Source organism: Pseudomonas gessardii (genome assembly GCF_001983165.1).
GTDB classification, from domain to species: domain Bacteria; phylum Pseudomonadota; class Gammaproteobacteria; order Pseudomonadales; family Pseudomonadaceae; genus Aquipseudomonas; species Aquipseudomonas gessardii.
In genome coordinates this window covers 1-53,937 of sequence record NZ_MNPU01000034.1, presented here as the reverse complement: position 1 = coordinate 53,937, position 53,937 = coordinate 1, and the positions used below count along the sequence as shown (strand labels likewise).

Below are 53,937 nucleotides of genomic sequence, written 5' to 3'. Positions count from 1 at the left end.
GCCGTTCATCTTCGGCAAGCTGGAAATGCGCGGTCTCGCGACCACCATCAAAGCGGCCAAGAAAATGGTCGAGCGCGAACTGCCAGAGGTTTGGGACGTTCTCGCTGAAGTGATTCGCGAACACCCGGTCTTGCTCAACCGTGCACCGACCCTTCACCGTCTGGGTATCCAGGCGTTTGAACCGGTACTGATCGAAGGTAAGGCTATCCAGCTGCACCCGCTGGTCTGTGCTGCGTACAACGCCGACTTCGACGGCGACCAAATGGCCGTGCACGTACCGCTGACACTGGAAGCCCAGTTGGAAGCGCGTGCGTTGATGATGTCGACCAACAACATCCTGTCGCCAGCCAACGGTGAGCCAATCATCGTTCCGTCGCAGGACGTTGTATTGGGTCTGTACTACATGACCCGTGAAGCGATCAACGCCAAGGGCGAAGGTCGTGTGTTCGCTGACCTGCAAGAAGTTGACCGTGTGTTCCGTGCCGGCGAAGCCGCACTGCATGCCAAGGTCAAGGTTCGGATCCACGAAACCGTCAACGACCGTGACGGCGGCAGCGTGAGCAACACCCGTATCGTCGACACCACTGTCGGCCGTGCGCTGTTGTACCAGGTTGTGCCAAAAGGTCTGTCGTACGACGTCGTCAACCTGCCGATGAAGAAAAAGGCGATCTCCAAGCTGATCAACCAATGCTACCGCGTGGTTGGTCTGAAAGAGACCGTGATCTTCGCTGACCAGTTGATGTACACCGGTTTTGCCTATTCGACCATTTCCGGCGTTTCCATCGGTGTTAACGACTTCGTTATCCCGGATGAAAAAGCCCGCATCATCAGTGCTGCCACTGATGAAGTGAAAGAGATCGAGAGCCAGTACGCCTCCGGCCTGGTAACCCAGGGCGAGAAGTACAACAAAGTGATCGACCTTTGGTCCAAGGCCAACGACGAAGTGTCCAAGGCGATGATGGCCAACCTCTCGAAAGAGAAGGTTATCGACCGTCATGGCGTGGAAGTCGATCAAGAGTCTTTCAACTCGATGTACATGATGGCCGACTCGGGCGCACGGGGTTCTGCTGCGCAGATCCGTCAGCTCGCCGGTATGCGTGGCCTGATGGCCAAGCCGGACGGTTCCATCATCGAAACGCCGATTACTGCGAACTTCCGTGAAGGTTTGAGCGTACTTCAGTACTTCATCTCTACTCACGGTGCTCGTAAAGGTCTGGCGGATACCGCGTTGAAAACCGCTAACTCCGGTTACCTGACTCGTCGTCTGGTAGACGTTGCACAAGATCTGGTTGTAACCGAGATCGATTGCGGCACCGAGCACGGCCTGCTGATGACTCCGCACATTGAAGGCGGTGACGTTGTAGAGCCGCTGGGTGAGCGCGTATTGGGTCGTGTTATTGCCCGTGACGTGTTCAAGCCAGGTACCGAGGAAGTTATCGTTCCTGCCGGCACCCTGGTGGATGAGAAGTGGGTCGAGTTCATCGAACTCAACAGCATCGACGAAGTGATTGTTCGCTCGCCGATCAGCTGCGAAACCCGCTACGGCATCTGCGCCAAGTGCTACGGCCGTGACTTGGCCCGTGGTCACCAGGTGAACATCGGTGAAGCGGTTGGCGTTATCGCTGCCCAGTCCATCGGTGAGCCGGGTACCCAGCTGACCATGCGTACGTTCCACATCGGTGGTGCGGCCAGCCGGACCTCCGCAGCCGACAGCGTTCAGGTGAAGAATGGCGGTACTGTCCGTCTGCACAACCTCAAGCACGTTGAGCGAGTGGATGGCTGCCTGGTAGCCGTGTCCCGTTCCGGTGAGCTGGCGATCGCTGATGACTTCGGTCGTGAGCGTGAGCGTTACAAGCTGCCGTACGGTGCTGTGATTTCGGTTAAGGAAGGTGACAAGGTCGACGCTGGCGCAATCGTGGCCAAGTGGGATCCACACACTCACCCAATCGTTACCGAAATGAAAGGTACCGTGACCTACGTGGGCATGGAAGAAGGCATCACGATCAAGCGTCAGACTGACGAATTGACCGGTATGACCAACATTGAAGTGCTCGACGCCAAAGACCGTCCAGCTGCCGGTAAAGACATCCGTCCTGCCGTGAAGATGGTCGATGACAACGGCAAGGATCTGTTGCTGCCAGGCACTGACGTTATCGCTCAGTACTTCCTGCCAGCCAACGCCCTGGTCGGTGTAGCGGATGGTGCGAAGATCGCGATCGGTGATGTTATCGCGCGTATCCCGCAAGAAACTTCGAAGACCCGTGACATCACCGGTGGTCTGCCGCGTGTTGCCGACTTGTTTGAGGCTCGTCGTCCGAAAGAAGCGTCGATCCTGGCTGAAGTCAGCGGCACCATCGCGTTCGGTAAAGAGACCAAGGGCAAGCGCCGCCTGGTCATTACTCCGAACGACGGTAGCGATCCGTATGAAGAGCTGATTCCGAAGTGGCGTCACCTGAACGTCTTTGAAGGCGAACAGGTAAACCGCGGCGAAGTTATCTCCGACGGCCCGAGCGATCCACACGACATCCTGCGTCTGCTGGGTGTGAGTGCGCTGGCCAAGTACATCGTCAACGAGATCCAGGACGTTTACCGTCTGCAAGGCGTGAAGATCAACGATAAGCACATCGAGACCATCCTGCGTCAGATGCTGCGTAAAGTTGAAATCGCTGAATCCGGCGATTCGAGTTTCATCAAGGGCGACCAGATGGAACTGACTCACGTACTGGTAGAAAACGAGCGTCTGGCAACCGAAGAGAAGTTTGTTTCCAAATTCACTCGTGTGTTGCTGGGTATCACCAAGGCGTCGTTGTCCACTGAGTCGTTCATCTCGGCGGCCTCCTTCCAGGAGACCACTCGCGTACTGACCGAAGCAGCGGTAACCGGCAAGCGCGATTACCTGCGCGGCCTGAAAGAAAACGTGGTTGTGGGTCGTCTGATCCCGGCCGGTACCGGCTTGGCCTACCACAGCGAGCGTAAGCGTCGCCGTGAACTCGACAAGCCGTTGCGCGTAAGCGCCAGTGAAGTGGAAGCTGCACTGACCGAAGCGCTGAACTCTAGCGGTAACTGAGTTCTGCGATAAATAAGGCCGGGCCCTGGCAGCCCCGTTCGTCGGAACAAGACAGTTTTGTCGGGTTTCGATGGAAGGGGAGGTCGGGGCCTTGCCTTGACTGGGGGCAAGATCCTCTTTAGACTCTTGTACCCCTAAATTTGGCGGGAATTCGTTCCTGCCATTTTGCTTTTCTTGCAAGACAATAGCGTCGCAAGACAACAGTGGAGCTAGTAGATGGCAACTATCAACCAGCTGGTACGTCAGCCGCGTAAGCGTATCGTCGAGAAATCCGACGTGCCTGCGCTGCAGAACTGCCCGCAACGTCGTGGCGTATGCACTCGCGTGTATACCACTACGCCGAAAAAACCTAACTCGGCACTGCGTAAAGTATGCCGTGTACGCCTGACCAACGGTTTCGAGGTTTCCTCGTACATCGGTGGTGAAGGCCACAACCTGCAAGAGCACAGCGTGGTACTGATCCGCGGCGGTCGTGTAAAAGACTTGCCAGGTGTTCGTTACCACACCGTACGCGGCTCCTTGGATACTTCCGGCGTTAAAGGTCGTAACCAGGGTCGTTCGAAGTACGGTACCAAGAAGCCTAAGTAGTAGCGGCTTTTTGTAAACTGAATCATCTTATTTTCTGAGTCGATAAGAGTAAGGTCGGAGGCGTCCCGCAAGGGCACCGATTCCGAACGAACCTGAAGACCGTTTGAGGGCTTATCCATGCCAAGAAGACGCGTAGCAGCCAAGCGCGAAGTGCTTGACGATCCAAAATACGGAAGCCAAATCCTGGCCAAGTTCATGAACCACGTGATGGAAAGCGGCAAGAAAGCCGTTGCCGAGCGTATCGTTTATGGCGCGCTGGAAAAGGTTAAAGAACGCAAGAACAGCGATCCCCTGGAAATCTTCGAGAAAGCTCTCGACGCCATCGCTCCGCTGGTCGAAGTGAAGTCGCGCCGTGTAGGCGGTGCTACTTACCAGGTTCCGGTCGAAGTTCGCCCGTCCCGTCGTAACGCCCTGGCAATGCGCTGGTTGGTAGACTTCGCCCGTAAGCGCGGCGAGAAGTCTATGGCTCTGCGTTTGGCCGGCGAGCTGTTGGACGCTGCTGAAGGTAAAGGTGCTGCTGTTAAGAAGCGTGAAGACGTGCACCGTATGGCTGAAGCTAACAAAGCTTTCTCGCACTACCGCTTCTAATCTTAGCTTCACTAATTTTGCGAGGGCTTTATGGCTCGTACTACTCCGATTAGCCGCTACCGTAACATCGGTATCGTTGCTCACGTGGATGCTGGTAAAACCACCACCACCGAGCGCGTACTGTTTTACACCGGCAAAAGTCACAAAATGGGCGAGGTGCATGATGGCGCCGCGACCACAGACTGGATGGTTCAGGAGCAGGAGCGTGGTATTACCATTACTTCTGCTGCTATTACCGCCTTCTGGAAAGGTTCTGCCAAGCAGTACAAGGACGAGCACCGCTTTAACGTAATCGATACCCCGGGCCACGTGGACTTCACTATTGAAGTTGAGCGTTCCCTGCGTGTACTCGACGGCGCGGTCGTTGTGTTCTGCGGTACTTCGGGTGTTGAGCCTCAGTCGGAAACCGTATGGCGTCAAGCCAACAAGTACGGTGTTCCACGTCTTGTTTACGTAAACAAGATGGACCGTGCCGGTGCGAACTTCCTGCGCGTGATCGGTCAGATCAAGCAGCGCCTGGGTCACACTCCGGTGCCAATCCAGTTGGCAATCGGTTCCGAAGACAACTTCCAGGGCCAGATCGATCTGATCACCATGGAAGCGGTCTACTGGAACGATGCCGACAAAGGCATGACTCCTCGTCGCGAGCCTATTCCTGCTGAACTGCAGGAACTGGCTGACGAATGGCGCAACAACCTGGTAGAAGCTGCGGCCGAAGCCAACGAAGAATTGATGAACAAGTACCTCGAAGGTGAAGAGCTCACCAACGTGGAAATCAAGGCTGCTCTGCGTCAGCGTACTATTGCTGGTGAAATCGTCTTGGCTGTTTGTGGTTCTTCCTTCAAGAACAAGGGTGTTCCCCTGGTTCTCGACGCCGTGATCGACTACCTGCCTGCTCCAACCGACATTCCTGCTATCAAGGGTACCAACCCGGATAACGAGGAAGAAGAGATGGAGCGACATGCAGACGACAGCGAGCCGTTCTCGGCCTTGGCGTTCAAGATCGCTACCGACCCATTCGTGGGTACCCTGACTTTCGTCCGCGTTTACTCGGGCGTGTTGGCCTCCGGCGACGGCGTGATCAACTCGGTCAAGGGCAAGAAAGAGCGTGTGGGTCGTATGGTGCAAATGCACGCAAACGCCCGTGAAGAGATCAAGGAAGTGCGCGCTGGTGACATCGCGGCCCTGATCGGCATGAAGGACGTCACCACTGGTGAAACCTTGTGCAACGCTGATAAGCCAATCATCCTGGTTCGCATGGACTTCCCGGAGCCGGTTATTTCGGTTGCCGTAGAGCCTAAGACCAAGGATGACCAGGAAAAAATGGGTATCGCACTGGGCAAGCTTGCTCAGGAAGATCCATCTTTCCGCGTCAAGACTGATGAAGAGACTGGTCAAACGATCATCTCCGGCATGGGCGAGCTGCACCTGGACATCCTGGTTGACCGGATGCGCCGTGAGTTCAACGTCGAAGCCAACATCGGTAAGCCTCAGGTTTCCTATCGTGAGCGCATCACGAAGAACTGTGAAATCGAAGGCAAGTTCGTTCGTCAGTCCGGCGGTCGTGGTCAGTTCGGTCACTGCTGGATCCGTTTTGCTCCTGCTGACGAAGGTCAGGAAGGTCTGCAATTCGTGAACGAAGTAGTAGGTGGTGTTGTTCCTAAGGAATACATCCCTGCTATCCAGAAGGGCATCGAGGAGCAGATGAAGAACGGTGTTGTTGCCGGCTATCCGCTGATCGGCCTGAAAGCAACCGTTTTTGACGGTTCTTACCACGACGTCGACTCCAACGAGATGGCGTTTAAGGTGGCTGCCTCCATGGCAACCAAGCAACTGGCCCAGAAGGGCGGTGGTGAGTTGCTTGAGCCAATCATGGCGGTAGAAGTTGTTACACCTGAAGACTATATGGGTGATGTCATGGGCGACCTTAACCGTCGTCGCGGCATGATCTTGGGTATGGAAGACACGGTTTCCGGCAAAGTGATTCGCGCCGAGGTTCCGTTGGGTGAGATGTTCGGTTATGCGACCGACGTTCGCTCCATGTCCCAGGGTCGCGCAAGCTACTCTATGGAATTCAAAAAATACAACACAGCTCCGGCGCATATCGCTGAAACTGTATCCAAAAAACAAGGCTGATTCAGTCCTTTAGGCAAGGAGTTAATTGTCGTGGCTAAAGAAAAATTTGATCGTTCCCTACCGCACGTCAACGTTGGCACCATCGGTCACGTTGACCACGGTAAAACCACTCTGACTGCTGCTCTGACTCGCGTTTGCTCCGAAGTATTCGGTTCCGCAATCGTTGATTTCGATAAAATCGACAGCGCGCCAGAAGAAAAAGCTCGTGGTATCACCATCAACACCGCGCACGTTGAATACAACTCGCTGATCCGTCACTACGCTCACGTTGACTGCCCAGGTCACGCCGACTATGTGAAGAACATGATCACCGGTGCTGCCCAGATGGACGGCGCAATCCTGGTTTGCTCGGCCGCTGATGGTCCGATGCCACAAACCCGTGAGCACATCCTGCTGTCCCGTCAGGTTGGCGTTCCGTACATCGTGGTTTTCCTGAACAAGGCTGACCTGGTAGACGACGCTGAGCTGCTGGAGCTGGTTGAGATGGAAGTGCGCGATCTGCTGAGCACTTACGACTTCCCAGGCGACGACACTCCGATCATCATCGGTTCTGCTCGTATGGCTCTGGAAGGTAACGACGAAAACGAAATGGGCACCACTGCTGTTCGTAAACTGGTTGAGACTCTGGATAGCTACATTCCAGATCCAGTTCGTGTTATCGACAAGCCGTTCCTGATGCCAATCGAAGACGTATTCTCGATCTCCGGTCGCGGTACTGTTGTAACTGGCCGTATCGAGCGCGGTATCGTCAAGGTTCAGGATCCGCTGGAAATCGTTGGTCTGCGTGACACTACCGTCACCACCTGCACCGGTGTTGAAATGTTCCGTAAGCTGCTCGACGAAGGTCGTGCTGGCGAGAACTGCGGCGTTCTGCTGCGTGGTACCAAGCGTGACGACGTTGAGCGTGGCCAGGTTCTGGTCAAGCCAGGTTCGGTCAAGCCGCACACCAAGTTTGAAGCTGAAGTGTACGTGCTGAGCAAAGAAGAAGGCGGTCGTCACACTCCGTTCTTCAAAGGCTACCGTCCACAGTTCTACTTCCGTACTACTGACGTGACTGGTAACTGCGAACTGCCGGAAGGCGTTGAGATGGTAATGCCGGGCGACAACATCAAAATGGTTGTTACCCTGATCAAAACCATCGCAATGGAAGACGGTCTGCGCTTCGCTATCCGTGAAGGCGGCCGTACCGTTGGTGCTGGTGTTGTAGCTAAAATCATCGAGTAAGCATCTCTTCTGAGATAGCTTCGATGTTTTGAAAAGCCCCCGCTCAGCGGGGGCTTTTTTATTGGGTTGACACCTATCTGGGGCGTCTATAGAATTGCGCCTCCTTTTAACGGGCGTATTGCGCTCGCTGGGAATAGCAGCCGGAGTCTGAAATCCAATGCAAAATCAGCAAATCCGTATCAGGTTGAAGGCTTTTGACCATCGCCTGATCGACCAATCCACCCAGGAAATCGTGGAAACCGCGAAACGTACTGGGGCACAAGTGCGTGGTCCTATTCCACTGCCTACCCGCAAAGAGCGGTTCACCGTTCTGGTCTCCCCGCACGTCAACAAAGACGCGCGTGACCAGTACGAGATCCGTACTCATAAGCGCGTTCTGGACATCGTCCAGCCAACGGATAAAACCGTTGACGCTCTTATGAAGCTTGATCTGGCGGCCGGTGTGGAAGTACAGATCAGCCTCGGCTAAGACTCGGGTCTTAGTCGTGTAACGCTCTGAAATGGGCGGCCATAGCGGGTGAAAGCCCCGTACACTCATGAGGTTTACAACATGACTATTGGTGTAGTCGGTCGTAAATGCGGTATGACCCGTATTTTCACCGAAGAAGGTGTCTCCATTCCGGTCACGGTCATTGAGATCGAGCCGAATCGCGTCACCCAGTTCAAAACTGAAGAAACCGATGGCTATCGTGCAGTGCAAGTCACTGTCGGCGAGCGTCGTGCTTCGCGCGTGACTGCTGCTCAAGCAGGTCACTTCGCTAAAGCAAACGTTGCAGCTGGTCGTACTGTCATGGAGTTCCGTCTTGAAGATGGCGACTACCAGGCTGGCGATCTGATCAACGCTGAAATCTTCGCCGCTGGTCAACTGGTTGATGTAACCGGTCAGTCCAAGGGTAAAGGCTTCCAGGGTACGATCAAGCGTTGGAATTTCCGTGGCCAAGACAACACTCACGGTAACTCCGTTTCCCACCGCGTCCCGGGCTCTATTGGCCAGTGCCAGACTCCTGGTCGTGTATTCAAGGGCAAAAAAATGTCCGGTCATATGGGCGCTGAGCGCGTGACCGTGCAGTCCCTCGAAGTAGTGCGCGTCGACGCTGAACGCAATCTGTTGTTGGTCAAGGGTGCTGTTCCTGGCGCTACTGGCGGCAACCTGGTTGTACGTCCAGCGGCCAAGGCTCGCGGTTAAGGGGAAGCTGACATGCAATTAAATGTAAATGACGCTCAAGCGATCGAAGTTTCCGAACTGACATTTGGCGGCGAATTCAACGAGACGCTCGTTCACCAAGCAGTCGTGGCCTACATGGCCGGCGGCCGTCAAGGTAGCAAGCAGCAAAAGACCCGTTCCGACGTTCGTGGTGGCGGTAAGCGCCCTTGGCGTCAGAAAGGTACTGGCCGTGCTCGTGCCGGTACTATCCGTAGCCCAATCTGGCGTGGCGGCGGTACCACTTTCGCAGCTCGTCCACAGGATCACTCTCAGAAGCTCAACAAGAAGATGTATCGCGCAGCACTGCGCTCCATCCTTGCTGAACTCGTGCGTACTGATCGTCTGGTCGTGGTTCAGGACTTCGCTGTTGAAGGTCCAAAAACCAAAGATCTGCTGGGCAAGCTGAACAACATGAATCTGACCGACGTTTTGATCGTGTCCGAAGCTGTTGATCAGAACCTGTACCTGGCTGCTCGCAACCTGCCACACGTTGATGTCCGTGACGTGCAAGGTTCCGATCCAGTTAGTCTGATCGCATACGACAAGGTGTTGATCACCGTGTCGGCCGTGAAGAAATTCGAGGAGCTGCTGGGATGAACCAGGAACGCGTATTTAAAGTTCTGCTTGGCCCGCACGTTTCCGAAAAGGCTACGGTTCTGGCTGACAAGAAAGGCCAGTTCGTTTTCAAGGTTGCAACTGACGCAACCAAGCTGGAAATCAAGAAGGCCGTCGAAAGCCTGTTCAGCGTGAAAGTAGAGCGTGTTACTACCCTGAATGTTCTGGGTAAGAGCAAGCGCACTGCTCGCGGTCTGGGCAAGCGTAATGACTGGAAGAAGGCAGTTATCTCCCTTCAGCCAGGCCAAGATCTCGATTTCAGCAGCAGTGCTGAGTAAGGAAGGGGTGCATCATGGCAATCGTTAAATGCAAACCGACTTCCCCTGGCCGCCGTTTTGTGGTCAAGGTGGTCAACCAGGAGCTGCATAAAGGCGCTCCTCACGCACCGCTGCTCGAGAAGAAATCGAAGACTGGTGGTCGTAACAACAATGGTCGTATTACCACTCGTCACATCGGTGGTGGCCATAAGCAGCATTATCGTCTGGTCGATTTCCGTCGCAACGACAAAGATGGCATCTCTGCCACTGTCGAGCGTATCGAATACGATCCAAACCGTACTGCTCACATCGCTCTGCTGCTGTACGCAGATGGCGAGCGTCGCTACATCATCGCGCCTAAAGGCGTGAGTGCTGGCGACCAGCTGATCGCAGGTGCCCTGGCACCGATCAAGCCGGGCAACGCTCTGCAGCTGCGTAACATTCCAGTTGGTAGCACCGTACACGGCATCGAATTGAAGCCAGGTAAAGGCGCACAGATCGCTCGTTCCGCTGGTGCTTCGGCTCAGCTGATCGCTCGTGAAGGTGTCTACGTGACCCTGCGTCTGCGTTCTGGTGAGATGCGTAAAGTACTGGCTGAGTGCCGTGCGACCCTGGGCGAAGTCTCGAACTCCGAGCACAGCCTGCGTTCGTTGGGTAAAGCTGGTGCCAAACGCTGGCGTGGCGTTCGCCCAACCGTTCGTGGTGTTGCCATGAACCCGGTTGACCACCCACACGGTGGTGGTGAAGGTCGTACCTCTGGTGGTCGTCATCCGGTATCGCCATGGGGCTTCCCGACTAAGGGCGCGAAGACTCGTGGTAATAAGCGTACCGACAAAATGATCGTCCGTCGTCGCAAGTAAATAGAGGGATACGACAGTGCCACGTTCTCTGAAAAAAGGTCCTTTTATTGATCTTCACCTACTGAAGAAGATCGAAGTGGCGGCGGAAAAGAACGATCGCAAACCAGTTAAGACCTGGTCGCGCCGTTCTATGATCCTGCCACAAATGGTCGGTTTGACCATCGCAGTACACAACGGTCGTCAGCACGTCCCAGTTCTCGTTAACGAAGACATGGTCGGCCACAAACTGGGCGAGTTTGCCGGTACCCGCACTTATCGTGGGCACGTGGCAGACAAGAAAGCCAAGCGTTAAGGGGTTAGGAAATGGAAGTAGCCGCTAAGTTGTCGGGCGCTCGAATCTCCGCCCAGAAAGCCCGCTTGGTCGCCGACCAGATCCGCGGGAAGAAGGTGGGCGAAGCGCTCAACCTGTTGGCTTTCAGCAGTAAGAAAGCCGCCGAGATCATGAAGAAAGTGCTGGAGTCGGCCGTAGCCAACGCCGAGCATAACGAAGGCGCAGACGTTGATGACCTGAAGGTCAGCACCGTTTTCGTCAACGAAGGGCGTTCGCTGAAGCGTATCATGCCGCGTGCCAAAGGCCGTGCTGATCGCATCGTCAAGCGGTCTTGCCATATCACTGTCAAGGTTGCTGACAAGTAACGGAGTCGAAGAGATGGGTCAGAAAGTACATCCCATTGGCATTCGCCTGGGAATCGTCAAGGAGCACACCTCCGTCTGGTACGCAGACGGTCGGACTTATGCGGACTATTTGTTCGCTGATCTGAAGGTGCGTGAGTATCTCCAAGACAAACTAAAAAGCGCGTCCGTAAGCCGTATCGATATCCATCGTCCGGCCCAAACTGCACGTATCACCATCCACACCGCTCGTCCAGGTATCGTTATCGGGAAGAAAGGTGAAGATGTTGAGAAGCTGCGTCAGGACCTGACCAAGCAAATGGGTGTGCCTGTGCACATCAATATCGAAGAGATCCGCAAGCCGGAGCTCGACGGTATGCTGGTTGCGCAGAGCGTAGCTCAGCAGCTGGAGCGCCGCGTAATGTTCCGTCGTGCTATGAAGCGCGCTGTACAGAACGCCATGCGCATTGGTGCCAAGGGCATCAAAATCCAAGTGAGCGGTCGTCTCGGCGGTGCTGAAATCGCACGTACTGAATGGTATCGCGAAGGTCGTGTGCCACTGCACACCCTGCGTGCCGACATCGACTATGCCAACTACGAAGCTCACACCACTTACGGTGTGATCGGTGTAAAGGTTTGGATCTTCAAGGGCGAAGTAATTGGTGGTCGCCAAGAAGAACTGAAACCACAAGCACCAGCGCCTCGTAAAAAAGCTGCTAAGTAAGGGGTACGCCAAATGTTGCAACCTAAGCGTACGAAGTTCCGCAAGCAGATGACAGGCCACAACCGTGGTCTGGCACAGCGCGGTAGCAAAGTCAGCTTCGGCGAGTTCGCGCTGAAGTCTGTAGCTCGTGGTCGTCTCACCGCTCGTCAGATCGAGTCAGCGCGTCGTGCACTGACCCGTCACGTAAAACGTGGCGGCAAGATCTGGATCCGTGTATTCCCGGACAAGCCGATCTCCAAAAAACCTCTCGAGGTTCGGATGGGTAAAGGTAAGGGTAACGTGGAATACTGGGTAGCCCAGATTCAGCCAGGCAAAGTCCTGTATGAAATCGAGGGTGTAACTGAAGAGCTGGCGCGTGAGGCTTTTGCCCTGGCTGCTGCAAAGCTGCCGCTCGCCACCGCCTTTGTTAAACGGACGGTGATGTGATGAAAGCGAATGAACTTCGTGAAAAATCCGCACAGCAGCTGAACGAGCAACTGCTCGGCCTGCTGCGCGACCAGTTCAATCTGCGTATGCAGAAAGCAACTGGCCAGTTGGGGCAGTCTCATCTGCTCTCGCAAGTTAAGCGTGACATTGCTCGCGTGAAGACTGTGCTCAACCAGCAGGCAGGTAAGTGATCATGGCTGAAGCCGAAAAGACTGTCCGTACGCTGACTGGCCGTGTTGTCAGCGACAAGATGGACAAAACCATCACCGTTTTGATCGAGCGTCGCGTTAAGCACCCGATCTACGGTAAATATGTTAAGCGTTCGACTAAGCTGCACGCGCACGACGAAACCAATCAGTGCCACATCGGCGACAAAGTCACTATTCGTGAAACTCGTCCGCTGGCCAAGACCAAGTCTTGGGCACTGGTTGATGTTCTCGAACGCGCTGTGGAAGTCTAAGGACTAGGGGTCGGAGAAATTATATGATTCAGACTCAATCCATGCTCGATGTGGCCGATAACAGCGGCGCTCGCCGTGTTATGTGCATCAAGGTGCTGGGTGGCTCCCATCGTCGTTACGCTGGTATCGGTGACATCATCAAAGTTACCGTCAAGGAAGCAATTCCGCGCGGTAAAGTGAAAAAAGGCCAAGTGATGACTGCTGTTGTAGTCCGCACTCGTCACGGCGTACGTCGTGCTGATGGCTCCATTATCCGCTTTGATGGCAACGCTGCTGTTCTTCTGAACAACAAGCAAGAGCCGATCGGCACCCGTATCTTTGGGCCAGTGACCCGTGAACTTCGTACTGAGAAGTTCATGAAGATCGTCTCGCTCGCCCCAGAAGTGCTGTAAGGAGATCCGACATGCAAAAGATTCGTCGTGACGACGAGATCATCGTGATCGCCGGCAAAGACAAAGGTAAGCGCGGTAAGGTGCTGAAGGTTCTTGCTGATGACCGTCTGGTCATTGGTGGTCTGAACCTGGTCAAGCGTCATACCAAGCCTAACCCCGCGTCGGGCGTACAGGGCGGTATCGTCGAGAAAGAAGCGCCATTGCACGCTTCTAACGTCGCCATCTTCAACGGCGAAACCAACAAGGCTGACCGCGTTGGTTTCAAAGTAGAAGACGGTAAGAAAATTCGTGTCTTCAAGTCGACCCAAAAAGCGGTTGATGCTTGAACACTGCTAGGTAGATAAGACCATGGCACGACTAAAAGAGATTTACCGGAAGGAAATCGCTCCGAAGCTTAAGGAAGAACTTAAGCTTTCGAACGTGATGGAAGTTCCGCGCGTTACCAAAATCACCCTGAACATGGGTCTGGGCGAAGCGATCGGCGACAAAAAAGTCATCGAACACGCTGTTGCTGACCTGGAAAAGATCACCGGTCAAAAAGTCGTTGTGACTTACGCTCGGAAATCCATCGCTGGCTTTAAAGTCCGTGAAGGTTGGCCGATCGGCGTCAAAGTGACTCTGCGCCGTGAGCGTATGTACGAGTTCCTGGATCGTCTGCTGTCGATCTCCCTGCCTCGGGTTCGCGACTTCCGCGGCCTGAATGCCAAGTCCTTCGATGGTCGTGGTAACTACAGCATGGGCGTAAAAGAGCAGATCATCTTCCCGGAAATCGACTACGACAAGATCGATGCTCTCCGCGGTCTGGACATCACCCTGACCACCACTGCCAAGAACGATGATGAAGGCCGCGCTCTGCTGCGTGCGTTCAAATTCCCGTTCCGCAACTGATTGGAGTAGGACCATGGCCAAGATGAGCATGAAAAACCGCGAGCTGAAGCGTCAGCTCACGGTTGCCAAGTACGCCAAGAAGCGTGCAGCACTGAAAGCTATCATCGTTGATCTGAACGCAAGTCCAGAAGCGCGTTGGGAAGCTACAGTAGCTCTGCAGAAGCAGCCACGTGACGCAAGCGCTTCGCGCATGCGTAACCGCTGCCGCCTGACCGGTCGTCCACACGGCGTTTACCGCAAGTTCGGCCTCGGCCGTAACAAACTGCGTGAAGCGGCTATGCGTGGTGACGTACCAGGTCTGGTTAAAGCCAGCTGGTAAGTACTTTCGACGTCTCGGTGGTCTGGATCGCAAGATACTGACCGCCGGTGGCCTAGAATCTGGAACAAGCCCCTTTTGGGGCTTGTTTCATTTCCGGAGTGTGTCTAAAATACGCGGCTCGCCTGAGCCCGTGTGTTTTATGCCCGGAGATTCTCGGTGACATATGTAGCCGCAAGGCTAATTTTTTTGTATTAGGAGCGTCTAGCCCATGAGTATGCAGGACCCGTTAGCGGACATGCTAACTCGTATCCGTAATGCCCAGATGGCTGAAAAGTCCGTCGTAAGCATGCCATCTTCCACGTTGAAGGTAGCTGTTGCCAAAGTCCTGAAAGACGAAGGCTACATTGCGGGTTATCAGATCAGCAGCGAAATCAAGCCACTGCTGTCCATCGAGCTGAAGTACTTCGAGGGCCGTCCGGTCATCGAGGAAGTGAAGCGCGTTAGCCGTCCAGGCCTGCGTCAGTACAAGTCCGTTGAAGATCTGCCGAAAGTTCGTGGCGGTCTCGGTGTGTCTATCGTCTCCACCAACAAAGGTGTGATGACGGATCGTGCTGCGCGCGCTGCCGGTGTCGGCGGCGAAGTTCTTTGCACTGTGTTCTAAGGGGGGATAAGCATGTCTCGCGTCGCTAAGAACCCCGTTAAGCTGCCAGCCGGTGTCGAAGTAAAATTCGCAGGCCAACAGCTTTCGGTGAAGGGTGCCAAGGGTACTCTTGAACTGAACATCCATTCGTCCGTTGAGATCGTTGAAGAAGCTGGTGAGCTGCGTTTCGCTGCTCGCAATGGCGATCAACAAACTCGCGCAATGGCCGGTACCACGCGTGCGTTGGTAAACAACATGGTCCAAGGCGTAAGCCAAGGCTTCGAGCGTAAGCTCCAGCTGGTCGGTGTTGGTTACAAAGCGCAAGCAAAAGGCACGGTTTTGAACCTGGCCCTTGGCTTCTCGCACCCAGTGGATTACGAACTGCCGGAAGGCATCACCGCTGAAACTCCTAGCCAGACCGATATCCTGATCAAGGGCATCGATAAGCAGCTGGTAGGTCAAGTGGCTGCCGAGATCCGCGACTTCCGTCCACCAGAGCCGTACAAAGGCAAAGGTGTGCGCTACGCGGACGAAGTCGTCCGTCGTAAAGAAGCCAAGAAGAAGTAGGGCATAGCAAATGACCGACAAAAAAGTTACTCGACTGCGTCGCGCTCGCAAAGCACGCCTGAAAATGCACGAACTCGAAGTCGTGCGTCTCTGCGTGTTCCGCTCGTCGCAGCACATCTACGCCCAGGTCATCTCGGCCGACGGCAACAAAGTCCTGGCAAGCGCCTCGACTTTGGATAAAGAACTGCGTGATGGTGCCACTGGCAACATCGACGCGGCCACTAAGGTTGGCCAGCTGGTCGCTACGCGTGCTAAGGCCGCTGGCGTCTCGCAAGTGGCTTTCGACCGCTCTGGCTTCAAGTACCACGGCCGCGTTAAAGCGCTGGCTGATGCTGCTCGTGAAGCTGGGCTGGAGTTCTAAGTTATGTCAAATAACGACCAAAAGCGCGACGAAGGCTACATTGAGAAGCTGGTTCAAGTTAACCGCGTAGCCAAAACCGTTAAAGGCGGCCGTATCTTCACCTTCACCGCGTTGACCGTGGTTGGTGATGGCAAGGGCCGTGTTGGCTTCGGCCGTGGCAAGTCGCGTGAAGTGCCTGCTGCGATCCAGAAGGCAATGGAAGCTGCTCGTCGCAACATGATCCAAGTTGACCTGAACGGCACCACTCTGCAGTACGCAATGAAGTCCGCTCACGGCGCTTCGAAGGTGTACATGCAGCCTGCTTCTGAAGGTACCGGTATCATCGCTGGCGGCGCTATGCGTGCTGTCCTCGAGGTTGCTGGCGTTCAGAACGTTCTGGCCAAGTGCTACGGCTCGACTAACCCTGTAAACGTGGTTCACGCCACTTTCAAGGGTTTGAAAGCTATGCAATCTCCTGAATCCATTGCCGCCAAGCGTGGCAAAAGCGTCAAGGAGATCTTCTGATCATGGCTACCGTTAAAGTAACGCTGATCAAAAGCATGACCGGCCGCATCCCTAACCACAAATTGTGCGTTAAGGGTTTGGGTCTGCGTCGCATCGGTCACACTGTAGAAGTCCAGGATACTCCCGAGAATCGCGGGATGATCAACAAGGCTTACTACATGCTGCGTGTCGAGGGTTAATCGATGAAACTCAATGATCTGAGTCCAGCGCCGGGTTCCCGTCGCGAAAAGCATCGTCCGGGCCGTGGTATCGGTAGCGGTTTGGGTAAGACTGGTGGCCGTGGCCACAAAGGTCAGACCTCCCGCTCCGGTGGCACCATCGCTCCAGGCTTTGAAGGCGGTCAACAGCCGCTGCATCGTCGCCTGCCGAAGTTCGGTTTCGTTTCCCTGAAGGCCATGGATCGCGCAGAAGTGCGTTTGTCCGAGCTGGCTAAAGTGGAAGGCGACATCGTTACCGTGCAGACCCTGAAAGATGCCAACGTGATCAACGTCAACGTACAGCGTGTGAAAATCATGCTGTCCGGTGAAGTGACTCGCGCTGTCACTATCGGCAAGGGAATCGGCGCCACCAAAGGTGCGCGTTCGGCTATCGAAGCAGCTGGCGGCAAGTTCGAGGAATAAATGGCTAAGCAAGGTGCTCTCTCAGCGCTCGGCAAAGGCGGTATGTCTGAACTTTGGGCTCGTCTGCGTTTTCTGTTCCTGGCGATTATCGTCTACCGAATAGGCGCACACATCCCGGTTCCAGGTATCAACCCGGACCGACTCGCAGACCTGTTTCGACAGAATGAGGGGACCATTCTTAGCTTGTTCAACATGTTTTCCGGCGGCGCGCTGGAGCGGATGAGCATCTTTGCACTGGGGATCATGCCGTACATTTCGGCATCGATCATCATGCAGTTGATGAGCGCCGTCAGCCCGCAGCTGGAGCAGTTGAAGAAGGAAGGTGAAGCTGGTCGTCGCAAGATTAGCCAGTACACCCGCTACCTCACTGTCGTTCTTGCTCTTGTCCAGGCGATTGGCATGTCCATTGGCCTGGCAGGGCAGGGCGTAGCGTTCACTGGTGACTTTGGCTTCCATTTCGTCGCGGTAACCACGTTTGTGGCTGGTGCGATGTTCATGATGTGGCTGGGTGAGCAGATTACTGAGCGTGGTGTTGGCAACGGTATCTCGATGTTGATTTTCGCAGGTATCGTCGCCGGTCTTCCGAGGGCAATCGGGCAGTCTTTCGAGTCTGCACGTCAGGGTGATATCAATATCTTCGCCTTGGTTGCCATCGGTTTGCTGGCAGTAGCGATTATCGGTTTTGTGGTGTTCATTGAGCGTGGCCAGCGTCGTATTGCTGTTCACTACGCCAAGCGTCAGCAGGGCCGCAAGGTCTTCGCCGCGCAGACCAGCCACTTGCCGCTGAAAGTGAATATGGCCGGTGTAATTCCTGCTATCTTCGCGAGCAGCATTTTGCTGTTTCCGGCTTCGTTGGGTGCCTGGTTCGGTCAGTCTGAAGGTATGGGCTGGTTGCAGGACATCTCGCAGTCGATCGCTCCTGGTCAGCCGTTGAATATTCTGCTGTTTAGTGCAGGGATTATTTTCTTCTGCTTCTTCTATACGGCGTTGATGTTCAATCCGAAAGACGTAGCGGAAAACCTGAAGAAGTCCGGTGCCTTTATTCCGGGTATTCGTCCAGGCGAGCAGTCGGCACGCTACATTGATGGCGTTCTGACCCGTTTGACCCTGTTCGGTGCTCTATATATGACGGCCGTGTGCTTGTTGCCCCAGTTCCTGGTGGTTGCAGCAAACGTTCCGTTCTACCTTGGCGGGACCTCGTTGCTGATCGTCGTCGTGGTTGTGATGGACTTCATGTCCCAAGTACAATCGCACCTCGTTTCGCACCAGTACGAATCCCTGATGAAGAAAGCCAACCTGAAGGGCTACGGCAGCGGCATGTTGCGCTGAGTACCCCATAAGGTTCGAGGAGTTGGTGATGAAAGTTCGTGCATCGGTGAAAAAGCTGTGCCGTAACTGCAAGATTATTCGCCGCGAAGGTGTTGTTCGAGTAATTTGCAGCGCGGAACCGCGTCACAAACAGCGCCAAGGCTGAGTGTGATCCGCTTGAAGCCCGGCAGCTAGTGCGCTGCCGGGTTGATTATTTGTTATTACAGCGATATTATCTCGCGCCCTATTTCTTGGCTTCCGGGGCGTAGGTAGCTGTCAATTGGAGTCCCACTGAATGGCCCGTATTGCAGGCGTTAACATTCCAGATAACAAGCACACTGTTATCTCGCTGACCTACATCTATGGTGTTGGTCGCACTACTGCGCAGAAAATTTGCGCAGTTGCTGGGGTAAACCCAGCCGCTAAGATCAAGGATCTGAGCGACGAGCAGATTGAATCGCTGCGTGGCGAAGTGGCGAAGTTCACCACTGAAGGTGACCTGCGTCGCGAAATCAACATGAAAATCAAGCGTTTGATGGACCTCGGTTGCTATCGCGGTCTGCGTCATCGTCGTGGTCTTCCAGTGCGCGGTCAGCGTACCAAGACTAACGCGCGTACCCGTAAAGGTCCGCGTAAGCCGATCCGCAAGTAATCGCCCCAGCGAATCGACAGGAAAATTATCATGGCAAAACCTGCTGCTCGTCCTCGTAAAAAAGTTAAAAAGACAGTGGTTGATGGCATCGCCCACATCCATGCGTCTTTTAACAATACCATCGTGACCATCACCGACCGTCAAGGTAACGCGCTTTCTTGGGCTACCTCCGGTGGTTCGGGTTTCCGCGGTTCCCGCAAGTCCACCCCGTTTGCTGCTCAAGTAGCTGCTGAACGTGCTGGTCAAGCTGCGCTGGAATATGGCCTGAAAAACCTCGACGTTAACGTCAAGGGTCCAGGTCCAGGTCGTGAGTCTGCTGTCCGTGCTTTGAACGGCTGTGGCTATAAGATCGCCAGCATCACCGACGTGACGCCAATCCCGCACAACGGGTGCCGTCCGCCGAAGAAGCGCCGCGTGTAATCCAGGAGATTGTAAAGAATGGCTCGTTACATTGGTCCAAAATGCAAACTCGCTCGTCGCGAAGGCACCGATCTCTTTCTGAAGAGCGGCGTGCGCGCGATCGAATCGAAGTGCAACATTGAAGCAGCACCTGGTATCCACGGCCAACGCCGCGGTCGCCAGTCCGACTACGGCACCCAACTGCGTGAAAAGCAGAAGGTCCGTCGTATCTACGGCGTTCTCGAGCGTCAGTTCAGCGGCTACTACAAAGAAGCTGCTGGCAAGAAAGGTGCAACCGGTGAAAACCTGCTGCAACTGCTCGAATGCCGTCTGGACAACGTTGTATACCGTATGGGCTTTGGTTCTACTCGTGCCGAATCCCGTCAGCTGGTATCGCACAAATCCGTCAGCGTAAACGGCCAAACCGTTAACGTCCCGTCCTACCAGGTTCGTGCTGGTGACGTGGTCGCGATTCGCGAGAAAGCAAAAAACCAACTTCGCATTGTCCAAGCTCTCGATCTGTGTGCCCAACGTGGCCGCGTAGAATGGGTAGAAGTAGACACTGAGAAGAAGTCGGGCGTTTTCAAGAACGTTCCTGCTCGCAGTGATCTGTCCGCCGACATCAACGAAAGCCTGATTGTCGAGCTCTACTCCAAGTAAGGGCTAGAAAATAGGTGCATCCATGCAGATTTCGGTAAATGAGTTCCTGACACCCCGCCACATTGATGTGCAGGTTGTCAGTCCAACCCGCGCCAAGATCACTCTCGAGCCTCTCGAGCGTGGTTTTGGCCACACCCTGGGCAACGCGCTGCGCCGCATCCTGTTGTCCTCAATGCCCGGCTGTGCAGTAGTCGAGGCCGAGATTGACGGTGTGCTCCACGAGTACAGCGCCATCGAAGGTGTACAGGAAGACGTAATTGAAATCCTGTTGAACCTTAAAGGTCTGGCTATCAAGCTGCACGGCCGTGACGAAGTTACGCTGACCTTGTCGAAGAAGGGTTCGGGGGTGGTTACCGCTGCCGATATTCAGCTGGATCATGATGTCGAGATCGTTAACCCCGATCACGTAATCGCTAACCTGGCGTCTAACGGCGCCCTGAACATGAAGCTCACCGTAGCTCGTGGTCGTGGTTATGAACCGGCCGACTCGCGTCAGAGCGATGAAGACGAAAGCCGCAGCATTGGTCGCTTGCAGCTTGACTCTTCGTTCAGCCCGGTTCGCCGTATCGCATACGTGGTGGAAAACGCCCGTGTCGAGCAGCGTACTAACCTGGACAAGCTGGTTATTGATCTGGAAACCAACGGTACTCTGGATCCTGAAGAGGCTATTCGCCGCGCTGCAACCATCCTGCAACAGCAGTTGGCTGCGTTCGTCGACCTCAAGGGTGACAGCGAACCAGTGGTAATCGAGCAGGAAGACGAGATCGATCCGATCCTGCTTCGCCCGGTTGACGATCTGGAACTGACTGTACGTTCGGCTAACTGCCTTAAGGCGGAAAACATTTACTACATCGGTGACCTGATTCAGCGTACCGAAGTAGAACTGTTGAAGACTCCGAACCTGGGCAAGAAATCCTTGACTGAAATCAAGGACGTTCTGGCCTCCCGCGGTCTGTCCCTCGGCATGCGCCTCGACAACTGGCCGCCTGCAAGTCTTAAGAAGGACGACAAGGCGACTGCCTGATCGTCGTAATCACCGAACGTGAGTTTGGTAAGGAATGAACCATGCGTCATCGTAAAAGTGGTCGTCACCTGAGCCGTACCAGCTCGCACCGCAAGGCCATGTTTCAAAACATGGCGGTGTCGCTGTTCGAGCACGAGCTGATCAAAACTACACTGCCGAAAGCCAAAGAACTGCGTCGCGTTGCTGAGCCGCTGATCACTTTGGCCAAGACAGACAGCCTGGCTAACCGCCGTTTGGCTTTCGACCGTACTCGCTCGAAAGCTATCGTTGGTAAGCTCTTCAACGACCTGGGCAAGCGTTATGCTACCCGTGAGGGTGGCTACCTGCGCATCCTCAAGTGCGGTTTCCGCACTGGCGACAACGCGCCTATGGCGTACGTCGAGTTGGTTGATCGTGCTACTGCTGGCGAAGCTGTATCCGCCGAGTAAGACGACAGTCTGCTACGAAAAACCGGGCCTAGTGCCCGGTTTTTTGTGGGCGATGGAAAAGCATCCGGTTGTGGGGATGATGCTTATTGTCGAGCGGCAACAGGCCACTTGATCGAACGAGGGTCCGCTTCCTGATTCTTCTCGAGTAGGAAGGTGCCGTCTTGCTTGGGGATGTTCTGGTCGCTGGGGATGTGAGCTTGCTGTCCGAAGATGCCGGTCTTGGCATTAAATGTCAGGTCATGCAGCGCCACATTTCCGTACCAGTCCTCTGAGGGGAGTGAGATATAACTGATGGCGTAGTCTTGATCTGCGAAGGAGCCTTTCACGACATAGACGCCATAGTGCTCTTCACCCGGAGAAATGATTTTGTATAACCCATTCTCATAGTAATAAAGCGTCGCTTCCTTGAAGGGTTTGGCGTCATAAAGCTTCTGATAGGTCAGGTGGTGGATATGGGTAGGCTTACCGAATGTGACGTCAATGGACGGGGCGGCAGGAGCTGCCAGAGCCGGAATACTGAAGGTTAAGAACATCAATCCCATCAAATTTATTTTCATCATTGTGTGCCATGACTTTTCTGGGGTGGGGCCTGAGTATATGAGTTCGGATACCTAAAAATTATTTCTGAGCCCCCAAGGAATCTTTAGCAAATGTACCAATACCGGTGCCACGGCCAGTGGCGTGTTTGGCTTTGGCTATTTGAATCAGGATTTCGTTAGTAATTAACTATCGATGTGCATGATTTAATAAATTTGATGGTGTCATCTTCCTGGTCAATACTCCCTCCAAGCCGATTAGCCGGCAGTTCCATGACTGACCTGAGGAGATTGAGCATGAGCCAGAATAAAACCCTTACAACCGCCAGCGGTGCTCCCGTCGCGGATAACCAGAACTCCCGTTCCGCTGGCCCGCGTGGCCCGCTGCTGCTCGACGATTTTCACCTGCTCGAGAAGCTTGCCCACTTCAACCGTGAAAACATCCCAGAGCGTCGTGTACACGCCAAAGGCTCGGGCGCGTATGGCACATTCACGGTGACCAAAGACATCACCCGCTACACCAGTGCCAAACTGTTTGAAGCGGTTGGCAAGCAGACTCCGACCTTCTTGCGTTTCTCGACTGTCGGCGGTGAGCGCGGCTCGGCTGATACTGAGCGCGACCCACGTGGTTTCGCACTGAAGTTCTACACCGAAGAAGGGAACTGGGACATCGTGGGCAATAACACCCCGATCTTCTTCATCCGTGACCCGCTGAAATTCCCGGACTTTATCCACACCCAAAAGCGTTTGCCGCAAAGCAATCTGAAAAGTGCGCAGATGAAGTGGGACTTCTGGTCGCATTCGCCTGAGGCGCTGCACCAGGTCACCATCTTGTTCTCGGACCGTGGCATCCCGGATGGCTATCGTCATATGCACGGCTTTGGTAGCCACACCTACAGCCTGATCAGCGCCAAGGGTGAGCGTCACTGGGTCAAGTGGCACTACAAGACCAAGCAAGGCATCAAGAACCTGGCGCCTGCCGATGCTGCACGCCTTGCCGGCACCGATCCGGATTACGCCCAGCGCGATCTGTTCGAGGCCATTGAGCGCGGTGACTTCCCAAAATGGCGGGTGTGCATCCAGATCATGACCGAGGCCCAGGCCAACGCTCATTACGAGAACCCTTTCGACGTGACCAAAACCTGGTCGCAGAAAGAATTCCCGCTGATTGAAGTGGGGGAACTGGAGTTGAACCGCAACCCGCAGAACTACTTCGCCGAAGTGGAGCAGGCCGCGTTCGGTCCAAGCAACATGGTGCCTGGTGTCGGTTTGTCGCCGGATCGCATGCTGCAAGGTCGCGTGTTCGCTTACGCTGACGCACACCGCTATCGTATTGGTACCAACCACCAGCACCTGCCGGTGAATGCTTCGCGCAGCCCGGTCAACAACTACCAGCGCGATGGCTCCATGGCGTTTGGCAGCAACGGTGGCGCGGCTCCCAACTACGAGCCCAACAGCTACAGCGATGCGCCCAAACAGGCTCCGCAGTACGCAGAACCTGCCCTGGCCCTCAGTGGTGTGGCGGATCGCTACGATCACCGCGAAGACACTGACTACTACAGCCACGCCGGTGCGTTGTTCCGCCTGATGAATGCTGAGCAAAAAGCGCTGTTGATCAACAACATCGCCGGCGCGATGGCGGGTGTTTCCAGCGATGTGGTTCAGCGTCAGTTGCAGCACTTCTTCAAGGCCGATCCGGCTTATGGAGAAGGGATCGCAACGGCACTGGGTGTATCGCTTAACTAACTCTAAGTGATAAGCAGAACCGCCCTCATTTGGGCGGTTTTTGCGTTATTTCAGCTACTTTTCTCCGAAAAACTTCACTTTTATGCCGTTCATCCCGTGACCTGCGGGTCCGCTTGGTTCAAACTACAGCCTTTCAAGCAGGGAGATGTAGGGCGATGCAAGGTCACCCCGACGTAATCGATTACCTCAACACGTTGCTGACGGGCGAACTGGCAGCTCGTGACCAATATTTCATCCACTCGCGTATGTACGAAGACTGGGGCTTTACCGAGCTCTACGAGCGTATCAACCACGAAATGGAAGAAGAGGCACAGCACGCCGACGCACTGATGCGCCGTATCCTGATGCTCGAAGGCACGCCGCGTATGCGTCCTGACGACCTGGATACCGGCACCACCGTGCCTGAGATGCTCGCCAGCGACTTGCGCCTGGAATACAAGGTTCGCGCTGCGCTCTGCAAGGGTATTGAGCTTTGCGAAAAGCACAACGACTATGTGACCCGGGAAATCCTGCGCGTACAGTTGAACGATACCGAAGAAGATCACACTTACTGGCTGGAAAAGCAGTTGGGTCTGATCAAGTTGATCGGCCTGGAAAACTACCTGCAATCGCAGTTCTGATTCCGCCGGCATAAAAAAGCCCCTGTCACCGTAGCGGTGACAGGGGCTTTTTGTTGGGCCCGAAAACTCAGGCCCGGTCGCGCGCCAGCAACGGCTTCAGATAGTAGCCAGTGTGGGACTGCGGCATCTCCGAAACCTGTTCCGGCGTACCCACCGCAATAATCTGCCCACCCTTGGAACCGCCTTCCGGCCCCAGGTCCACCAGCCAGTCGGCTGTCTTGATCACATCCAGGTTGTGCTCGATCACCACTACGGTATTGCCGTGGTCGCGCAAACGATGCAGTACGTCGAGCAATTGCTGGATATCCGCGAAGTGTAAACCGGTGGTCGGCTCATCGAGGATATACAGGGTCTTGCCGGTATCGCGCTTGGACAGTTCGCGGGACAGCTTCACCCGCTGCGCCTCACCACCGGACAGCGTAGTCGCCGACTGCCCTAGCTTGATATACGACAAGCCCACGTCCATCAGGGTCTGGAGCTTGCGTGCCAGGGCTGGCACTGCATCAAAGAACACCCGCGCTTCCTCGATGGTCATCTCGAGGGTTTCATGGATGTTCTTGCCCTTGTATTTGATCTCCAGGGTTTCGCGGTTGTAGCGCTTGCTCTTGCACACATCGCACGGCACGTAGATGTCCGGCAAAAAGTGCATCTCGACCTTGATCAAGCCGTCGCCCTGGCACGCCTCGCAGCGCCCGCCCTTGACGTTGAAGGAGAAACGCCCAGGCCCATAACCCCGGGAGCGGGACTCCGGCACGCCGGCAAACAGTTCGCGTATGGGCGTGAACAGCCCGGTATAGGTCGCCGGGTTGGAGCGGGGGGTACGACCAATCGGGCTCTGGTCGATATCCACCACCTTGTCCAGCAGCTCCAGGCCCTTGATGCTGTCATGGGCGGCAGCTTCCAGGGTGGTGGCACCGTTCAATGCGGTGGCGCTGAGGGGGAACAGGGTGTTGTTGATCAGCGTCGACTTGCCTGAGCCGGATACACCGGTCACGCAGGTCAGCAGGCCCAGAGGGATTTCCAGATCGACATTGCGCAGGTTGTTGCCGCGCGCGCCCTTGAGGTGCAGCGCCTGTTTTTTGTTACGTGGCGTACGTTTGGCCGGCACTTCGATTTTCACCCGGCCAGACAAGTATTTGCCGGTCAATGAGTCCGGGTGGGCCATGACTTCGGCCGGTGTGCCCTGGGCAACAATATGGCCGCCATGCACGCCCGCACCGGGGCCGATATCGACGACGTAGTCCGCCAGGCGAATGGCATCCTCATCATGCTCGACCACGATCACCGTGTTGCCGATATCCCGTAGGTGCTTGAGCGTGCCCAGCAAGCGATCGTTGTCGCGCTGATGCAGGCCGATGGAGGGTTCGTCGAGGATGTACAGCACGCCCACCAGGCCGGCACCGATCTGGCTGGCCAGGCGAATGCGCTGAGCCTCGCCGCCGGACAGGGTGTCGGCACTGCGATCCAGGGACAGGTAGTCCAGGCCCACGTTGACCAGGAACTGCAGGCGCTCGCGGATTTCCTTGAGGATCTTGTCGGCAATCTCGCCGCGGCGCCCGGTCAGCTTCAGTACGCCGAAGTATTCGCAGGCATCGCCGATCGGCAGGTTGGTCACCGCCGGCAGGGTCTTCTCGCCGACCCATACGTGGCGGGCTTCGCGACGCAAGCGGGTGCCGCGGCAATCCGGGCAGGGCTGGGTGCTGAGGAACTTGGCCAACTCCTCGCGCACGCTGGCCGACTCGGTTTCCCGGTAGCGCCGTTCCAGGTTAGGCACGATGCCCTCGAACGGGTGGGAGCGCTTGACGATATCGCCACGGTCATTGAGGTACTTGAAGTCGACGTTCTGCGAGCCGCTGCCATGCAGGATGACTTTCTGTTGCTCGGCCGGCAACTCGTTGAACGGCACTTCCAGGCTGAATTTATAGTGGGCGGCCAACGACCCGAGCATCTGGAAGTAATACACATTGCGTCGGTCCCAGCCGCGTATTGCGCCCTCCGCCAGCGTCAGGTCGCCATTGACCAGGCGCTTGATATCGAAGAACTGCTTGACCCCCAGGCCATCACAGGTCGGGCAGGCGCCGGCCGGGTTGTTGAAGGAGAACAGCTTGGGCTCCAGCTCGCTGATGGCATGGCCGCAGATCGGGCAGGCAAAGCGCGCGGAGAAGATGATCTCTTCGCCCGGCTCGTCGTCCATCGGCGCCATCAGGGCGATACCATCCGCCAGCTTCAATGCGGTCTCGAACGACTCCGCCAGGCGTTGCTGCAGATCGGCGCGCACCTTGAACCGGTCGACCACTACATCGATGGTGTGCTTCTTCTGTTTATCCAGCTTCGGCGCTTCATCCAACTCATACAGCTTGCCGTTGATGCGGGCGCGGACAAAGCCCTGGGCGCGCAGCTCTTCAAAGACCGACAAGTGCTCGCCCTTGCGCTCGCGAATCACCGGGGCCAGCAGCATCAGCTTGGCGCCTTCCGGCTGGGCCAGCACCAGGTCGACCATCTGGCTGACGGTCTGGGCTTCCAGGGGGATGTCGTGATCCGGGCAGCGCGGGATGCCGACGCGTGCGTACAGCAAGCGCAGGTAATCGTAGATTTCGGTGATGGTGCCCACGGTGGAGCGCGGGTTGTGGGAGGTGGACTTCTGTTCGATGGAAATGGCTGGCGACAGGCCTTCAATGGTGTCGACATCAGGCTTTTCCATCATCGACAGGAACTGCCGGGCATAAGCCGACAGCGACTCCACATAACGCCGCTGACCTTCGGCATACAGCGTATCGAACGCCAGTGATGACTTGCCGGACCCGGACAAGCCGGTGATGACAATCAGTTTGTCCCGGGGCAGGGTCAGGTCGATGTTCTTCAGGTTGTGGGTTCTAGCCCCACGAATCAGGATCTTGTCCAAGATGGCCTCGCACGGCGGGCGTAAATAATGCAGGAGTATACGGCTAAAGACTGGATGAATATACACTGCCAAAAGGCCGCTTGCAGCCTGACATGAAAGCCACGCGGCAAAGCGCCGCATATACCCTCTCAATCGATGGGACTGGTAGAATCGCCGCCGGTTCACACGAGGTTTTTCCATGCACGATCCCCACAGCGAACGCATGAGTAGCGGCGAGACCCGAGCGGCAAGCGGTCTGGCCCTGGTGTTCGCCTTCCGTATGCTGGGTATGTTTATGGTGTTGCCGGTGCTGGCGACCTATGGCATGGACCTCGCCGGCGCGACCCCGGCCCTAATCGGCCTGGCGATTGGTGCCTATGGCCTGACCCAGGCGATTTTCCAGATCCCGTTCGGGATCATTTCCGACCGCATTGGCCGCCGGCCGGTGATCTACCTGGGGCTGATCGTCTTCGCTCTGGGCAGCGTGTTGGCAGCCAATGCCGATTCGATCTGGGGCGTGATCGCCGGGCGCATCCTGCAAGGTGCCGGGGCGATTTCCGCGGCGGTGATGGCGCTGCTGTCGGACCTGACCCGCGAACAACATCGCACCAAGGCCATGGCCATGATTGGCATGACCATCGGTTTGTCGTTTGCCGTGGCCATGGTGGTCGGCCCCCTGCTGACCCGCGCCTTTGGCTTGCACGGCTTGTTCCTGGCCACCGGCGGCATGGCGCTGTTCGGCATCCTGGTCGTGGCCTTTATGGTGCCGCGCTCTACCGGGCCGCTGCAGCACCGCGAGTCGGGTGTGGCGAAGCAGGCGCTGCTACCGACCCTCAAGCACCCGGACCTGCTGCGCCTGGATTTGGGTATCTTTGTATTGCACGCGATGCTGATGTGCAGCTTCGTCGCCTTGCCCCTGGCGCTGGTGGAAAAGGCCGGGTTGCCCAAGGAGGAGCACTGGTGGGTGTACCTGACCGCGTTGCTGATTTCGTTCTTCGCCATGATCCCGTTCATCATCTACGGCGAGAAGAAACGCAAAATGAAACGAGTTTTGCTCGGCGCCGTCGCGACATTGATGCTCACTGAACTATTCTTCTGGCAGTTCGGCGACAGCCTACGGGCGCTGGTAATCGGCACGGTGGTGTTTTTCACCGCGTTCAACCTGCTGGAGGCGTCACTGCCTTCGCTGATCAGTAAAGTTTCACCGGCCGGCGGCAAGGGCACGGCCATGGGAGTGTATTCCACCAGCCAGTTCCTCGGCTCGGCGCTGGGCGGCATCATGGGCGGCTGGATGTTCCAGCATGGCGGTTTGTCGGTTGTGTTCCTCGGATGTGCCGGGCTGGCTGCACTTTGGCTGGTCTTTGCTGTTACCATGCGCGAACCTCCCTACGTCACAAGTCTGCGTTTGCCGCTATCGCCCGAGGCGATCCGTGAAAGCGGTCTGGTCGAGCGCCTGAAGGCCGTCGTAGGGGTAACAGATGCAGTCGTGGTCGCGGAAGAGGCGGCCATTTACATCAAATTGGACACCGAACTATTGGATCGCGCGACGCTCGAGCAACTGGTAAACCCAGTGCCGACAGCGCGCCCAGCCTAGGAGAACGTTATGGCCCGTGGGGTTAACAAAGTCATATTGGTCGGTACATGCGGCCAGGATCCCGAAGTTCGCTACTTGCCTAACGGTAACGCCGTGACCAACCTGAGTCTGGCGACCAGCGAACAGTGGACCGACAAGCAGACCGGCCAGAAGGTCGAGAAAACCGAATGGCACCGTGTGTCGATGTTCGGCAAGGTTGCAGAGATCGCCGGTGAATACTTGCGCAAAGGTTCGCAGGTCTACATCGAAGGCAAACTGCAGACCCGCGAGTGGGAAAAAGACGGCATCAAGCGTTACACCACAGAAATCGTGGTCGACATGCAAGGCACCATGCAACTGCTGGGCGGCCGTCCACAGGGCGACCAACAGGGCCAGGGCGGCATGTCCAACTCGGCACCGCGTCCACAGCAGTCCCGTCCGCAGCCAAGCCAGCAGCCACAGCGTGAGTCGCGTCCAGCGCCACAGCAGGCGGCACCGCAGCCGGCAGCCGACTTCGACAGCTTTGATGACGATATTCCGTTCTAGGATCCGGCTCAGATACTTGATGTAAAGTTTTACCCTGAAAGCCCCGGTGCATAAGCAGCCGGGGCTTTTTTATTGCGCCAGCGCAACCCGCGATGGCCGCGTATCTGCAGGACGCCCGAGGGCGGCTTAGAGAGTGTGTCAGCTCGGGATTTGTCCGAAGCCGCCTTTGGCGTATTTGACGAGAGTGCGACGGATGTCTTCCTCGGTTGTCATCACCAGAGGGCCGTATTTGATGAAAGGTTCACCGATGGGGCTGCCAGCGATGAGCACGAAGTGGCACGGTTCGCTCGAAGTCATCCTTAGTTCGACTTGCGCGCCAGCGCTCACGGTTGTGGAGTGGCCCGCGGGTATGCTCTGCTCCTCTGCATTGCAGTGAACCGTCAATGTACCGCTGACTGCATAAATCCAGGCTTGAAAGCCTTCAGCAAGCGTATGAGCAAATACGCCGTCGGCTTGCAGGGAACCGTCGAGTAAGGTTAGCGGCTCTGGCGTGCCCTCCGCTCCGATGACATCGCCACTGCGTCCCAGTACCACCCGAACGCGGTGTCCGGGTGCCTGAATGATCGGTACCTGTTGTGCCGGTACATGAAGCGTACGCGCGGGTGTCAGCTTGAGATGGCTCGGGAGATTAACGAACACTTGCAGAGCATGGGTGCGAGCATTTGCTTCAGGGACTTCCTCGTGAACCGCGCCACTCGCGGCTGCCAGCCAGTACAGGTCACCAGCTTTGAGTGCGAGGTTGTGCCCCAGGGTGTCACGGTTCAGCAAGTTGCCTTCTGAATCCTCGAACATCACCGTGACGGCAGAAATCCCGGCATGAAGATGCGGTGCGAAAGTGGGCGCGGTCATGACGAAGTGGTCCACCATAAGCAGCGGGTCCATACGGGTGGCAAACATGTCCTCAGAGAAATGCAGAGCGGTGAAGCCTTCGCCGATGGTGTGAGTGACACCCGAGACGATCTGACCCAGTCGTGGGCTGGCGAGTGTGTCGGGTTCAAGCCTGGTGATGTGATTCATGATACGGCCCTCTGATTGGTGTCCTGTCGGGGGGCAATCTAGAGGCGAACCCGGAAACCGAGAAGCCGTCCATTTCAGGATTCAGCGTCCAAGGCAATGGACGATCTACATCAAGACCTTTTTCGGGAATTCTCGGGCCAGGTGATCGAGAAACGCGCGTACTGAAGGCAAGAGTCCTTGCCGAGAAGGAATGAGCGCGGTGATGGTCGAATCGCCCGCCAGCCATTGTGGCAGTACGCGTCGCAAGGCTCCAGACCGCACAGCTGCCTGGCAGATATAACCCGGCAAGGCCACGATACCCAGGCCGCTGATGGCTGCCTGCTGCAAACCGGTGATGTCGTCGCTTTGCAGCCTCGGCTCCAGCGGTATGACCGCTTCTTCGTTCGCGTGATGGGCGTGGCGCAAGCGCCATATTGGCACTGCACCGGGCCGGGCCATGAACAGCGTGGGGTGTTTGTGCAGGTCCTGAGGGGTCTGGGGCTCACCGTTGGCGTCCAGATAACGGGCTCCGCCAAACAGGAACCAGGGGGCCGGCGCAAGTGTGTGCTGTACCAGGTCAGAGTCGGGCAACGGGGCGGAATGAGCGCGCACAGCGACATCGTAGTTTTCACCGACGATGTCGACGGTCCGGTTGGCCGCGAGGGAAACAATATTGACGTTGGGATACTGGGTGAGGAAGTCGGCAATAATTTCCGACATGACGTATTGCATTATCGCGTTGCCCGCCGTGCAGCGAATCGTGCCACTCGGTTCGGTCAGGCGATGCCGGATCGTGCTCTCGGCCAGCTCTGCCTCACGCAGCATGGCGACGGCATGCTGGTAGAAATCCGTTCCGGCGTCGGTCATCCCGAATTTGCGTGAGGTCCGGTTGAGCAGGCGAACGCCCAGATTGTTTTCAAGTCGCTGAATGCGGTGACTGAGGGTGGATTTCGGCATCTGCAAGATTCGACCGGCAGCGGTGAATCCGCCCCGGTCGACCACCTGCACAAAGAAAAAGAAGTCATTGAGATCTAGCACTCATCACCTCATTGTTCGTCTGATTGGACGCTGAGGTGGGATTGTGCCGGGATATTGCAGGCTGATCCAGTGACCCGATGAAGAGGTTTTAGCGGCGAGAAGCAGTGTATATCTGCCCGACCAGCGTGGCCCATGGCATGTCGATAGCACCGTAGACAGTCTCTGCTTCTGGTCGGGCATTGTCCTTGAGGATTTCCACCATCAAGCTGGCGTAGTCGGACGGGATCACGCCCGCTTGCATCATGCGCAGCAGACCGGCCTGACGCTTGGTGTCGCTGAACGTGCCGGATGCATCGACTGCCACATAGGCATCGTAGCCCCGGGCTACGGCGGTCATGGCCGGAAAGGCTGCGCAGACCTCAAGGGATACCCCGGCGAAGATCAGTTTCTTGCGCCCGGTGGCTTCAATGGCCTGCGCGACACGTTCGTCGTCATAGGCGTTGACTGATGAGCGGTCGATAATTTCGATGCCTGGCAAGGCGTCGACCAGCTCAGGGAAGGTGGGCCCCCACAAGCTGTCCCGTGCTGTGGTCGTGACCACAATTGGCAGGTTAAGCGCCTTGGCCGCTTTGGCTAATGCCACGACATTGTGTTTCAGCTCACCGATCGAGTAGTCCCGGACCCCGGCTATGAGTCCAACTTGATGGTCGACCAGGATCAGTGCGGCGTTATCAGCAGTCAGTGGGTCATAGCTCAGGGGTTTATCGGTAGGTAAGCTCATTTTTTCAGCCTCTTGAGGGAAATGGTGTTATCTGGCGACCGTGTTCTCGGTCGTAATGAGACCAAAACTACGGGTTAAGCCATTCACTCAGAAGCCCTTGAAACTCGAACTCAGTGTCCAACAGGTTGAACGCGCACCCCAGGGCCGGATTTTGCTCCGCCGCCTGAACAAGCAGCGGTCCGAGATTTAGCGGGGGTGAGGTTTGTGTAAAAACATATTGCGTACTGCCAGCACCGGGTACACAGGCGGCCAAGAGGTTATCCTGCGGCAACAAAAAACGATGGCATTCACTTCGGGGGGCTTGCTTGCAGGAGCAAAATCCCTCAGCTCTGGCATTTGTCCCCATGCGCCACAAGATTTAGGCTGTAGTGCATTCCCTTGCCCAAGAAGGAAACCCCGATGACCTGGTCTGCCCAGCAGTATTCGATGTTTGAACAACAGCGCACCCGTCCCGTCCGCGACCTGGTGGCTGCTATCCCTACGGGTGAGGTGCGTACTGCGGTCGACCTGGGGTGTGGCCCGGGCAACTCCACCGAGGTGCTGGCCGAGCGTTTCCCCCGGGCGACGATCACTGGCCTGGACAGCTCGCAGGACATGCTGGCCAGCGCCCGTGAGCGGTTGCCGGCACTCAACTTTGAATTGGCCGATATCGGTGCCTGGAAGCCTGCGCAACCGTTTGATGTGATCCTGGCCAATGCCTCGCTGCAATGGGTGCCGGACCACGCCACCCTCTACCCGCACCTGGTGGCGCAGTTGGCGCCGGGCGGGACGCTGGCGGTGCAAACCCCGGACAACCTCAACGAACCCGCCCACCGCCTGGCCCGTGAGGTGGCCGCGCAAGGGCCGTGGGCGGGCAAGATCGGCGCGGTCAAACATGAGGCGCGTCACCCGGCGAGTTATTACTACGAATTGTTGAGCAAACATTGCAGCACCGTCGATGTATGGCACACCACCTATTACCACCCGCTCAGCGGCCATGAGGCGGTGGTGGAGTGGTTCAAGGGCACGGGCCTGCGGCCATTCCTCGCACCGCTGGAGGCGGCCGAGAAAGGTGCCTTCCTCGACGCCTACCTGGCGCGCATCCGCGAGGCTTATCCCGCCCTGGCCGATGGCACGGTGTTGCTGCCGTTTCCACGGCTGTTCATTATCGCTACGCGCTGACAGCCCGCCGTCAGGCCTTCAGGAACTCATCCGCCGACACCACGCTGGCATAGGCGAATGCCAGCGATGCCATGTAGGCATCATGCACCTGGGCTGCGGCAATGGTCTTGCCATTGAACTCCAGGTCGCGAGTGGCGCAGGCGTCGTGGATCACCGTGACGTTGTAGCCATAGTCCGCCGCTGCCCGAACCACTGCGTCGATGCACATATGGCTCATGCTGCCGACCACCACCAGGTCGGTGATGCTGCGTTGTTCCAGCAACTCGCGCAGGTTGGTTTGGCGAAACGCATTTACAAAATGCTTGAGCACCACCGGCTCGTCGTTTTCGTTCCGCACCTGGGCATGTATGTGTGCGCCTTCGGAGCCTGGGGTGAAGAAGGGCGCATCCGCCGAGGTGAACTCATGGCGCACGTGGATCACCGCGTCGCCGGCCTGGCGAAATGCCTGGAGCACCTGTTGCGCCTTGTCGGCCGCGGCTTCCACGCCGGTCAATGGCCACTTGCCGTGGGGGAAGTAGTCGTTCTGGATATCGATTAGGATAAGTGCTTGCTTGGCCATGGGTATTTTCTCGTGAGGGGTTGATGCGCCCAGTATCGTGGCTGGCGCGTGGCACGGGGATTGGCCGTACCGACAATAACAGGGGGAAAACTGACAATGGCTGTGGAACGCTCGATCGTCGAGCTCGGCGTGCTGATTTATCACGGCGCGCAGATGGCCGCTGTGCATGGGTTGACCGACCTGTTTGGCGTCGCCAATCGCATTGCCGCCGAGCATCAGAGCCGGCAGTTGCCCTTGTTACGTGTCAGTCACTGGCAGGTCAATGGCGATGGTACGCCTGTTCGCGGCTTCGACAGCCAGCCTGGCCCCGATCAACCATTGATGGCCGTGCTGGTGCCGCCGTCGATTGGCGAGTTTTGCGAAGAGCAGGCGCCGCACGCGCTGCTGCACTGGCTGCGCCTGCAACATGCCGCCGGCACGGTACTGGGGGGCGTGTGCATCGGTTCGATCATGCTGGCGCGCAGCGGTTTGCTCGATGGGCGCAGGGCCACCGCCCACTGGTCTTCGGCCAACACCTTCGCCAGCCGTTTTCCTGCGGTGCGCCTGGAGGCCGACAAGCCGATGGTCGATGATGGCGACCTGATCACCACCGCCGGGCTGATGGCCTGGTCCGAACTGGGCCTGCGCTTGGTCGAGCGCCTTATGGGCCCAAGCATCGCTGCCGACACCGCGCGCTTTTTGGTGATTGCACACAGCGACAGCGCCAGCCAGTGCGGCAGCAACTTTGCGCCGATCCTCAGCCATGGCGACGAGGCGATCCTCAAGGTCCAGCACGCGTTGCAGGCCAGTGGTGCGGTGGATGTCTCCCTTACGGCGATGGCCCAGGCGGCCGGCCTGGAAGAGCGCACTTTCCTACGGCGTTTTCGCAACGCCACCGGCTTGAAACCCACCGAATATTGCCAGCACCTGCGGGTCGGCAAGGCACGGCAGATGCTGGAGTTCACCAATACCACCATTGATCAGATTGCCTGGACCGTGGGTTACCAAGACCCGAGCGCCTTTCGCGCCATCTTCAAGAAAATTACCGGCCTTGCGCCCAGCGATTACCGCAATCGGTTTGGGGTGAAAGCACCTGCCTGAATTATCGAGTGGCCCGGTGTCCCTGACGGCCTGCGCCTCGCTCCTGCAAAAAGCCTTGATTGAACGACTACTTAGTAAGTGACGGTTGCGCTACAAACCCGCAAAATGCAACGATTCTGGCCAATACCAACGGCATGGCATCCATGCCTGTCGATAATAGCCATCGTTCCAAACAGACCGGGCCTGCTCAATCTATGCGAATGCGCCTTATGTTACTGGGCGGCGGGAATGCCCTCGGGCAAGCGCTGATTCGCCTTGGTGCGGAGGAAGATATCGGTTTCCTCGCGCCGCGCCCGCCCCAAGACGGCTGGGATGCCGCCAGCCTTACCCAATTGCTCGACGACACCCGTCCCGACGCCTTGATCAACCTCGCCTACTATTTCGACTGGTTCCAGGCCGAGAGCGTGAGCGAGGCCCGCCTGGCCGGGCAGGAGTCTGCCGTCGAGCGCCTGGCGGAACTGTGCCAACACCACAACATCACGCTGCTGCAACCGTCCAGCTACCGGGTGTTCGATGGCTCGCGCGCCACCGCCTACAGCGAAAAAGACGAACCAGTGCCCCTGGGCCTGCGTGGCCAGGCGTTGTGGCGCATTGAACAGAGCGTGCGCGCCACCTGCCCGCAACATGTGCTACTGCGCTTTGGCTGGCTGCTTGATGACAGTATCGATGGCGCGCTGGGGCGTTTCCTGGCCCGTGCCGAGCAACCCGAGCCCTTGCTGCTGGCCGATGACCGGCGCGGCAACCCGACACCGGTGGACGATGCGGCACGGGTGATTATCTCGGTGCTCAAGCAACTCGATTGTGCGGCGCCGCTGTGGGGCACCTACCACTACGCCGGGCAAGAGGCGACCACCCCCGTGGCGCTGGGCCAGGCGATCCTCACCGAAGCGCGCACCTTCCATGTGCTGGCGGTCGAAGCGCCGACAGCCCAGGCCCACGCCGCCCGGCCGGATGCCGCCGACGAGCCACAGCATGCAGTGCTGGCCTGTAAGAAGATCCTGCATACATTCGGCATCAAGCCACGGGCGTGGCGTGCGGGACTGCCGGCGTTGCTCGACCGCTTCTACCGGCATCACTAGCTGACGGAACAAAAAAAATGTGGGAGCCCGGCTTATGTAGGAGCTGGCTTGCCTGCGATGCAGACACCTCGGTCTATCAAAGACACCGAGGCGATGCTATCGCAGGCAAGCCAGCCCCCACACAAGCCAGCTCCCACATTGTTTTGTGGCGTTTATTAAGCCGGGTTTAGAACTTGTAGCCGATACCGACCATGTAGACCATCGGATCCACGTCCACATTGACCTTGGCGCGGGTGCCCGCCGCCAGGGCGTTGTTGTCGACGGTGGCCTTGGTGCTGATGTCGATGTAGCGCACCTGACCGTTGATCATCCACTTGTCGTTGATCATGTAGTCCATACCGATCTGCGCCGCCCAGCCCCAGGAGTTCTCGGCCTTGAAGTTGCTGAAGCCTTCGCCCTGGGCGCGGCTGCTGACGTGTTCGTCATAGATCCAGGTGTAGTTGATACCCGCACCGACGTAAGGCTGGAACGCCGACTTGCTGTCCAGCGGGTAGTACACGACGCTCAGGGTCGGCGGCAGCTGCTTGAGGCTACCGAGCTTGCCGTTGGCGGCGCCGAGGGCGGTGTTCTTGATCTTCACATCATGCTCGAACGGCGTGGCGGCCAGCAGTTCGATACCGACGTGGTTGGTCAGCATATAGGCGAAGTTGAGGCCCAGTTGCGTGTCGCTGCTCATGGTCGCCTTGCCGCCCAGGTTGGTGCCGGCCAATGGGCCCTGGTCAACCTTGACGCTGCCGCTGTCGGCCTTTGGGTTAACGGTGATGGCACCGGCGCGAACCAGGATGTCGCCAGCCTCGTGGGCGTGGGCGAGAGGGGCGGCGAGTGCGAGCGCGAAGAGGGAAGCGCTGAGCAGTGACTTGTGCATGGGTGGCTCCAAAGGACATTTTTAGTTGGCTGTGTCCAATGGTAAAGATCGTTGCACCCGGGCCTTTGACTCAGCTCAATGAAACGGTGATCAGCCAAATACACCGCTTATCGACAGGTGTCAGTCCGGCAACTCGTAGATGTAAATCTTCTCGGCTTCCATCTGATAGCCCGCATCCGCCAATTCGCTGGTGGACGGCTTGACCTGCATCTGCCCCTCGATCCAGTACGGCTGGTACAGCTCCTCCAGCTTCACGCCGATCTCGCTCCTGACATGCACGATCTGGTTCGACGGCGGGGGCGGCACATGGATGCAGGCGCCGAAGTACGGCACCAGCAGGAACTCAGTGGTGCGGCCTTCCTCGCTGACTTCCAGCGGCACGATATAACCCGGCAGGCGGATATGCAGGCCGTTCAACTGGGCCACCACCGGTGCATTGGGCAAGTCCTGCCTGGCCGCTGGCGCGGCCTCCGCCGACAGTGCGTCGGCCATGTTCGACAGGTCGTGCAGCGGCGTCATATTGGGCACCTCCACCGGGGCATCCGGCGGAATCATTTCCTGCCACGACAAGTCTCGGGGCTCGGCGGCCCAGGCGGGCACGGCCACCATCAATAACAGCGCAAGCAGGGCACGGCGCATCAAAGCCTTCCTCATAAACGGATCGACAGGCCATCGGCCAACGATTGTCGATAGGCGCGCCAGGCCGGCACGCTGCCCATCAGCAGGGCGGCGATCAGGATACCGGCGAGCAGCGTCCATTCATACGGGCTGGGCAGCGCCAGTGGCAGGTCCAGGCCGTAATTGGCCTGTAGATAGCCACGGGACGCGGCGATGCATACGTACAGCAGGCCAACCCCCGCAACCACCCCGGCCAGTGCCAGGGCAAAGGCCTCGAAAACCAGCAGGCTTGCAATGTGCCACGGTCGTGCGCCCACCGAACGCAGGATCGCCATTTCCCGACGGCGCTCATTGAGGCTGGTGAGGATCGCCGTGAGCATGCCGATCAAGCCGGTCAGCACCACAAACAGCGAGATCACGAACAGCGCCTTTTCGGCGGTGCCCATCATGCTCCACAGCTCTTGCAAGGCCACGCCCGGCAGGATCGCCAGCATCGGCTCGCCACGGAACTCGTTGATCTGCCGTTGTAGGGCAAAGGTCGAAATCTTGTTGTTCAGCCCCAGCATAAACGCGGTGATGGCTTGTGGCGTGAGGTCCATATTGCGCGCCTGGTCGGCACTGACCCGGCCCTTGCCCTGGGCGGGCACGCCGTTGTGCCAGTCGATATGGATCGCTTCCATGCCGCCGAGGCTGATGTGCAACGTGCGGTCCACCGGGGTGCCGGTGCGTTGCAGAATGCCGACCACGGTGAACGGTTTGTCATCGTGCTTGACCAGGCTGACCACCGCCACGCCATGGGCCAGCACCAGCTTGTCGCCGAGTTTGTAATGCAGGGCGTCGGCCACTTCGGCGCCGAGCACCACTTCAAACGGGTCGCTATCAAACGCACGGCCACTGGCCAGTTGCAGGTTCTGCTTGCGGCCGTACTGGTAGTGCTCGAAGTAGGCTTGGGTGGTGCCCATCACCCGGTAGCCGCGATGGGAGTCGCCGAGGGACATGGGGATCGCCCATTTCACTTGCGGGCTGGCGGCAAAGTGCTCGAAGCTGTCCCAGCGGATGTTGTTGGTGGCGTTGCCGATGCGAAATACCGAGTACAACAGCAGGTTGACCGAGCCTGCGCGGGCGCCGACGATCAGGTCGGTGCCGCTGATGGTGCTGGCAAAGCTGGCGCGGGCCTCGGTACGCACGCGCTCCACCGCCAACAGCAGGCACACCGACAGGGCGATGGCGAAGGCGGTGAGGATCGCGGTAAAGCGGCGGTTTGCCAGGCTGGCCATGGCTAGACGGAACAAATACATCTCAAACCTCGAGCGGCGCGGCGGCGCGATTGAGTTCGGCCAGCGACAGGTTGCGGTCGAACAGCGAAGCCAAGCTCTGGTCATGGCTGACGAACAACAGGCTGGCGCCCGCCTCGCGGCATTCGGCGAACAACAGTTGAAGGAAGGCTTCCCGGGCATCGTGGTCCAGGGCCGAGGTCGGCTCGTCGGCGATCACCAGTTCCGGTTGGCCGATCAAGGCCCGGGCGGCGGCCACCCGTTGTTGCTGGCCGATGGACAGCGCATCGGCACGGCGCCCGAGCAAGTCCGGGTCCTTGAGGCCCAGGTGCGCGAGCAGGGTCGCGGCGGCCTGGTCGACACTGCCATGGCGCTGGATCGCCCGCTGCGCCCGCAGCTTGGAGAAGTGGCAAGGCAGTTCGACGTTTTCGCGGACCGAGAGAAACGGCAGCAGGTTGAACTGCTGGAAGATATAGCCGGTGTGGTCGACCCGGAACCGATCGCGGGCGCCGGCCGACAAGTCGGTCAACTCCTGGCCCAGCAGGCGGATGCTGCCGCGACTGGGTGTCTGCACCCCGCCCAGCAGGCCGAGCAGGGTGGTTTTGCCGCTGCCGCTGGGGCCCTTGAGGAACAGGGTTTCCCCCGGCTCCAGGCGAAACGCCGGGATATCCAGCAACTGGGGGTGACCGGGCCAGTTAAAGCCCAGGTCGGACAGTTCGATCAGTGCTTGGGTCATGGGAACTCAATATCACCTGCAGAGCGCGGTCACCTGTGGGAGCTGGCTTGCCTGCGATGCAGACGACGCGGTGTATCAGTGACACCGCGCCGATGCCATCGCAGGCAAGCCAGCTCCTACATCAACCGTGTGGGGTCAGAATTTCAGGGTCGCGGCAGCCGCCGTTGCTTCAACACCTTGCTGGCCGCCCGGGCTGATCAGTTGTACCTGAATTTTCTGGGTGGCGGGGAAGGTCTTGAAGAGGTTCGTCAGGTCGAGGTTTTTCAGCGCGGCAGGGGTGGCGCAGGTGAACTGGTAGTGGGCGTGGATTTCGCTGTGATCATGGTCATGGGCGGCCGCACCTTTGCCGTCGGTGGCGTGGTCATGATCGTCTTCTGGCTTGTCACCAAACAGCGGGCTTTCCAGCTCTTGGGTACTGACCACACAACCGGCAGCCTTGGGCAGGCTGAACAGCACCAGGGGTTGTTCCAGCTGCTTGCGGGCGGCGGCAACCTTGGCTTTGTCGGCGTCGGTGGTGGCCAGGTGCTCGAACCCCACCAGGTTCATCGCCGGGCTTTCCAGCTCCAGTTCCAGGGCCTTGCCATCGAGCGCTGCATTGAGGCGGCCAACGCCATGCTCATGGGCGCCAAGGCTGCCATGTTCATGGTCGTGATCGTGGTTGTGTTCGTCAGCAGCCTGGGCGGCCAGTGGCAACAGGGCAAACGGCAAAGCGAGCAACAGGCGGCGCATGGGGAGACTCCAAGGCGAGAATGAGGGTTTTGTTATGTGATCTTATAACAAAAGAGCCGAGAGTTTGACCGCCTGCTTGGCGTTGCGCAAGACGCATGGGAGCATGCTCGTCAGAAAAGTGCTGAGGACGAGCAATGATGCGAATTCGTGGAACCATCGGCGAGCTGCCCGTGGACTTGACCCTGGAGCTGGACGACAGCGATTGGGCGCGGCTGGGCGTGCACCTGCAGGCGGCCACGCCGGCGCCGGACACCGTGCCCGCCGCCGCGCCGGTCAATCAGGACGAGACCCTGTGGCAGGCCGCCCAGGACCTGCTGCGCGAGGCCGGGCCACTCAGCGGGCTGGAGTTGTCAGACCGCCTCGAAGGGCTGGCCGGTAGCGCCCAGGCCGGTAAGCGCCTGTTGGTGCGCCTGCGCCATAGCGCCAAGGTGAAGGTGTCCAGCGGCGGGGATACGCCGCAGTACAGTTGGATCGCTGATTAGTACAGCGCCGCAAACAGCTTGCGGCGATACACCGTGACCAGCGGGTGGTCGTTGCCCAGCAACTCGAACACTTGCAGCAGTGTCTTGTGCGGCAGGCCTTCGTTGTAGCTGCGGTTACGGATAAACAACTTCAGCAAGCCTTCCAGCGCCGCGTCATATTGCTGGCGGGCCAATTGCTGCACGGCCAGTTGATACGCCGCTTCATCATCCTGCGGGTTTTGCGCCAGGCGGGCCTTGAGGTCAGCGGCGTCCGGCAGGTCGGCGGCCTGGCGCAGGAAGGTGATCTGCGCCTTGGCACCGGCGAGTGCCGCCTTGTGCGCATCGCTCTTGACCGCATCAAGCACGGCCTGCGCTTCGCCCAGTTCGCCACGTTCGGCCAGGCAGCGGGCGTAGAGGATCAACGCGCCGGCGTTGGTGTTGTCTTCACCAAGCAAGGCCACCAGTACGGCCTCGGCCTCACTGACCCGGCCTTCGGCAAACAGCGCCTGGGCCTGCTCCAGCGGGTCCGCCTCGGCAGGGGGCGGCATCTGCACATGGGGTTCCAGCAGTGCGCGAATCTCAGACTCAGGCTTGGCCCCGGCAAACCCATCCACCGGCTGGCCGTCCTTGAACAGCACCACGGTCGGCAGGCTGCGAATGCCAAAGCGCGCAACGATATCCTGCTCGGCTTCGCAATCGACCTTGGCCAGCAGCAACTCGCCCTGATAGCTCTCGGCAATCTGCGCCAGCAACGGCATCAACGCCTTGCACGGCGCACACCATTCGGCCCAGAAATCCACCAGCACGGGTTTGTGGAACGAGTTTTCGATGACGGCCTGATCGAAGGTGGCGGTGGTGACATCGAAAATGTAGGGCGTGGGCTCACTCATGGAGGTTCTCAATGACGCGTGGGATGGGGCAACTATAAAGACTGGCGGTCTCTATCGGAAGCAGCGCAAGGATCAAGTACGAGAGACGTGCCAAAAAGGGTCCTGATACCAGTCACGAGGGAACCCCATCGCTTTTAGGTTGAGGTTGGGAAAACCGTTGATCAGGTGATAGAGATGCTGGTCCCAGCGAGTGTGGGGGCTTATCTGATACATCAGATGGTTAAGCATGCAAAGTGTCGGAAAAATGCGGGTATGGGGCCCTGGCTGGAGGAGATGGTTTGGCCACGGGAAATTGGCTTTCCTGGGTAATTCAGGACGAATACCCAGTTGCCGATTCCACATTTTTGAGTGGTGGGCGCACATGTTTCGCACAGTGGTCAAAGTGTGAAGCCAGGACTGCAGCAGTGGTGCGGGGAGCCCCAGGCGCCTGGCAATGGCTTTTTTATCCGCGTCCCTGGCCAGGCCCTTGTAGAGATGAGAGAGGTCGCCCAGCGTCAACTCTTCCAGCATCGCCCAACCCGGCATGAGAGCGGGGTGGTCATAGGTGTTTGGATAGTGACGCGCGTAGCTTTCTTTGGCTCTTTGACGCTTGAGATGGGCTTTTCGATTGTCGTCTGTGTGTAGTCGGTCGACACGCAAGCATTCGCGTTCGTAGTCGCGGGTCGCCACAGACTGTCTGGTGTGTAGCGTTGCAAGCAGGCGCTGGTGGTTAAATGTCGGGTGAAAAGCCTGGCTGTCGATGTACCAATGGCTGCCATAGGTGGGGCCCATGTGATTGCTGATGACTGCACGGGAGGCGATCTCGACCCGCTCAATGGCATCCATGGCCAATAGGCGCAGGCGGCGGTCAAAGTCGTAGAGTCGTGCCAGTTGGTGAAAGTGGATGCCGGCATGGAAGTGGTGGTTGATATCTTCCGATTGTTGGAAGGGCCGCATATAGGGGCTTAATCGAAAGAAACTGACCGACTGCAGGAAGTCCCGAGCGCCTGTTTCATCGTCAATGATCAAGCCCCGGGACTTGAGCAGCTCCAACTGGGCCGGGACGTCAATGGCAGGTTTGTCGAACGCCCTCATGCCGGAAAACCAGCAGGCATAAAAAACCCGCACAATTTGTGCTTGGTTACTGGCGCAACCAGAGGCATGGCGGGTGTATTGCCAAGCAGATTATGCAACTGCCCAGGTTTTTGCAACGCCCTTGGAGGGACGCTGACCGGCGAAAAAACGGGGGAAGGCATGCAGGTCGATCGTCCAGGCCGCGTGCGGGAGGACGGTATTTTCCATGTCCTGCCGGGCGCTGTCTTAGCCACTCTATTGCTGAAAATTTGTAACTGAGAGGCCTAGCGCCGCGAATGGTACAGACTCACCCTACGAAACTCCCAAGGCTCCGCCAGGTCCGGCAGGGTCAGCGCCTCCAGGATCCCCAGCCGCTGATAATCCGCATGTTGGAAGTCCCGCACCCGCGAGTCGGCGACCAAGGCTTCGCGCCCGCGGCTGAGGAATTGATCCAACAGCGGCAGGTTGGCCCGGTCGTACAGCACGTCGGCCACCAGGATCAGGTCGAAACGATCGGCTTCGGCAAAAAAATCCGCCGAATAGCCCAGCGTCACGCCATTGAGTTGCGCATTCGCCCGGCAGGCGCCGAGTGCCAGCGGGTCGAGGTCACAGGCCACCACTTCCAGGGCGCCGGCTTTCACGGCGGCAATCCCCGCAACGCCTGAGCCGGCGCCAAAATCCAGGACGCGTTTGCCCGCCACCCACTCGGGGTTGGCGGCCAGGTAGCGGGCCAGTGCCAGGCCACTGGCCCAGCAGAAACTCCAGTAGGGCGGTTCATGCAGGATGCGTCGGGTTTCCTCGGGGCTGAAGGCGCGGTCCATGTTGTCGGCGTCCAGCAGCCATAACGACAGGTCGGTGCCCGGCAACGGGCAGGGCACCAGTTGCGCGCCGCCGATCAGTTCGCTCAAGGCCCGTTGCAGGTGCAGCGGTGGCGTCATGGGGCGCGCACGAGTTGCAGGGGGCCGGTGGTCTGGGTGATAGCTTGCTGGATACGCACCGCCGGCAGGTGCAGGATCAACTGCCCGGATTGGCTGGCGCGGCCGCGCAGTTCAACGCGGGCGCCAGTGGGGAACGCCTGCGGGTTGAAGCGCAGGCGGAAGGCCAGCGGTTTGTTGTTGCCGATCAGCACGCTGCTGGCCAGCAGTTGTTGCGGGCGGCTGCGGTCGTCGATCACCAGCAGCGCCAGCTCCACTTCGGCACCGGCCGGTACGCCATTGAGGGTACCGCTCACTTCACGCTGATAGGCCGGCAAAGGCCCGAGCGGTTCCTGGCCGGGGATTTTTTTCTCTTGTTGCGGCGTGGGTTGCGGGGCCGCTGGTTTTGGCGCTTCGCTGCTGCAGGCGACCAGAAAACTGAACATTGTGAGTAAAACCAGCGGTCGTAACGGCATGTACGGCTCCAAAAAGGGCAAAAATCCCTGAACTAAACAGAAGAAACATAATAGTCAGCCTATATACCGTAAAGGCTATGGCTTGTCTTGCCACGGGGATGCGCTACCATGGCCCTCCCTTTTTTTGTTGCCTGCCACCATGCACTGTCCCTTCTGCGGTGCCAACGACACCAAGGTCATTGACTCGCGTCTGGTCGCCGAGGGCGATCAAGTGCGTCGCCGGCGCGAATGCCTGGCCTGCGGTGAACGTTTCACCACCTTTGAAACCGCCGAGCTGGTACTGCCGCGCCTGATCAAGTCCGACGGCAGCCGCCAGCCCTTCGACGAAGAGAAACTGCGCGCCGGTATGCAGCGCGCCCTGGAAAAACGCCCGGTGAGTGTCGAGCGCCTGGAAGCGGCGCTGGCGCATATCAAGCACAAGCTGCGGGCGACCGGCGAGCGCGAGGTCAAGAGCCTGGTGGTTGGAGAACTGGTGATGGGCGAGCTGCAAAAGCTCGACGAAGTTGCCTACATTCGTTTCGCCTCGGTGTATCGACGCTTCCAGGACCTCAATGAGTTCCGCGAAGAGATCGACCGCCTGGCCCGTGAGCCGGTCAAAGAATGAACCCTCCTTCTGCAGAACAGGCGGTGCTCGACGCCCATTACATGGCCCGCGCCCTCGAATTGGCGCGCAAGGGCCTGTACACCACCCATCCCAACCCCCGGGTCGGCTGTGTGATTGTGCGCGATGGGCAGATTGTCGGCGAAGGCTGGCATGAGCGCACCGGCGAACCCCATGCCGAACCCAACGCCTTGCGCGCCGCCGGCGATAAAGCCCGGGGTGCCACGGTGTACGTGACGCTTGAACCGTGCAGCCATTATGGCCATACGCCGCCCTGCGCCGATGCGCTGGTGACCGCTGGCGTAGCGCGGGTGGTCGCGGGCATGCAGGACCCGAACCCGGAAGTGGCCGGGCGTGGCCTGCAGCGCCTGGCCCAGGCCGGTATCGAGGTGCTCGGCGGCGTGCTGGAAAGCCAGGCACGCGCGCTGAACCCTGGGTTCCTCAAACGCATGGAGCACGGCCTGCCGTTTGTGCGGGTCAAGCTGGCGATGAGCCTGGACGGGCGCACCGCAATGGCCAGTGGCGAAAGCCAATGGATCACCGGCCCCGCCGCCCGCGCCGCCGTGCAGCGCCTGCGGGCCGAGGCCAGTGTGGTGTTGACCGGCGCCGATACCGTGCTGGCCGATGGCGCACGCCTGACCGTGCGCGCCGCCGAACTGGGCCTGGATGCGCAAACCACCGCCCTGGCCATGTCGCGCCCGCCGCTGCGCGTGCTGATCGACGGTCGCCTGCGGGTGCCGCTCAATGCGCCGTTCTTCAAGGCCGGCCCGGCCCTGGTCATCACCTGCGTGACCGCGGAAAACCAGTTCCCCCGTGGCCCCGAATGCCTGGTGGTGCCGGGCGTTGATGGCCAGGTCGACCTGCGCTCGGCGCTGGTGGCCCTGGCGGCCCGTGGCGTCAACGAGGTGCTGGTGGAAGCCGGCCCGAGCCTGGCAGGCGCGTTTGCCCAGCAGGGCCTGGTGGACGAGTACGTGATTTTTGTCGCCGGCAAGTTCCTGGGCTCCGCCGCCCGGCCTTTGCTGGACTGGCCGCTTGAGAAACTGGCCGATGCCCCCCAACTCAGGATTACCGACATGCGCGCTGTAGGCGACGACTGGCGAGTCACTGCCATTCCTGTGCCAGCAGCGGGCGTATAATTCTTGCCCTGCGCCACGCTTCTTTCTGGAGGACTTCATGTTTACTGGCATTATCGAATCCATCGGCAGTATCCGCGCCATGACCCCCAAAGGCGGCGACGTGCGCCTGCTGGTTGAAACCGGCAAGCTGGACCTCGGCGACGTCAAGCTGGGCGACAGCATCGCCGTCAGCGGCGTGTGCCTGACCGTCATCGAACTGCCGGGCAACGGCTTTGCCGCCGATGTCAGCCGCGAGACGCTGGACTGCACCGCGATGAATGACCTCAAGGCCGGCAGCCCGGTCAACCTGGAAAAAGCCCTGACCCCGACCACCCGCCTGGGCGGCCACCTGGTCAGCGGTCATGTCGACGGCGTTGGCGAAGTGGTGGCGCGCAGCGAAAACGCGCGGGCCGTGGAGTTTCGCATCCGTGCGCCGAAAGAACTGGCCAAGTACATCGCCCACAAAGGTTCGATCACCGTCGATGGCACCAGCCTGACCGTGAACGCCGTGAATGGCGCCGAATTTGAACTGACCATCATTCCCCACACCCTCAGCGAAACCATCATGGCCTCGTACCAGCCGGGTCGCCGGGTGAACCTGGAAGTGGACTTGCTTGCCCGTTACCTGGAGCGCCTGCTACTGGGCGAAAAGGCCGCAGAGCCTGCAGCCGGTAACATCACCGAAAGTTTTCTGGCCGCTAACGGCTACCTGAAATCCTGACCAAGGGGGTGCCGCGTGGCGCTCAATAGCATCGAAGAACTGGTTGAAGACATCCGCCAAGGCAAGATGGTCATCCTGATGGATGACGAAGACCGCGAGAACGAAGGCGACCTGATCATGGCCGCCGAGTTGTGCCAGCCGGAACACATCAACTTCATGGCCAAGCACGCCCGTGGCCTGATCTGCATGCCCATGAGCCGCGAGCGCTGCGAACTGCTCAAACTGCCGCTGATGGCGCCACGCAATGGTTCGGGGTTTGGTACCAAGTTCACCGTCTCGATTGAAGCGACCACCGGCGTGACCACCGGCATCTCCGCCGCTGACCGTGCCCGTACCGTGCAAGCCGCTGCCGCCAAAGACGCCAAGGCCGAAGACATTGTCAGCCCTGGCCATATCTTCCCGCTGATGGCACAGCCTGGTGGCACCCTGGCCCGGGCCGGCCATACCGAAGCGGCCTGCGACCTGGCGCGCATGGCCGGGTTCGAGCCGAGCGGGGTGATCTGCGAAGTGATGAACGACGACGGCACCATGGCCCGTCGCCCGGAGCTGGAAGCCTTTGCTGCCGAGCACAGCATCAAGATCGGCACCATCGCCGACCTGATCCACTACCGGATGATCCACGAGCGTACCGTTCAGCGGATCGCCGAGCAGCCGCTGGACAGCGAACTGGGGCATTTCAACCTGGTGACCTACCGTGATTCGGTGGAAGGCGATGTGCACATGGCCCTGACCCTGGGCAACATCTGCGCCGAAGAGCCAACCCTGGTGCGTGTGCACAACATGGACCCGTTGCGCGACCTGTTGATGGTCAAGCAGCCGGGCCGGTGGAGCCTGCGGGCCGCCATGGCCGCGGTGTCCGCGGCGGGCAGCGGGGTCGTGCTGTTGCTGGGCAACCCGGTGGATGGCGATGTGCTGCTGGCGCATATCCGCGAAAGTGCTGACCAGGTGCCGGCGAAAAAACCGACCACCTACAGCATCGTCGGCGCCGGTTCGCAGATCCTGCGTGACCTGGGCGTGCGCAAAATGCGCCTGATGAGTGCGCCAATGAAATTTAATGCGATATCCGGTTTCGACCTGGAAGTAGTAGAATACGTGCCCTCCGAATAAAGGCCGGCGATTGTCGCCCGTTGTTCGCGGTTCAAATATCACTAAGGGGCGCGTCATAAACGCGTCCCGGCTCTTTAAGAGATTTGTCGAATGACCCTCAAGACCATCGAAGGTACCTTCATCGCCCCCAAAGGCCGCTACGCCCTGGTGGTTGGCCGCTTCAACAGCTTCGTGGTTGAAAGCCTGGTAAGCGGTGCCGTGGACGCCCTGGTTCGCCACGGTGTGAGCGAAAGCGATATCACGATTATCCGTGCCCCTGGCGCCTTCGAGATTCCACTGGTTGCGCAGAAAGTGGCGCAGCAAGGCGAATACGCAGCGATCATCGCCCTGGGCGCGGTCATTCGTGGCGGCACCCCGCACTTCGAGTACGTGGCTGGCGAATGCACCAAGGGCCTGGCCCAGGTGTCCATGGAGTTCGGCGTGCCGGTTGCTTTCGGCGTGCTGACCGTGGATTCCATCGAGCAAGCCATCGAGCGTTCCGGCACCAAGGCCGGTAACAAAGGCGCTGAAGCTGCCCTGTCCGCGCTGGAAATGGTCAGCCTGCTGTCGCAGTTGGAGGCCAAGTGATTTCCGACGAGAGCGATCGTTTCAACCCACGCGAGCCACGTCCTGCAGACGCCGGCAAGCCATCGAAGAACGAAAAGCGCCGGGCTGCCCGTCAGTTGGCGACCCAGGCGCTGTATCAGCGTCAGATGGCGGGTACTTCGCTGAACGAAATCGAAGCGCAGTTTCGTGTCGACAACGATTTTACTTTCGCCGACCTGCCGTACTTTCACGACATCCTGCACGGCGTGCATGCCAACCTGACCGAGATCGACACGGCCCTGGCGCCTTGCCTGGACCTGACCCTCGAAGAGCTGGACCCGGTTGAACTGTGCGTGATGCGCCTGTCCACCTGGGAACTGCTCAAGCGCGTCGACGTGCCGTACCGTGTTGTGATCAACGAAGGGATCGAACTGGCGAAAGTCTATGGTTCGACCGACGGTCACAAGTTCGTCAACGGCGTGCTCGACAAGCTGGCCCCGCGCCTGCGTGACGCTGAAGTGAAGGCGAACAAGCGCTAACCTGCGCTTGGCTCCCTGATGGGCGAGTTCGAGCTGATCCGCACCTACTTCGCCGCCGCGCCCTGTGCGCAAGGCGGCGAGGGCATTGCCCTGGGGATCGGCGACGACTGCGCCTTGCTGGCGGTTCCCCCGGGGGAACAGCTGGCAATCTCCACCGATACCCTGGTGGCCGGCGTGCACTTTGCCGACCCCTGCGACCCGTTCCTGCTCGGCCAGCGCTCGCTGGCAGTGGCAGTCAGCGACCTGGCGGCCATGGGCGCCAATCCTCTGGCATTCACGCTTGCACTCACCACACCGACGGTCACGGCCGATTGGTTGCAACGCTATGCCCAGGGCTTGAACGCCATGGCCCAGCGCTGCAGCGTGGGCCTGGTGGGCGGCGATACCACCCGGGGACCGCTGAGCCTGACCATTACTGTATTTGGCCGTGTCCCGGCGGGGCAGGCGTTGACCCGCAGTGGCGCGCAGCCGGGCGACCTGCTGTGTGTGGGCGGTGACCTGGGCAATGCGGCCGGGGCTTTGCCATTGGTCCTGGGGCAGCGTAGCGCCGCCGCGCAGATCGCCGAACCGCTGCTGGGCCACTACTGGTCGCCGCAACCGCAGTTGGCCCTGGGCATGGCGTTGCGTGGCAAGGCGACGGCTGCACTGGATATTTCCGACGGCCTGCTGGCCGATTGCGGGCATATCGCCAAGGCTTCAGGTGTAAGCCTGGTGATCGAGCGGCAGCGCTTGCCGCTGTCGGCGGCGTTGCTGGCCTTCCTGGGGGAGGATCAGGCGCGGTCTGCGGCCTTGAGCGGTGGCGACGATTACGTCCTGGCGTTTACCTTGCCGCCTGCTGAGCTGGCGCCATTGCTGGCCGATGGTTGGTCGGTGCAGGTTGTCGGGCGTGTGGCGGCGGGGGCGGGCGTGCGACTGCTGGATGCCAGCGGCCACGACATCACCCCGGCCGTGGGCGGTTATCAACATTTTCGCGAGACGCCTTGATACGGCAGGCTGCGCTACCCTTTAGCGCATTGTAGAAACGATCGCTTTTCCCAGGAGGACGTCATCATGGGGCTACGTCGCTGGTTGCTGATCCTGCTGTGTATTGTCGCGTCTCCCGTGTGGGCCGGTGACACCCCCGAAGTGCCCAGCCAGATCCGTCTGGCCAGTGAAACCTGGAATGACTACACCAACGCCGACGGCAGCGGCCTGGCCTGGGACGTGTTGCGGGAAATCTTCGAGCCGGCCGGGGTCAAGGTCAAGATTCGCAGCGTGCCCTATACCCGTTCGGTCGGCCTGGCCCGGCGTGGCGAAGTGGATGCCTGGGTCGGCTCCTATCATGATGAAGCCGAGGGCGTGCTGTACGCGCGCTGGCACTATGACGCCGACCACATCTACGCCCTGGGCCTGGCCAACGGCCCGGTGCCGACCCTGGCGACCCTGGGCACCTACCGCCTGGCCTGGGTGCGCGGCTACAAGTACGAGGAGTACCTGCCCAATATTCACCGCTTCAACCAAATCGAACGGCGTGGCGGGATTTTGCCGATGCTCCAGCACGGGCGGGCCGACTTCTACATCGATGCCCTGGCCGAGCTGAAATACATCCTTGGCCAGGCCAAGGATCCCGCAGCATTCAAGCTGACGCACATTGCCGAACTGCCATTGTTCCTGGGGTTTACCAACAACCAGAGGGGGCGGGCGTTGCGGGCGCTGTTTGACCGGCGCATGGCGGCACTGGTGGACAGCGGCGAGTTGAAACCGATTTTCCAGCGTTGGAACCAGGCGTATCCGTTTTGACGCCCATAGAACCAAGGCAAAGGCCAATCGAACCTATTGATCTTTATCAGCGATAATTCAGCTTAAGCGTCTGTAGGAACGTGCTGTTACAATGCCCGCCTCTGTGAAATCTGAAATCAGGAGCACACGGTGCCCGTCGTTTTCGTTGCTGCTTCCAAGCTGCCTACCCCTTTTGCCACGTTCACCATGCATGGCTTTCTTGAAAAAGCCTCCGGGCGCGAGCACGTCGTGCTCAGCCTGGGCGATGTGGCCGATGGCGCCCCCGTCCTGGGCCGCTTGCACTCCGAATGCCTGACCGGTGACGCACTGTTCAGCCAGCGTTGCGACTGCGGCTCGCAACTGGAAGCCGCCATGCAAGCCATCGCCCGTGAAGGTCGTGGCGTGCTGCTGTATCTGCGTCAGGAAGGCCGTGGCATTGGCTTGCTGAACAAGATCCGCGCCTACGAACTGCAAGACGGTGGCGCCGATACCGTCGAGGCCAACGAGCGCCTGGGCTTTGCCGCCGACCAGCGCGACTACGCCATCTGCCTGCCGATGCTTGAACACCTTGGGGTCAAGTCCCTGCGCCTGATGACCAACAACCCGCGCAAGGTCAAGGCCTTGACCGAGATGGGCATCACCGTCGCCGAGCGCGTGCCGTTGCACACCGGGCACAACCCGCACAACAAACTCTACCTGGCGACCAAGGCCAGTAAGCTCGACCACATGATGGGCAACGAGCATCAGGGCGAGGTTGGCCGGGCGTGACGCGTGGCCAGGTCAAGCGGCGGCTGTCCTTCAGTTGGTGGCAGTACCTGGCGTTGGCGCTGCTGCCGTTGTTCGTGATCAATCTGGTATTTGGCCAGGGTGAGCCGCTGTTGCCGGTGCTGGCGATGCCGTTTTTTATCGCCGGGGCCGCGTCGATGTTTGCCAGCCTGCGTTACTTCCATGGCTACAAACATGCGCTGATCGCCACCTCCAAGGCCCTCGATACGCCTGAAGAACCCGCCGCGTGGATTACCCTGGCGGCCCGTCGGCGCACGGCGTTGCTGGTCGCGGCGTTGCCGGCCTGGATCGGTGCGCTGGCGGTGTTCGTCGGCCTGGAAGCGGTGCCGCTGTTTCTCCTGGCCTTGTCGACCCTGGTGCTGTTCTACCTCTATCGCATCCCGCGTCAGCTCGGTTGATGCGCCTCTGGCTGGCGGGTCTGCTGCTGGCCGCCAGCGCGTCGGCGACGGCGGTCGAGCGGGTGGTCAGCCTCGCGCCTTCCTTGTCTGAAATCGTCGTTGAACTGGGCGCTGCCGATCTGTTGGTGGGCGTACTCGACGGCGGTGAACGGCCTGACGCGCTGCGTAACCTGCCCTCGGTGGGGCATTATGGGCAGTTGGATCTGGAGCGACTGCTCAGCCTGCAGCCTGACTTGCTGCTGCTCTGGCCCGGCAGCGTCGGCCCTGCCCAGCGTGAGCAGCTCAAGCGCTTGAACATCCCGGTCTACGTCGCCGAACCCCATAGCCTTGAACAACTGAGCCGCCAGGTCGAAGCCATCGCCCAACAACTAGGCCGCGCTGAAGAAGGTCACCAACTGGCGGCCCGTTTGCGTCAACGCTTGGCCGAGTTGCGCCAGCGCTATCAGCGCAGCCAGCCGTTGCGGGTGTTCTACCAGGTATGGAACCAGCCGCTGTACACCGTAGGCGGTGGGCAAATCATCAGCGATGCACTCAGCGTGTGTGGCGCGCGCAATGTGTTTGATGACCTCAAGCTGCCAGCCCCGCAGGTCAGTATCGAGTCGGTGTTGCAGCGTGATCCCGAGGTGATCCTCGCGGCGGATCAAGCGCAACTGGACGACTGGAAGGCCTGGCCCCAGGTGGCGGCGGTGGCCCAGGGACGCTTGCTGATCGTGCCGGACAAAGGGCTGGAGCGGCCCAGTGGGCAGATGGTGGAGGCGGTGGCGAGGTTGTGTCAGGTGATTGCGCCGAACCGCTAAGACCGCTATCGCAGGCAAGCCAGCTCCCACATTTGACTGTATTCACCCATCAAAAGGTGGGAGCTCGGCAGTGCAGAATATTTTAGCTACACCACAGAACACATGTGGGAGCTGGCTTGCCTGCGATGGCGTCGTCCCAGACAACCTCAGAGCTGCGGCGTCCACGTCACCCCAAGCATCCACGTCCGGCCTTCTTCGCGGTACGGCTGGTTGTTCGCGAAGTTTGGCTCGTCATAGCTGTACCACGCCCGCGTATAGCGGCGATCCAGCAGGTTATCGACCTTCAACGACAATGCCACTTCCCGATTCAGCGCCCAACTGCTGCGTAATCCCAGCAGGTAATAGCCCGCGAGCCGGTTCTTGTTGTCTTCGGCGTCGTAGCTGCTGCTGATGGCCTGCCAACTGGCGCCCAGGCTCAATTGCTCGAACTGCCGATCCAGGTCCAGGTTCAGAGTGCGCCGGGCACGACGGGCCAGGGTATGGCCGCTGCTGCGGTCGCGCGGGTCGATGATCGACAGGCCCAGGTTGCCTTGCCAGCCGAAGAACTCTTGCTTGAGGGCGGCTTCGAAGCCGTTGATACGGGCGTTGGCGACGTTGTACGGAATGTAGTTATTCTGCTGCTGCGCGATGATCGCGTCCTTGAGATCAGTGCGATACAGAGAGGTTTCCAGGCGTGTGGTGTCGGTCAGTTGGCTGCGCCATTGCAACTCATAGCTTTTCGAGTGCTCGGGCTTGAGGTTGGGGTTGCTGCCGCCGGGGTAGTACAGATCGTTGAAGCTCGGCGCACGAAAGCCCTCGCTGTAACTCAGTAATACGTCGTTGTCGCTGTTGACCGGCAAGGTCAGCGTGCCGCTCCAACTGTTCTGCCCGCCGAATTGCTGGTTGTCGTCGCGGCGCAGCCCCAGTTCGGTGGAAAACCACTCCCCCTTGAAACGATGCTGGATAAACGCGGCGCGGTTCCAGCGGCTGTTTTCGCTGAACGTGGTGCTGCCGTGAAAACGGTCTTCATACCATTCGCCACCGAGGATCAGGCTGTTCTGCTGATCGAGCGTCAGGTCGTTCTGCCAGTTGATCGAGTCGCGATAGGTGTTGAACACACTGAAGTCAGCGCTGAGCTTGTCACGTTTTGTGTCGCGGTTTTCACTGTGGCCTAGCTCCACACGGGTCTGCCAGGCCTCGTTGGGTTGGGCATCGATATAAGCGCTGGCGCTGCTGACGGTGTAGTCGGTATAGGGCTTCTGGCCGACACTTTGCCCGCTAGCGAAATCATAGCGACCAAAGCTGTTGTCATATTCCGACTTGCCACGGCTATCCAGCAGGTTGAAACCCACCTCCAGCTGATCGCTGAACTCATGGCTAAGGTTCAAACTCAGCGACTTATTGCGATAGGCATCATGGTCGCGGTCGCTGGGGAAGGATGCATGGCTCCAGTCAATACCGGCGGTGTCTGTAGTGGTCAACTAATCCCGGACACGACGTTAAGTTTTTCCTCGGCCCGCGCTGGCGCCAACCCATCGTTGAATTGGTGAGGCCGAATCCAGTTGTAGCGATGCATCAAAAAATGGCTGATATCGC

At 58.7% G+C, this 53,937-nt stretch carries 67 protein-coding genes and 1 pseudogene (1 of these 68 only partly in view); 52 read left to right on the top strand and 16 right to left on the bottom strand.

Annotation, left to right across the window (positions count from 1 at the left end; genetic code table 11):
* From rpoC to rplQ, 33 genes are all read left to right on the top strand, one after another.
* A protein-coding gene (rpoC, locus tag BLL38_RS20665) for a DNA-directed RNA polymerase subunit beta' (protein WP_076964126.1) crosses the window boundary here: on the top strand, positions 1-3,067 show its 3' portion. Its footprint begins 1,133 nt before the window's first position; only the last 3,067 of its 4,200 coding nucleotides appear in the window; its start codon lies beyond the left edge, outside the window; it ends in the stop codon at positions 3,065-3,067.
* A 216-nt stretch (positions 3,068-3,283) separates the two neighbouring features.
* Positions 3,284-3,655: a 30S ribosomal protein S12 gene (gene rpsL / locus BLL38_RS20660; protein WP_002555494.1), complete on the top strand. Its 372-nt coding sequence runs from the start codon at positions 3,284-3,286 to the stop codon at positions 3,653-3,655.
* 117 nt (positions 3,656-3,772) lie between these two features.
* Positions 3,773-4,243, top strand: a complete 471-nt coding sequence (gene rpsG, locus BLL38_RS20655) for a 30S ribosomal protein S7 (protein WP_002555493.1) — start codon at positions 3,773-3,775, stop codon at positions 4,241-4,243.
* Positions 4,244-4,273: 30 nt separating this feature from the next.
* Complete coding sequence (fusA, locus tag BLL38_RS20650) at positions 4,274-6,379, top strand: elongation factor G (RefSeq protein WP_076964125.1); 2,106 nt, start codon at positions 4,274-4,276, stop codon at positions 6,377-6,379.
* 30 nt (positions 6,380-6,409) lie between these two features.
* Positions 6,410-7,603, top strand: a complete 1,194-nt coding sequence (gene tuf, locus BLL38_RS20645) for an elongation factor Tu (RefSeq protein WP_029299269.1) — start codon at positions 6,410-6,412, stop codon at positions 7,601-7,603.
* Between the two features lie 157 nt (positions 7,604-7,760).
* The gene (gene rpsJ / locus BLL38_RS20640) at positions 7,761-8,072 is read left to right on the top strand and encodes a 30S ribosomal protein S10 (RefSeq protein WP_003186070.1); all 312 of its coding nucleotides are present in this window, start codon (positions 7,761-7,763) and stop codon (positions 8,070-8,072) included.
* Between the two features lie 81 nt (positions 8,073-8,153).
* Positions 8,154-8,789, top strand: a complete 636-nt coding sequence (rplC, locus tag BLL38_RS20635; RefSeq protein WP_003194649.1) for a 50S ribosomal protein L3 — start codon at positions 8,154-8,156, stop codon at positions 8,787-8,789.
* Between the two features lie 12 nt (positions 8,790-8,801).
* Positions 8,802-9,404: a 50S ribosomal protein L4 gene (gene rplD, locus BLL38_RS20630; RefSeq protein WP_029299292.1), complete on the top strand. Its 603-nt coding sequence runs from the start codon at positions 8,802-8,804 to the stop codon at positions 9,402-9,404.
* Positions 9,401-9,700 (top strand): 50S ribosomal protein L23, encoded by a 300-nt coding sequence (gene rplW / locus BLL38_RS20625; protein ID WP_002555488.1) that lies wholly within the window; start codon positions 9,401-9,403, stop codon positions 9,698-9,700. Before rplD ends, rplW begins: the two co-directional genes overlap by 4 nt.
* Positions 9,701-9,714: 14 nt before the next feature.
* Complete coding sequence (gene rplB / locus BLL38_RS20620) at positions 9,715-10,539, top strand: 50S ribosomal protein L2 (RefSeq protein ID WP_003176423.1); 825 nt, start codon at positions 9,715-9,717, stop codon at positions 10,537-10,539.
* 16 nt (positions 10,540-10,555) lie between these two features.
* Positions 10,556-10,831, top strand: coding sequence for a 30S ribosomal protein S19 (gene rpsS, locus BLL38_RS20615; protein WP_002555486.1), 276 nt, complete (start codon positions 10,556-10,558; stop codon positions 10,829-10,831).
* Between the two features lie 11 nt (positions 10,832-10,842).
* Positions 10,843-11,175 carry a 50S ribosomal protein L22 gene (gene rplV, locus BLL38_RS20610; protein ID WP_003103908.1) on the top strand — a complete coding sequence of 111 codons (333 nt, stop codon included), beginning with the start codon at positions 10,843-10,845 and terminating at the stop codon, positions 11,173-11,175.
* Positions 11,176-11,188: 13 nt separating this feature from the next.
* Positions 11,189-11,875: a 30S ribosomal protein S3 gene (gene rpsC, locus BLL38_RS20605; RefSeq protein ID WP_003176422.1), complete on the top strand. Its 687-nt coding sequence runs from the start codon at positions 11,189-11,191 to the stop codon at positions 11,873-11,875.
* Positions 11,876-11,887: 12 nt separating this feature from the next.
* On the top strand, positions 11,888-12,301 hold the full coding sequence (rplP, locus tag BLL38_RS20600) for a 50S ribosomal protein L16 (RefSeq protein WP_003232424.1): 414 nt from the start codon (positions 11,888-11,890) through the stop codon (positions 12,299-12,301).
* Complete coding sequence (gene rpmC / locus BLL38_RS20595; protein ID WP_002555481.1) at positions 12,301-12,492, top strand: 50S ribosomal protein L29; 192 nt, start codon at positions 12,301-12,303, stop codon at positions 12,490-12,492. Before rplP ends, rpmC begins: the two co-directional genes overlap by 1 nt.
* A gap of 2 nt (positions 12,493-12,494) precedes the next feature.
* Entirely contained in the window at positions 12,495-12,761 is a 267-nt protein-coding gene (gene rpsQ / locus BLL38_RS20590; RefSeq protein ID WP_003176419.1) for a 30S ribosomal protein S17, read from the top strand.
* A gap of 23 nt (positions 12,762-12,784) precedes the next feature.
* Positions 12,785-13,153 (top strand): 50S ribosomal protein L14, encoded by a 369-nt coding sequence (rplN, locus tag BLL38_RS20585; protein WP_002555479.1) that lies wholly within the window; start codon positions 12,785-12,787, stop codon positions 13,151-13,153.
* Positions 13,154-13,164: 11 nt separating this feature from the next.
* The gene (gene rplX, locus BLL38_RS20580; RefSeq protein WP_029299388.1) at positions 13,165-13,479 is read left to right on the top strand and encodes a 50S ribosomal protein L24; all 315 of its coding nucleotides are present in this window, start codon (positions 13,165-13,167) and stop codon (positions 13,477-13,479) included.
* A 22-nt stretch (positions 13,480-13,501) separates the two neighbouring features.
* Positions 13,502-14,041, top strand: coding sequence for a 50S ribosomal protein L5 (gene rplE / locus BLL38_RS20575; protein ID WP_003210069.1), 540 nt, complete (start codon positions 13,502-13,504; stop codon positions 14,039-14,041).
* 13 nt (positions 14,042-14,054) lie between these two features.
* Positions 14,055-14,360, top strand: coding sequence for a 30S ribosomal protein S14 (gene rpsN, locus BLL38_RS20570; protein ID WP_003176414.1), 306 nt, complete (start codon positions 14,055-14,057; stop codon positions 14,358-14,360).
* 208 nt (positions 14,361-14,568) lie between these two features.
* The gene (gene rpsH, locus BLL38_RS20565; protein ID WP_017848802.1) at positions 14,569-14,961 is read left to right on the top strand and encodes a 30S ribosomal protein S8; all 393 of its coding nucleotides are present in this window, start codon (positions 14,569-14,571) and stop codon (positions 14,959-14,961) included.
* A 12-nt stretch (positions 14,962-14,973) separates the two neighbouring features.
* Complete coding sequence (gene rplF, locus BLL38_RS20560) at positions 14,974-15,507, top strand: 50S ribosomal protein L6 (RefSeq protein WP_003176412.1); 534 nt, start codon at positions 14,974-14,976, stop codon at positions 15,505-15,507.
* Between the two features lie 10 nt (positions 15,508-15,517).
* Positions 15,518-15,868, top strand: a complete 351-nt coding sequence (gene rplR / locus BLL38_RS20555) for a 50S ribosomal protein L18 (protein WP_003186037.1) — start codon at positions 15,518-15,520, stop codon at positions 15,866-15,868.
* A 3-nt stretch (positions 15,869-15,871) separates the two neighbouring features.
* On the top strand, positions 15,872-16,372 hold the full coding sequence (rpsE, locus tag BLL38_RS20550) for a 30S ribosomal protein S5 (RefSeq protein ID WP_003186035.1): 501 nt from the start codon (positions 15,872-15,874) through the stop codon (positions 16,370-16,372).
* Between the two features lie 2 nt (positions 16,373-16,374).
* Positions 16,375-16,551 carry a 50S ribosomal protein L30 gene (gene rpmD, locus BLL38_RS20545; RefSeq protein WP_003176408.1) on the top strand — a complete coding sequence of 59 codons (177 nt, stop codon included), beginning with the start codon at positions 16,375-16,377 and terminating at the stop codon, positions 16,549-16,551.
* Between the two features lie 3 nt (positions 16,552-16,554).
* Positions 16,555-16,992 carry a 50S ribosomal protein L15 gene (rplO, locus tag BLL38_RS20540; protein WP_003176407.1) on the top strand — a complete coding sequence of 146 codons (438 nt, stop codon included), beginning with the start codon at positions 16,555-16,557 and terminating at the stop codon, positions 16,990-16,992.
* A complete protein-coding gene (secY, locus tag BLL38_RS20535; protein ID WP_053125863.1) occupies positions 16,993-18,321 on the top strand; it encodes a preprotein translocase subunit SecY in 1,329 nt (442 codons plus the stop codon).
* A gap of 28 nt (positions 18,322-18,349) precedes the next feature.
* Positions 18,350-18,466, top strand: a complete 117-nt coding sequence (gene rpmJ / locus BLL38_RS20530) for a 50S ribosomal protein L36 (protein ID WP_002555468.1) — start codon at positions 18,350-18,352, stop codon at positions 18,464-18,466.
* Between the two features lie 129 nt (positions 18,467-18,595).
* Positions 18,596-18,952, top strand: a complete 357-nt coding sequence (gene rpsM / locus BLL38_RS20525; protein WP_076964124.1) for a 30S ribosomal protein S13 — start codon at positions 18,596-18,598, stop codon at positions 18,950-18,952.
* A 30-nt stretch (positions 18,953-18,982) separates the two neighbouring features.
* Positions 18,983-19,372, top strand: coding sequence for a 30S ribosomal protein S11 (rpsK, locus tag BLL38_RS20520; RefSeq protein ID WP_002555466.1), 390 nt, complete (start codon positions 18,983-18,985; stop codon positions 19,370-19,372).
* Positions 19,373-19,390: 18 nt separating this feature from the next.
* Positions 19,391-20,011 (top strand): 30S ribosomal protein S4, encoded by a 621-nt coding sequence (rpsD, locus tag BLL38_RS20515; protein ID WP_003210056.1) that lies wholly within the window; start codon positions 19,391-19,393, stop codon positions 20,009-20,011.
* Positions 20,012-20,033: 22 nt separating this feature from the next.
* Positions 20,034-21,035 carry a DNA-directed RNA polymerase subunit alpha gene (locus tag BLL38_RS20510; RefSeq protein WP_003176403.1) on the top strand — a complete coding sequence of 334 codons (1,002 nt, stop codon included), beginning with the start codon at positions 20,034-20,036 and terminating at the stop codon, positions 21,033-21,035.
* Between the two features lie 41 nt (positions 21,036-21,076).
* The gene (gene rplQ, locus BLL38_RS20505; RefSeq protein WP_007918448.1) at positions 21,077-21,463 is read left to right on the top strand and encodes a 50S ribosomal protein L17; all 387 of its coding nucleotides are present in this window, start codon (positions 21,077-21,079) and stop codon (positions 21,461-21,463) included.
* An 83-nt stretch (positions 21,464-21,546) separates the two neighbouring features.
* Here rplQ and BLL38_RS20500 read toward each other — a convergent pair whose 3' ends face one another.
* A complete protein-coding gene (locus BLL38_RS20500) occupies positions 21,547-22,020 on the bottom strand; it encodes a hypothetical protein (RefSeq protein ID WP_076964123.1) in 474 nt (157 codons plus the stop codon).
* Positions 22,021-22,296: 276 nt separating this feature from the next.
* Between BLL38_RS20500 and BLL38_RS20495 the strand changes: the two genes are divergently transcribed.
* Both BLL38_RS20495 and bfr read left to right on the top strand, forming a co-directional pair.
* The gene (locus tag BLL38_RS20495) at positions 22,297-23,745 is read left to right on the top strand and encodes a catalase (RefSeq protein WP_076964122.1); all 1,449 of its coding nucleotides are present in this window, start codon (positions 22,297-22,299) and stop codon (positions 23,743-23,745) included.
* A gap of 155 nt (positions 23,746-23,900) precedes the next feature.
* Positions 23,901-24,365 (top strand): bacterioferritin, encoded by a 465-nt coding sequence (gene bfr, locus BLL38_RS20490; RefSeq protein ID WP_029299402.1) that lies wholly within the window; start codon positions 23,901-23,903, stop codon positions 24,363-24,365.
* A 67-nt stretch (positions 24,366-24,432) separates the two neighbouring features.
* On the opposite strand, the gene uvrA is transcribed toward bfr, so the two are convergent.
* Complete coding sequence (gene uvrA / locus BLL38_RS20485) at positions 24,433-27,267, bottom strand: excinuclease ABC subunit UvrA (RefSeq protein WP_076964121.1); 2,835 nt, start codon at positions 27,265-27,267, stop codon at positions 24,433-24,435.
* A gap of 178 nt (positions 27,268-27,445) precedes the next feature.
* On the opposite strand from uvrA, the gene BLL38_RS20480 reads away from it, so the two are divergent.
* Entirely contained in the window at positions 27,446-28,840 is a 1,395-nt protein-coding gene (locus BLL38_RS20480; RefSeq protein ID WP_076964120.1) for an MFS transporter, read from the top strand.
* Positions 28,841-28,849: 9 nt separating this feature from the next.
* The gene (locus BLL38_RS20475) at positions 28,850-29,365 is read left to right on the top strand and encodes a single-stranded DNA-binding protein (protein WP_017849542.1); all 516 of its coding nucleotides are present in this window, start codon (positions 28,850-28,852) and stop codon (positions 29,363-29,365) included.
* Between the two features lie 138 nt (positions 29,366-29,503).
* Here BLL38_RS20475 and BLL38_RS20470 read toward each other — a convergent pair whose 3' ends face one another.
* From BLL38_RS20470 to BLL38_RS20460, 3 genes are all read right to left on the bottom strand, one after another.
* Positions 29,504-30,382 carry a pirin family protein gene (locus BLL38_RS20470; protein ID WP_076964119.1) on the bottom strand — a complete coding sequence of 293 codons (879 nt, stop codon included), beginning with the start codon at positions 30,380-30,382 and terminating at the stop codon, positions 29,504-29,506.
* A 105-nt stretch (positions 30,383-30,487) separates the two neighbouring features.
* On the bottom strand, positions 30,488-31,399 hold the full coding sequence (locus BLL38_RS20465; protein WP_076964118.1) for a LysR substrate-binding domain-containing protein: 912 nt from the start codon (positions 31,397-31,399) through the stop codon (positions 30,488-30,490).
* 88 nt (positions 31,400-31,487) lie between these two features.
* Complete coding sequence (locus BLL38_RS20460; protein WP_076964117.1) at positions 31,488-32,120, bottom strand: isochorismatase family protein; 633 nt, start codon at positions 32,118-32,120, stop codon at positions 31,488-31,490.
* A gap of 399 nt (positions 32,121-32,519) precedes the next feature.
* Here BLL38_RS20460 and tam point away from each other — a divergent pair, with 399 nt between their 5' ends.
* Positions 32,520-33,281, top strand: coding sequence for a trans-aconitate 2-methyltransferase (tam, locus tag BLL38_RS20455; protein WP_076964116.1), 762 nt, complete (start codon positions 32,520-32,522; stop codon positions 33,279-33,281).
* 10 nt (positions 33,282-33,291) lie between these two features.
* Here the strand turns inward: tam and BLL38_RS20450 are convergent, their stop codons facing one another.
* On the bottom strand, positions 33,292-33,840 hold the full coding sequence (locus BLL38_RS20450; protein ID WP_076964115.1) for a cysteine hydrolase family protein: 549 nt from the start codon (positions 33,838-33,840) through the stop codon (positions 33,292-33,294).
* A 96-nt stretch (positions 33,841-33,936) separates the two neighbouring features.
* Here BLL38_RS20450 and BLL38_RS20445 point away from each other — a divergent pair, with 96 nt between their 5' ends.
* Both BLL38_RS20445 and BLL38_RS20440 read left to right on the top strand, forming a co-directional pair.
* A complete protein-coding gene (locus tag BLL38_RS20445; RefSeq protein WP_076964114.1) occupies positions 33,937-34,920 on the top strand; it encodes a GlxA family transcriptional regulator in 984 nt (327 codons plus the stop codon).
* A gap of 194 nt (positions 34,921-35,114) precedes the next feature.
* On the top strand, positions 35,115-35,999 hold the full coding sequence (locus tag BLL38_RS20440; RefSeq protein ID WP_076964113.1) for a sugar nucleotide-binding protein: 885 nt from the start codon (positions 35,115-35,117) through the stop codon (positions 35,997-35,999).
* Positions 36,000-36,165: 166 nt separating this feature from the next.
* Here the strand turns inward: BLL38_RS20440 and BLL38_RS20435 are convergent, their stop codons facing one another.
* From BLL38_RS20435 to BLL38_RS20415, 5 genes are all read right to left on the bottom strand, one after another.
* A complete protein-coding gene (locus BLL38_RS20435) occupies positions 36,166-36,864 on the bottom strand; it encodes an OmpW/AlkL family protein (protein ID WP_076964112.1) in 699 nt (232 codons plus the stop codon).
* A gap of 120 nt (positions 36,865-36,984) precedes the next feature.
* Positions 36,985-37,503, bottom strand: a complete 519-nt coding sequence (locus BLL38_RS20430) for a DUF3299 domain-containing protein (protein WP_076964111.1) — start codon at positions 37,501-37,503, stop codon at positions 36,985-36,987.
* Positions 37,504-37,514: 11 nt separating this feature from the next.
* Positions 37,515-38,780 (bottom strand): ABC transporter permease, encoded by a 1,266-nt coding sequence (locus BLL38_RS20425; protein WP_076964110.1) that lies wholly within the window; start codon positions 38,778-38,780, stop codon positions 37,515-37,517.
* Between the two features lies 1 nt (position 38,781).
* The gene (locus BLL38_RS20420; RefSeq protein WP_076964109.1) at positions 38,782-39,492 is read right to left on the bottom strand and encodes an ABC transporter ATP-binding protein; all 711 of its coding nucleotides are present in this window, start codon (positions 39,490-39,492) and stop codon (positions 38,782-38,784) included.
* Between the two features lie 135 nt (positions 39,493-39,627).
* Positions 39,628-40,221, bottom strand: a complete 594-nt coding sequence (locus BLL38_RS20415) for a DUF2796 domain-containing protein (RefSeq protein WP_076964108.1) — start codon at positions 40,219-40,221, stop codon at positions 39,628-39,630.
* A 134-nt stretch (positions 40,222-40,355) separates the two neighbouring features.
* Here BLL38_RS20415 and BLL38_RS20410 point away from each other — a divergent pair, with 134 nt between their 5' ends.
* Positions 40,356-40,703 (top strand): hypothetical protein, encoded by a 348-nt coding sequence (locus BLL38_RS20410; RefSeq protein ID WP_076964107.1) that lies wholly within the window; start codon positions 40,356-40,358, stop codon positions 40,701-40,703.
* On the opposite strand, the gene trxA is transcribed toward BLL38_RS20410, so the two are convergent.
* The 4 genes from trxA to BLL38_RS20390 form a co-directional block, all read right to left on the bottom strand.
* Complete coding sequence (gene trxA, locus BLL38_RS20405) at positions 40,700-41,572, bottom strand: thioredoxin (RefSeq protein ID WP_076964106.1); 873 nt, start codon at positions 41,570-41,572, stop codon at positions 40,700-40,702. The genes BLL38_RS20410 and trxA overlap by 4 nt on opposite strands.
* 72 nt (positions 41,573-41,644) lie before the next feature.
* On the bottom strand, positions 41,645-42,646 hold the full coding sequence (locus tag BLL38_RS20400; protein ID WP_076964105.1) for an Abi family protein: 1,002 nt from the start codon (positions 42,644-42,646) through the stop codon (positions 41,645-41,647).
* 263 nt (positions 42,647-42,909) lie between these two features.
* Positions 42,910-43,563: a class I SAM-dependent methyltransferase gene (locus BLL38_RS20395; RefSeq protein ID WP_076964104.1), complete on the bottom strand. Its 654-nt coding sequence runs from the start codon at positions 43,561-43,563 to the stop codon at positions 42,910-42,912.
* A complete protein-coding gene (locus tag BLL38_RS20390; RefSeq protein WP_076964103.1) occupies positions 43,560-44,015 on the bottom strand; it encodes a YbaY family lipoprotein in 456 nt (151 codons plus the stop codon). Before BLL38_RS20390 ends, BLL38_RS20395 begins: the two co-directional genes overlap by 4 nt.
* A 139-nt stretch (positions 44,016-44,154) precedes the next feature.
* Here BLL38_RS20390 and nrdR point away from each other — a divergent pair, with 139 nt between their 5' ends.
* From nrdR to BLL38_RS20335, 11 genes are all read left to right on the top strand, one after another.
* A complete protein-coding gene (gene nrdR / locus BLL38_RS20385; protein WP_162493898.1) occupies positions 44,155-44,619 on the top strand; it encodes a transcriptional regulator NrdR in 465 nt (154 codons plus the stop codon).
* Positions 44,616-45,752, top strand: coding sequence for a bifunctional diaminohydroxyphosphoribosylaminopyrimidine deaminase/5-amino-6-(5-phosphoribosylamino)uracil reductase RibD (gene ribD / locus BLL38_RS20380; RefSeq protein ID WP_076964101.1), 1,137 nt, complete (start codon positions 44,616-44,618; stop codon positions 45,750-45,752). The genes nrdR and ribD overlap by 4 nt, the downstream gene beginning before the upstream one ends.
* A gap of 37 nt (positions 45,753-45,789) precedes the next feature.
* On the top strand, positions 45,790-46,452 hold the full coding sequence (locus BLL38_RS20375; protein WP_044269053.1) for a riboflavin synthase: 663 nt from the start codon (positions 45,790-45,792) through the stop codon (positions 46,450-46,452).
* A 15-nt stretch (positions 46,453-46,467) separates the two neighbouring features.
* The gene (ribBA, locus tag BLL38_RS20370) at positions 46,468-47,559 is read left to right on the top strand and encodes a bifunctional 3,4-dihydroxy-2-butanone-4-phosphate synthase/GTP cyclohydrolase II (protein ID WP_076964100.1); all 1,092 of its coding nucleotides are present in this window, start codon (positions 46,468-46,470) and stop codon (positions 47,557-47,559) included.
* A gap of 90 nt (positions 47,560-47,649) precedes the next feature.
* A complete protein-coding gene (ribH, locus tag BLL38_RS20365) occupies positions 47,650-48,126 on the top strand; it encodes a 6,7-dimethyl-8-ribityllumazine synthase (RefSeq protein ID WP_003176356.1) in 477 nt (158 codons plus the stop codon).
* On the top strand, positions 48,123-48,623 hold the full coding sequence (gene nusB, locus BLL38_RS20360) for a transcription antitermination factor NusB (RefSeq protein ID WP_076964099.1): 501 nt from the start codon (positions 48,123-48,125) through the stop codon (positions 48,621-48,623). The genes ribH and nusB overlap by 4 nt, the downstream gene beginning before the upstream one ends.
* Positions 48,624-48,641: 18 nt before the next feature.
* On the top strand, positions 48,642-49,607 hold the full coding sequence (gene thiL / locus BLL38_RS20355) for a thiamine-phosphate kinase (protein WP_076964098.1): 966 nt from the start codon (positions 48,642-48,644) through the stop codon (positions 49,605-49,607).
* 66 nt (positions 49,608-49,673) lie between these two features.
* Complete coding sequence (locus tag BLL38_RS20350; RefSeq protein WP_076964097.1) at positions 49,674-50,402, top strand: substrate-binding periplasmic protein; 729 nt, start codon at positions 49,674-49,676, stop codon at positions 50,400-50,402.
* A 129-nt stretch (positions 50,403-50,531) separates the two neighbouring features.
* Positions 50,532-51,149: a GTP cyclohydrolase II gene (gene ribA, locus BLL38_RS20345; protein WP_076964096.1), complete on the top strand. Its 618-nt coding sequence runs from the start codon at positions 50,532-50,534 to the stop codon at positions 51,147-51,149.
* Complete coding sequence (locus tag BLL38_RS20340; RefSeq protein ID WP_076964095.1) at positions 51,146-51,565, top strand: nuclear FMR1 interacting 1 family protein; 420 nt, start codon at positions 51,146-51,148, stop codon at positions 51,563-51,565. The genes ribA and BLL38_RS20340 overlap by 4 nt, the downstream gene beginning before the upstream one ends.
* Positions 51,565-52,362, top strand: coding sequence for a cobalamin-binding protein (locus BLL38_RS20335; RefSeq protein ID WP_076964094.1), 798 nt, complete (start codon positions 51,565-51,567; stop codon positions 52,360-52,362). Before BLL38_RS20340 ends, BLL38_RS20335 begins: the two co-directional genes overlap by 1 nt.
* Before the next feature lie 146 nt (positions 52,363-52,508).
* Here BLL38_RS20335 and BLL38_RS20330 read toward each other — a convergent pair.
* Positions 52,509-53,810 (bottom strand): annotated as a pseudogene (locus BLL38_RS20330) (TonB-dependent receptor domain-containing protein); the annotation flags it as partial.
* Positions 53,811-53,937: the final 127 nt, after the last annotated feature.

Excerpts from the sequence above, each read along its gene's own strand:
- rpsL (WP_002555494.1), top strand. The coding sequence starts at position 3,284 with ATGGCAACTATCAACCAGCTGGTACGTCAGCCGCGTAAGCGTATCGTC.
- rpsG (WP_002555493.1), top strand. The coding sequence starts at position 3,773 with ATGCCAAGAAGACGCGTAGCAGCCAAGCGCGAAGTGCTTGACGATCCA.
- fusA (WP_076964125.1), top strand. The coding sequence starts at position 4,274 with ATGGCTCGTACTACTCCGATTAGCCGCTACCGTAACATCGGTATCGTT.
- rpsJ (WP_003186070.1), top strand. The coding sequence starts at position 7,761 with ATGCAAAATCAGCAAATCCGTATCAGGTTGAAGGCTTTTGACCATCGC.
- rplC (WP_003194649.1), top strand. The coding sequence starts at position 8,154 with ATGACTATTGGTGTAGTCGGTCGTAAATGCGGTATGACCCGTATTTTC.
- rplD (WP_029299292.1), top strand. The coding sequence starts at position 8,802 with ATGCAATTAAATGTAAATGACGCTCAAGCGATCGAAGTTTCCGAACTG.
- rplW (WP_002555488.1), top strand. The coding sequence starts at position 9,401 with ATGAACCAGGAACGCGTATTTAAAGTTCTGCTTGGCCCGCACGTTTCC.
- rplB (WP_003176423.1), top strand. The coding sequence starts at position 9,715 with ATGGCAATCGTTAAATGCAAACCGACTTCCCCTGGCCGCCGTTTTGTG.
- rplV (WP_003103908.1), top strand. The coding sequence starts at position 10,843 with ATGGAAGTAGCCGCTAAGTTGTCGGGCGCTCGAATCTCCGCCCAGAAA.
- rpsC (WP_003176422.1), top strand. The coding sequence starts at position 11,189 with ATGGGTCAGAAAGTACATCCCATTGGCATTCGCCTGGGAATCGTCAAG.
- rplP (WP_003232424.1), top strand. The coding sequence starts at position 11,888 with ATGTTGCAACCTAAGCGTACGAAGTTCCGCAAGCAGATGACAGGCCAC.
- rpmC (WP_002555481.1), top strand. The coding sequence starts at position 12,301 with ATGAAAGCGAATGAACTTCGTGAAAAATCCGCACAGCAGCTGAACGAG.
- rpsQ (WP_003176419.1), top strand. The coding sequence starts at position 12,495 with ATGGCTGAAGCCGAAAAGACTGTCCGTACGCTGACTGGCCGTGTTGTC.
- rplN (WP_002555479.1), top strand. The coding sequence starts at position 12,785 with ATGATTCAGACTCAATCCATGCTCGATGTGGCCGATAACAGCGGCGCT.
- rplX (WP_029299388.1), top strand. The coding sequence starts at position 13,165 with ATGCAAAAGATTCGTCGTGACGACGAGATCATCGTGATCGCCGGCAAA.
- rplE (WP_003210069.1), top strand. The coding sequence starts at position 13,502 with ATGGCACGACTAAAAGAGATTTACCGGAAGGAAATCGCTCCGAAGCTT.
- rpsN (WP_003176414.1), top strand. The coding sequence starts at position 14,055 with ATGGCCAAGATGAGCATGAAAAACCGCGAGCTGAAGCGTCAGCTCACG.
- rpsH (WP_017848802.1), top strand. The coding sequence starts at position 14,569 with ATGAGTATGCAGGACCCGTTAGCGGACATGCTAACTCGTATCCGTAAT.
- rplF (WP_003176412.1), top strand. The coding sequence starts at position 14,974 with ATGTCTCGCGTCGCTAAGAACCCCGTTAAGCTGCCAGCCGGTGTCGAA.
- rplR (WP_003186037.1), top strand. The coding sequence starts at position 15,518 with ATGACCGACAAAAAAGTTACTCGACTGCGTCGCGCTCGCAAAGCACGC.
- rpsE (WP_003186035.1), top strand. The coding sequence starts at position 15,872 with ATGTCAAATAACGACCAAAAGCGCGACGAAGGCTACATTGAGAAGCTG.
- rpmD (WP_003176408.1), top strand. The coding sequence starts at position 16,375 with ATGGCTACCGTTAAAGTAACGCTGATCAAAAGCATGACCGGCCGCATC.
- rplO (WP_003176407.1), top strand. The coding sequence starts at position 16,555 with ATGAAACTCAATGATCTGAGTCCAGCGCCGGGTTCCCGTCGCGAAAAG.
- secY (WP_053125863.1), top strand. The coding sequence starts at position 16,993 with ATGGCTAAGCAAGGTGCTCTCTCAGCGCTCGGCAAAGGCGGTATGTCT.
- rpmJ (WP_002555468.1), top strand. The coding sequence starts at position 18,350 with ATGAAAGTTCGTGCATCGGTGAAAAAGCTGTGCCGTAACTGCAAGATT.
- rpsM (WP_076964124.1), top strand. The coding sequence starts at position 18,596 with ATGGCCCGTATTGCAGGCGTTAACATTCCAGATAACAAGCACACTGTT.
- rpsK (WP_002555466.1), top strand. The coding sequence starts at position 18,983 with ATGGCAAAACCTGCTGCTCGTCCTCGTAAAAAAGTTAAAAAGACAGTG.
- rpsD (WP_003210056.1), top strand. The coding sequence starts at position 19,391 with ATGGCTCGTTACATTGGTCCAAAATGCAAACTCGCTCGTCGCGAAGGC.
- BLL38_RS20510 (WP_003176403.1), top strand. The coding sequence starts at position 20,034 with ATGCAGATTTCGGTAAATGAGTTCCTGACACCCCGCCACATTGATGTG.
- rplQ (WP_007918448.1), top strand. The coding sequence starts at position 21,077 with ATGCGTCATCGTAAAAGTGGTCGTCACCTGAGCCGTACCAGCTCGCAC.
- BLL38_RS20500 (WP_076964123.1), bottom strand. The coding sequence starts at position 22,020 with ATGAAAATAAATTTGATGGGATTGATGTTCTTAACCTTCAGTATTCCG.
- BLL38_RS20495 (WP_076964122.1), top strand. The coding sequence starts at position 22,297 with ATGAGCCAGAATAAAACCCTTACAACCGCCAGCGGTGCTCCCGTCGCG.
- bfr (WP_029299402.1), top strand. The coding sequence starts at position 23,901 with ATGCAAGGTCACCCCGACGTAATCGATTACCTCAACACGTTGCTGACG.
- BLL38_RS20480 (WP_076964120.1), top strand. The coding sequence starts at position 27,446 with ATGCACGATCCCCACAGCGAACGCATGAGTAGCGGCGAGACCCGAGCG.
- BLL38_RS20475 (WP_017849542.1), top strand. The coding sequence starts at position 28,850 with ATGGCCCGTGGGGTTAACAAAGTCATATTGGTCGGTACATGCGGCCAG.
- BLL38_RS20470 (WP_076964119.1), bottom strand. The coding sequence starts at position 30,382 with ATGAATCACATCACCAGGCTTGAACCCGACACACTCGCCAGCCCACGA.
- BLL38_RS20460 (WP_076964117.1), bottom strand. The coding sequence starts at position 32,120 with ATGAGCTTACCTACCGATAAACCCCTGAGCTATGACCCACTGACTGCT.
- tam (WP_076964116.1), top strand. The coding sequence starts at position 32,520 with ATGACCTGGTCTGCCCAGCAGTATTCGATGTTTGAACAACAGCGCACC.
- BLL38_RS20450 (WP_076964115.1), bottom strand. The coding sequence starts at position 33,840 with ATGGCCAAGCAAGCACTTATCCTAATCGATATCCAGAACGACTACTTC.
- BLL38_RS20445 (WP_076964114.1), top strand. The coding sequence starts at position 33,937 with ATGGCTGTGGAACGCTCGATCGTCGAGCTCGGCGTGCTGATTTATCAC.
- BLL38_RS20440 (WP_076964113.1), top strand. The coding sequence starts at position 35,115 with ATGCGAATGCGCCTTATGTTACTGGGCGGCGGGAATGCCCTCGGGCAA.
- BLL38_RS20435 (WP_076964112.1), bottom strand. The coding sequence starts at position 36,864 with ATGCACAAGTCACTGCTCAGCGCTTCCCTCTTCGCGCTCGCACTCGCC.
- BLL38_RS20430 (WP_076964111.1), bottom strand. The coding sequence starts at position 37,503 with ATGCGCCGTGCCCTGCTTGCGCTGTTATTGATGGTGGCCGTGCCCGCC.
- BLL38_RS20425 (WP_076964110.1), bottom strand. The coding sequence starts at position 38,780 with ATGTATTTGTTCCGTCTAGCCATGGCCAGCCTGGCAAACCGCCGCTTT.
- BLL38_RS20420 (WP_076964109.1), bottom strand. The coding sequence starts at position 39,492 with ATGACCCAAGCACTGATCGAACTGTCCGACCTGGGCTTTAACTGGCCC.
- BLL38_RS20415 (WP_076964108.1), bottom strand. The coding sequence starts at position 40,221 with ATGCGCCGCCTGTTGCTCGCTTTGCCGTTTGCCCTGTTGCCACTGGCC.
- BLL38_RS20410 (WP_076964107.1), top strand. The coding sequence starts at position 40,356 with ATGATGCGAATTCGTGGAACCATCGGCGAGCTGCCCGTGGACTTGACC.
- trxA (WP_076964106.1), bottom strand. The coding sequence starts at position 41,572 with ATGAGTGAGCCCACGCCCTACATTTTCGATGTCACCACCGCCACCTTC.
- BLL38_RS20400 (WP_076964105.1), bottom strand. The coding sequence starts at position 42,646 with ATGAGGGCGTTCGACAAACCTGCCATTGACGTCCCGGCCCAGTTGGAG.
- BLL38_RS20395 (WP_076964104.1), bottom strand. The coding sequence starts at position 43,563 with ATGACGCCACCGCTGCACCTGCAACGGGCCTTGAGCGAACTGATCGGC.
- BLL38_RS20390 (WP_076964103.1), bottom strand. The coding sequence starts at position 44,015 with ATGCCGTTACGACCGCTGGTTTTACTCACAATGTTCAGTTTTCTGGTC.
- nrdR (WP_162493898.1), top strand. The coding sequence starts at position 44,155 with ATGCACTGTCCCTTCTGCGGTGCCAACGACACCAAGGTCATTGACTCG.
- ribD (WP_076964101.1), top strand. The coding sequence starts at position 44,616 with ATGAACCCTCCTTCTGCAGAACAGGCGGTGCTCGACGCCCATTACATG.
- BLL38_RS20375 (WP_044269053.1), top strand. The coding sequence starts at position 45,790 with ATGTTTACTGGCATTATCGAATCCATCGGCAGTATCCGCGCCATGACC.
- ribH (WP_003176356.1), top strand. The coding sequence starts at position 47,650 with ATGACCCTCAAGACCATCGAAGGTACCTTCATCGCCCCCAAAGGCCGC.
- thiL (WP_076964098.1), top strand. The coding sequence starts at position 48,642 with ATGGGCGAGTTCGAGCTGATCCGCACCTACTTCGCCGCCGCGCCCTGT.
- BLL38_RS20350 (WP_076964097.1), top strand. The coding sequence starts at position 49,674 with ATGGGGCTACGTCGCTGGTTGCTGATCCTGCTGTGTATTGTCGCGTCT.
- BLL38_RS20335 (WP_076964094.1), top strand. The coding sequence starts at position 51,565 with ATGCGCCTCTGGCTGGCGGGTCTGCTGCTGGCCGCCAGCGCGTCGGCG.